Raw genomic sequence first — 57,671 nt, 5'->3', positions numbered from 1 at the left:
AACGTATCTTTCATGTAGATAGCAATCTCAGTGACGAATATATACTTTTCACCCTCGATTTCCTCTACATACGCCTTATGGATTGCAGCGTAAAATGCAAACTTTCCTAGTGAACCATAGAGATCATCCACAACGCCAAAATCATAGCCCACTCGAGCTAACTGAAATTGCCAGTCATCATGTAAAGAAACAATATCCAAGGCGCTGTTATCGATAACCTTTTTGCCACTTCTCATGACAATATCAATTATCTCTAGCTTCGCCTTATCTGACCATAACACTTCACTCGATACTAATGCAGACTTACCTTTTTTTGCTCGCTCGAAACGCTCTAACCAAGCGAGAGAAAATAGCCCAGTATCCGTGTAGTTACTGTCATAAGGAGAATCCCCTTCTTTTTCACTCAAAGTCATTTCTTTTGCAGGCTTACTGAACCATAGCTCCATTAGCTCAGCCGACTTTGGCCAGCCTAGCTTTCCTCTCATCACATCGGGAATATCGCGAACGGTAAACTCTTTATCCGTTGTATGTGCCGGAGGAGCAACACATTGACCTGCTTGTGAGTCTGCAACGCCCTGATTGATATAGTAATCAGCCGTTCCAGGGTCTGTATAATTACCGCGCATGCGGTTCAAATACAGATCTTTATCGTTTTCCATTTTCTCTAGAAAGCTTTCTTTGGCATTGGTTTGTGGATCGTATTCTTTTAGTTTTGCGCCACCTCCCACACCTTTCATGTTTGAGGTCATACCAAGATTGGCAATATTAGATACAAACGTTTTGCCCATTTTCACACCCGTAAAGTTTGCATTTTCATACACATGGTATGTGAGCCATTTACCCCCAAACAACCTACAAACTAGGAAAAAATGGTTAAGTATCAATATTGAATCACGTTAAAACAACTCGCCCAATACCAAACCACCTACAGCCCCGATGGCACCGCCTACAGGCCCGCCGACCATAAAGCCCATAGAAGCACCCGCCATAGTGCTATTCATGGTCTGTTGCCTTTCTGCCTGTTTCAGATTCTCATTGGCCGCTTCTCGATCTTTCTCGCGTACAGCAGCATCACGAAGCCCACTGAGCGCCATGTCTTTCGTGCTTCTGGCTGCACCCGTTAAGCTATACCCCATGCCTCACTCCTCATTGTGGTTTGGCGTAGTTTTTCACGCCAAGTCCTGCGCCAGATAATGTCTTCATCGAACGGTCTCTCTCGTGATCTCGCAGCCCATTCTTTGCAGACACGGTGGCCAAAGACAGTTGCGCTTGTCGGTTGTTATCTTTCTCACCGGTGACGCCATACCGCGCCAGGCTGTTCGCCTCACCTAAGCTTGCTACCTTAATGCGCTCTATTTCAGCGGTTCCACTCACTTCGACTTGCCACGTTGTTGCGCGTACTGCCGGTAATCTAAATGCACGCCCGTCAATTTCGCCCTCAGCAAGTTCAAATACGACCTGACCATCAGCAATGAACTTAGCTGCTGCCTTTTCTGGCGTGGGCGATTGAATGCGTGCGCTGTTCATCAAGCAATCAACGGGCATAAGAAAGGATTTAGATCGCCATACATAAGGAATGTCATCGTGCCCTTGTTGCCACGTTGAGTAATCGTTGCCTTGAACGGTGATAAGGACATCGCGCTCGAGATCGGTAAACGCGGCATCCCACGTCTGCGTGAGTCGCGTGAATGCCTGTGACAATGGATCGTAAATAAACCCACCGCCCTCTCCTTGCGCCACGTACTGACCTTCCACCGCAACAGCATGAATCGAATGCGGGTTGAATGCCTGCCAACTGTCTCTGTCGATAATCGGTTCAGTCACCACGTTCGCATCATCAGAACTGACCACGACCAATCCATCAGGCGATGCATACATGGCCATACCACTGATCACAACCAATGAGCGCGCACTGATGCAAGATTGCTCGACGTCCAATTTATGGCCTGTGATCGCATCTGGGGTGATCCCTCCAAACACATATGGGTACCCTTTTGTCACGACCACCAATGACGTACCAATCGGAGCAATGCCAACAATCTCGTGTTCTGTAGTATCGCGGTACGCTCTCGGCCAGGCATACGGCAAGTAAGCTTCTGAAAACATCACCTCGTTTCCCGCAAAACCGGCGCAGATGCCATTAGCCATCACGCAGATCCCTTGCATGTTTTCAGGCGGTACATCGTAATCCCAGGTCTCGATAACTGGCCCATTGATATCACGCGCACTGTCTACGTAATGCGAGTTTGAAATGGGGATTTCTGCTACCAATAGATAATCACTGTCAGATGTGGAAGTCACCGAGCGATAGAGACGCGTGTGCGCCACGTTATGTGTGTTTACGCCTGGCTGCGTCAATTTCACTGTAACGGTTGAGCCTGGCTTTTCAATAAGCACGCTCAATGATGCCTCACCTGGTGCGCCCTCTTCCCCAAAGCGCGTGACATACGTTTGGATATACAAACGATCTTCATCATCAAAAGACGCAGATTCACCATCAGGCGGATTTTCACCCGTGCTGGCATCGATGTTGGTCACAACGGGTGCCGACGTGGGCCTTGATACACCGAGGTCATAAGACGTTGCAGGTCCAAATCCATTTGGCGAAACCGCCGTGTCTTGTGCCGTCAGTTTCGGCTTTCCATCACCCGTAAAATACACCCTTTGATAGGGGTCTTGCGCCATGGGACTCCCTGTCACTGACACAGTGTCGCTTTCCCATAGCAACCAATTATCGCCGTATTTATGCAGGGCAAGGGGCGTTGATGGTAATGTTCCTAGCGCCTCATTTCCTTTACGAGGCGCAACAATACCGTGCTCAAACCGGCAATCGATCGAAAGCGTTGATGCTTCATCAGGCAACAAGTGGTCTTTGATACGAGGGACTTCTCCGCGCATCATGGTGATATCAATCAGCATAAGGCATTATTGGTTGTTGAGTACGTCAGTGACGGCGGTAGCGCGGGTTTCAATGTCAGTGAGTACGTCATCAAAGTCTTTCGACATGTAAGGCATTTTCACGTCACCCGATTCTATTTTTGACAAGATACGCGAGGCACAGGCACTAAAAGGCAAAGCGGCCGATTGGATTTCTTCGATGGTAGTCGCTTGGTTCAAGGCGAGAGTGAGTGAGTGAGTGAGTGAGTGAGTGAGTGAGTGAGTGAGTGAGTGAGTGAGTTTAGACATTTCAACAAGCAACATCAAAAAAGCAGGCCGCCTTCGTGCGGTCATCGTCTCTGAGATTTCCGTTGGCGAATTTGACTACCTTGAACGTTTCCCAAACTCAAAAGCCGCGGCCAAGCTAAACACAAAGCAATCTGGCGGAAAGCAATTTACGACAATCTCAGACCTCGTTGCTCGCTGGCTAGTTGTCAAAGAAGCAGAGGTAAGTGAAAGGACGCTCAGAAATCTGTCTTCACAATGCAGGACCGTGGAAAATGCAATGGCAGGAGACAGAATGGTCACCTCGGTAACGGCAGAAGATGTTCTTATCTTGCGCAACAACTTAGTCGATGGCAAAGATGGTTATTTCGAGCAAAGAGGAAAAAGCAGAAAGGCATCAACCGTCAATCGGTATCTGGACATTTTTTCTGAGATATGGGATTTCGGTGTCCAGTCAAAATATGCTGCCGATAACCCTTTCATTTCCGCCCCGCGCTTAAACCAAGACAAAGAAGGCCCTGATCCGTTGGAAATGGATGAATTCGAAAGGCTGATCAATCACCCATCAATGGATGAGCAAGACAAAAACCTTTGGACACTGGCATGTTTTACCGGACTAAGACATGGCGAACTGTGCGCCCTTGCTTGGGAAGATATCGATCTCTTAAAGGGAGAGTTAAAAGTATGCAGAAACCTTGCCGATGATATTTTCAAAGTTCCCAAAACAAAATCTGGTGAGCGCATAATCAATCTACTTGAGCCAGCGATTGACGCATTAAAGCGACAAAGAGAAATCACCTACCTTATGCAGCCGAACGCCGTTAGCGTGCAAACCAGAGAGAGAGATGAAAAAAACGCGAGGAATCGGTTAGATGGGTATTCACTGCAAAGTGAACACTGACACACATGACAAACAGCAGCATTGCACACACTTGGGAGCGATGCGTAAGAAGGGCAAAAATCAGGAGGCGAAAGCCATATCAGACTCGACACACCTATGCTTGTTGGATGCTGACACGAAATGCAAACCCAAACTGGATTGCAAACCAAATGGGTCACGCTAACGCGAAAATGGTGTTAGAAGTGTATGGTAAGTTCATGCCTTCATCATCGGCCAGCGAAGCCGAAAAACTCAGTAAACAATTTTCGTCGTGTCCCACTGGTGCCCCATTTGTTAAATCTAATCACCTATAATTTAAAAAATTCATTAAGTTATCAGAAAACAGGGGATTTGCAGTGTAAATCACCCTTGGTCGTAGGCTTTTCTCTTTCCTGTCGCTAAGATACCCGCTTGCATTTAATAGGGTACTTACCATGACTACGCATCTTTCCGTTCACGACATCGAACAAGAAACAACACAATGGTTAGAGCAGGTCGTCATTGGCCTTAACCTTTGCCCTTTTGCTGCCAAACCGCAGCGCAACAAACAGATTAAAATTGAAGTGTGTGAAGGAACAGATGATCAGACGGTCATGGATTGTCTGCTTGCCGAACTGACACTACTCGATACCAGTGACGCGGCAGAACTGGAAACTACTCTAGTTGTCACCCCGAATATTTTCCAAGACTTTGACGACTACAATCAATTTTTGGATGTCGCAGACATGCTGGTTGACCAGTTTGGCTGGCGAGGGATTTATCAGATTGCCAGTTTCCACCCAAACTATTGTTTTGCAGATGTAGAGCCTGAGGACGAAAGTAACCTCACCAATCGTTCGCCGTACCCCGTTTTTCACCTTATCCGCGAAGCGAGTATCGAGAAAGCGTTCAAATACTATGGTGGAAACGCGGAAGACATTCCTCAGATCAACATCAACCGCGTATGTGGACTTTCTGAAACGGAAAAGAAAACCCTATTCCCGTATTTGTTTAGGGCGACACCACATCGCTAACTACACCACCAACGGCGCTACTAACCACACAGTTAAACGATGCAACTGTATCGCCGGACAACGACAAGCTGAGCGAATCGCCATGGTGGAGTTGTCCCACACCTTTTGGCGTCCCCGTCAGGACGATGTCTCCGGGAAGCAGGGTGAAATACTGAGTTAGATGACATATTAAGCTGATTATCGGTGTAATCATTAACGCGGTATTACCACGCTGGCGCGGCGCCCCATTGAGGTCTAGCCCATATTGAATTGCGCTCAAATCATCCGTTTTCTTCACGCTAACAAAAGGGGATTGTACGCAACTACCATCAAACGCTTTTGAAATCTCCCAAGGCAGCCCTTTTTCTTTTAACGCACTCTGCGCTTCACGTCGCGTCAGATCCAGCGCAACACCAATACCTGCAATCGCGTCTTGCACGTCTAATGCTGATGCATGGGTTAGTGGCTTATCAATGAGAACCGATAGCTCCGCTTCATAATGTATGGGCGCTAATTCCGCTCGAAGCACCACGTTTGAGGATGTCCCAACCAATGCAGTTGAAGGTTTGATAAACAACACTGGCTCATCTGGTACTGGGTTATTGAGTTCTTGTGCGTGTTCCACGTAGTTTCTGCCAATACAAACCACTTTCCCTGTCGGCAATGCAATGTCGCCGCCACTTAACCATTGATGCGAATACATGGGTTCTCCTTCCCTGTGTTTCTGTCTATAACATCTCTATCTCGTATTCAATATCACCAGTGTACTCGATTCTTAACATTAACAAAGGTAGGCCCTCTCCTTACCTAAGGGGTAAGCACAACAAGATGGTTGCTGTATGCATCAATACAGCTGACTGACTTTGCATTAAACACGGTCAATTCCAATGAGATCACATCTCACTTTTAACACATTGACTTGCTTATAATAAAATTAGATCTGGCGTTGATTTTTCTGGCTAGTCACGCGTAATGGTAAGACCTAGTTGGCAATTTACTAAATACCATGTTGTTGAATTAACTAGTCAGGTCAAGGCTTACTGTATGACTGACCATTCAACTAGGTTAACTGAAATCGAATGAATCTTTTTGACTACGATATGCCTCTGTCATGCGTCATTTTCGATTGTGACGGTACGCTAGTCGACAGTGAAATACTCAGCCAAAAGGCCATGGTTGACGTGTTTGCGCACTATGGCATCGTACTTGATTTACAGGAATGTTTAGATAATTTTCAAGGTGGCAAGCTCGCAGACATTTTGCTGCAAACTTGTGAGCGACACGGGCTCTCGATTTCGTTAGATGAGCTCGAACCGCTGTATCGTGAAAAGTGTGAAATGCTGTTCAAAACCCATCTGCAGCCGATTGACGGAGTGCCTGAGTTACTAAGCATGCTAGAGAATGCGGGAGTGGACATGTGCGTCGCATCCAATGGGCCCATTGAGAAAATGAAGATGTCGCTTGAGATGACAGGGCTGCTACCACATTTTGCAGGTCGCTTATTTAGCGCGTTTGATGCTAACAGTTGGAAACCTGCGCCGGATTTACTGCACTACTCTGCCATGAATATGGCTGCGCCAACGGATCAATGTTTATTTGTGGATGATACGATTATCGGTGTCCAAGCAGGCGTGAATGCAGGCATGAGGACTATATATTTGAACAGCGGTAAACGGGTTCAAATAGACCACCCTTTGGTAACATGCGTCAGGTCTATTAAAGAACTCCACGCATTGATGGCTCGTCTCCCTCTTTCTAACAGTTGGGCTTAGGCACTCACTTCCTCGCGCAATTTAAGACTAAACATTTTTCCTATCAACGTTATTGTTGGGTAACTAACATCCCATCAAGTAGCATTTTCTCCAAAATTTCCGCACCAGAACCCGATGCAATTCCAAGTACGTCGTCACTAAGCTCTGCCAAAGACTTGTCTTCAAAAACAATCTTTTGATCGACTGTTTCACCATCACTTGCAACACTCAAGGTTGCTTTACCACTCTCATCAGCCAAAGACACAAGATAGTCGCCAATGTTATCGTCATTCGCGCCTTCCAATAAGTCATACAGGCTGATGCTGTCCCCCTCAGTCACGTTAAAGTCGGTAATAATATCTACGGCAGGTTCATCAGCATCCCCACGAAGAAACGCGAACACATCTCCCCCTTCACCCCCAGTAATGGAATCGCTACCTTGACCACCAACGATCAAGTCATTCCCTAAACCAGCGTCAATGATATCGATACCCGCACCACCATAGAGATGATCATTACCTTCGCCACCAGCAAGCGTATCTGCTCTCGAAGAACCGACTAACAAATTGTCGTCAATACCACCGGTTAATTCGGTTGTGTTCACCAAATCACTCAAGTCTGTATTCGTGTTGTCCTGTAAACGAACATCCAACATGGTTTCCATGCGGATGCCACGATCATCTATAAGTACATAACTGAATGATTCGATCACATCAGTGGTAATGACATCGGTCATAAGTTGATAAACATACTCACCTTTCTCATGGTCATCAACGCTCTGACCGTAAATCGTTAGTGAACCATGCGGGGTTTCAATGACCATAACACCTTCGGTTGCACTGTACGTTGCCCCTTCAAAATTCACAGCGGTGAGCGCCCAACCATCAGATGGCAAGTGGGCATCCAGTAAATTCCCCTTAGCAATGTGGGCATCATTAATCTCACCGCTGAGCCCGGCTGTTTGTACATTGCTTATCTGTGCTTCTAATCGTGTATCGCTATCAAAGCGGATGGTGAGATTTGCCTGAGCTGAATTGCTGTTGCTGTCCCCTAAGGTATAAATGAACTCATCATCTGGAATGCTTGGTGCTTCTAGGGAGCCATGAAGCGTTTCAACAACAATATCCGCATGGTCTAAAACGATATATCTGAAAGAGGTTTCAGCAGGCGCATTGATGATGACGTCACTGCCTGTATAAGTCGACGATCCTTGACCGATCAAATCGCCCTGATCGTCATACAAATAATAATCAAACGTATCGTTATTATTCAGCCCACTTAGGGTAAACGTCGCTTGGTCAATCGCATCACCAAATCCATATGTCGTCGCAGAGTAATCACCATCAACAACAGCACCTTCGAAGGTAAAATGCCCTGCATGTAAATCTTCTTTATCGATATCTCTTAAGATTAACGTGCCCGTATCGAGGGTAATATGGGTATCATCACCTACTTGTGACATGACTAAATCACTAAACGAAACGGTATCAGTGGCATTTTTAACGACAATGCTGTCATTGCTGTTTTTGAACCCTTCCACCGTATCGGTGCCAGACTCAAACACCACCACATCAGGACCATTACCCAATATTAATGTATCATCTCCCTCGCCCCCAACCAGACGATCTCCACCTCTACCGCCATCCAGCGTATCGTTGCCACCATCGCCGTAGAGAATGTCTTTCCCATTTCCACCGGACAGAGAATCGTTACCCTCTCCACCGTGCAATTCATCCACGCCATTACCACCATCTATGGTGTCATTGCCGCCATACCCATAGAGAACATCGTCTCCATTACCACCGTCAATTTCATCATCGGTTATATTTTCAGGCGACGCATTATCACCGTGGTCTTCTTGATTCAGCAGTGTATCGATATCTAACCCTGCATTCGCATCACCACTGAGAAAAATATCTTGGGTCAGCCCAGAACCTAAAAATGTCACCCCATTGGATGTATCAAATGCCGTGTTCAACTCACTGGCATAAAATTGGGTTTGAACAGTGGATGTATAGGAATAACTGCCATCCTCATTGACGATCAACGAGCCGTGATCAGTCGTAATAGTCGCGACTCCGCCAGCGAGAAGATAGTCAGTACCTTGATAGCTCACTGAGGTCACCGCCACGGTGTCTGGTGATACGAGGATGTCAGCACCCGAACTGTCACTGTCATCTCCCGTGATAACATTACCCTTTACTGTCCCCAATGTGGCTATCTCATCATCATCATCGACTGCTACAATGTCACTGACACGAGTAACAGAAACGATAGCTGGGGCACTAGACGTATTTAAACCATCAAAAGCCTGAACGGAAAACGTCATTGATGTGATAGCAGAATCGATGCTGTCATCGTTAATCGTCGCTACGCCCGCTGCAGTGAGGAGCACTTGCGAGCCGCTCAACGTAAAGTAGCCGCTGTCGTTGTTGGCAAGCGAATACGTAAGGGCATCTTCATCGTCATCTGATGCGGTAAACGTCGCCACCACATCGTTTTCAGATACTGATTCTTCCGTCAGTTCATTTACCGTCAAACTTATCTCAGGCGCGTTATCGTTCACGCGATTGACAGTTATGTCGGCATCTGAACGGGCCTGATATTTTCCGTCATCCGCCACGACCGAAACAGTCAGGCTAATCACTTCAGCCACATCATCATTGATCGCCGCTACGCCCGCTGCAGTGAGGAGCACTTGCGAGCCACTCAACGTAAAGTAGCCGCTGTCGTTGTTGGCAAGTGAATACGTAAGGGCATCTTCATCGTCATCTGATGCGGTAAACATCGCCACCACATCGTTTTCAGATACTGATTCTTCCGTCAGTTCATTCACCGTCAAACTTATCTCAGGCGCGTTATCGTTCACGCGATTGACAGTCACTACTGCATCTGCAGATGATTGACGGTCGCCGTCATCCGCGATGACTGAGAAACTTATCGAACTCAATTCAGCGAGATCATCATTGATTGCGGCAACGCCATCGGCAGTTAACCTAACGTCATTATTAACAATCTCGATCCAGTCTGGGTTATCTGTCTGTAGACGATAATCAAGATCTTGATTATCAGCATCACTGGCAACGATTGTGGCAAGAATCTGCCCATCAACAACAGACTCTTCCATCACATCTGACAGATTGAGGGAAATGGTTGGATCGTTGTCATTAACCCGAAGCACACTCACTGACTCTGTCGCCACTGTGGTGAAAGTGCCATCAGAGGCTTGAACAGAAAGCGATATAGAAGACAGCGGATTAATCCCATCAAGATTAATCGCTGCGACACCTTCCGAGGTCAGGAATACTTCATTTCCCACCAGCTCAAAGTAGCGATTTTCATTGCCAGTGAGAGATAAGGTGATATCGTCGTTATCTTCATCCGTCACAGTTGCCGTCGCTACTAACGTAGACTCCGACACCTCTTCTTCTGTCAGCGCATTAAGCGTCAATGAAATTTCTGGCACGTTGTCATTGTCCCGACCCACTAGCAGTGTGTCAGTCGCCGTCGTTTGATTATCCCCATCCGATGCCATCACTGAAATCGACATGTTTCGAATGTCGAGTGCATCGTCTTGAATGGCGGTTACACCAGCTTCCGTTAGCTGTACTTGGTTACCAACAATAGTAAAATAATTGTCGGTATCATTTTGCAGTGAAAATGAAAGATCGCCACCATCCACATCCGAGGCACTGAACGTCGCGACGGTTTGACCTTCAGCCACGGTTCCTTCCGTCAAGTCAGTAGCGATAAGAGAAATGCTTGGCGCATTGTCGTTCACGCGGCTTACCACAACAAGATCAGACGCGCTTGTCTGAAAATCACCGTCGCTCACCGTCAAGTTCACAGCAATACTTTCAACTGACAGTGCATCATTATTGATGGCTGCGACACCTTCAGCGGTGAGTGTCACCGTCCCTTCTTGCAATGATAAGTAGCCGTTATCGTTGTTCGTCAGTGTAAAGGTTAGCGTGCTGCCATCGGCATCGCTTGCTGTGTATGTGGCGACCACCATGCCCTCTACAACAGACTCCTCAGTAATATCTGTCGCATTGACAGTCAGCGTGGGCACGTTGTCGTTCACTTTGTTGACGGTTACCGTGCCACTTGTCTGCTCGATCCAATCGCCTTCACTGGCTTCAATTGTCACCTCAAGCGCGTCAAGTCCGAGCTCATCATTGTTGATAGCCTCAACACCCGTTTGTGTCAGTACGACTTGGCCGTCATCAATACGAAAATAGCCCGCTTCGTTATTGATTAAGCTGAGAGTCAGTGAATCACCATTTGTATTGTTCGTGGTAATGGTGGCAACTGATTGACCTTCCGTCACCGACTCTTCGGTCACTGTATTTATTGTGGACAGAATAACTGTTGGGGAGCCATTACCCGTATCAGAATCAGGAAGCTCAGAGGAAGGTATCGTACCCGATGGTTCAGAAGATTCCGGTATCGTCGATGATGTCGGAGGAGCGTTGCTTGCAACATCAATGAGGGTATCTTCCCCTTCGTTACTCTCATTTTGATTAAGGCTATCGAGAAAAAAACGACGTAAGGTTGAGAGTGAGTTCAGTTGCGGCGCAGTAAAGTTATTCAAGGACAGAGATTCAACACTTTGCCCTTCTTCGGCCTTGGCATCTTTTAATAGCTCCCCCAAACTTGGGCGACCACTGCTCACGCTTTGAGTGACAACATTACCAGCCACAAAAAACGTTGCACTCGTTGCTGCCTCGCCTGCTGCAGGATCTGCCCCTTCGGAAGGGTCTTCTCCGTCTTCTACACCGCGACGCGCTGCAAGTACATCGCCATCTTGATTGGGTGGTGGTTCAAACAAAAAACCACTGTTTGGCCCAACATTGATTTCTCGTTCACCATTTTCTTTCAGGACAGCGCCACCGCGCTCAGTCACGAGAACTTCATCAGGCTTGAGTTCGGCATACATTTCAGCGACCCTCACGCTACCGTCAGAGGCAAAAATCAGCGCCTCGCCGTTTAGCTGTGTGATGATCAATTTACTCGCCATGCTTTTTCCCTCAGTACAACCCTTCTCTAGAACGAAAAACGTGGGCAGAACATCCTAGCCGCAGTTCTCCATAGATAACTGTAGCCCATAAATCTCGCATATGAGTCACTAGTCACACATTCAATATTCATACTAGGAATGAGAAAAGCATTAGAAGATGATATCGGTATCCAATTAACTTATTGATCACAAATAAAAAAGGGACGTATTAACGTCCCTTTTGCTGTCAGATACATTCTATGTGTCAGGGCATATTAAGGCAGAGTTTTCAGGCTGTTCTCATAGTCATCAAATCTCTGCATCACCGTCGCTTTCGCTCCGCCGGTCATTTTACTCACGGCAATAATGGCAACAGAAGCAAGAATAAACCCAGGAACAATTTCATAAATATCGAAGATACCACCTGAAACTTGTTTCCAAGCCACGACAGTCACACCACCTACTACAACACCCGCTAACGCGCCATTCCGGTTCATGTCTTTCCAGAACAAACTCAATAGCAACGCTGGGCCAAATGCAGCCCCAAAGCCAGCCCACGCGTACGATACGAGGCCAAGTACAGAACTTTCTGGATTCATCGCTAATGCCAATGCCACCGCGGAAAGGCCCACTACAGCAAAGCGACCAACCATAACCACTTCTTTAGTGGATGCGTCAGGACGGAAGACTTGTTTGTAGAAATCTTCAGCCAGCGCTGACGAAGATACGAGTAGTTGCGAGTCAGCCGTACTCATTACAGCGGCCAAAATCGCCGCCAATAATATACCAGCAACCACTGGGTGGAAGGCTGCATTGACCAAGTACATGAAAATAGTCTCACCATCGGCAAGTTCTCCACCAAGGTGTTGATCAACATACAAGATGCCCACCAAGCCAATCAGGATAGCACCTATCATTGATACCGCACTCCATACCACGGCTATACGACGCGCCGTGGTAATGTCTTTGTTCGTGCGTGTCGCTTGAAAACGCGCAAGAATATGTGGCTGACCGAAATAACCTAATCCCCAAGCAACAAGAGAAATGATCGCAATCGCTGACAGAGGCTCACCGCTAACGTCATTCCACAACGTCAGCAACTCCGGGTTCTTCGCGGCCAACTCACTAGGCAATTGAGTGAACGACCCTTCCATTGTGGCAATGGGAACAATCATCAGTGCAGCAGACATCAGCAAGCCTTGTACCAAGTCAGTCCAAGAAACCGCTAAGAAGCCACCAAAGAGGGTGTACGACACCACACAAACCGTACCAATAACGACGGCGACACTGTAATCAAGACCGAAAACCGTTTCGAACAGTTTGCCACCAGCCACTAGACCGGAGCTGGTGTAAAAAAGGAAAAATAGCAAAATGAAGAAGGCTGAAATGGTTTGTAATAACTTGGAGTTATCTTCAAAGCGGCGTGACAAAAATTCAGGGATGGTCAACGCATTGTCGACTTCAATGCTGTAAGTACGAAGCCTCTTGGCACATATCAGCCAGTTTAAGTAAGTACCCGCTAACAAGCCACCAGCTAACCATAGCGATTCCACGCCTGCAGCATAAGCGTAACCAGGTAACCCGAGCAGCAACCATCCGCTCATGTCTGATGCACCCGCAGACAAAGCTGCAGGCCAAGGGCCTAGCGAACGGCCACCCAAGAAGTAGTCTTCTGAGTTCGCTGTTCGTTTGTAGGCATAAACGCCAATACCAAGCATAAGAATCAGGTACACAATAAACGTGGCACTGATCGCAACGCTGTTTCCGATCATTCTATTTCCCTCAATACACGGGCACCAAAATCAGGCGCCCAATTCCGGTTGGATTTAATGTTCACCACTGCCGAGTTCCAATAACGTCGCATTGCCTCCTACAGCAGTGATGTTGATGGTACGCGTTCGCTCTGTAATAAAGCGAAGCAGATAGGTTGGCGACGCAATGAGAGGCAGTTGTTCTACGTTGCTTTCCGCTACGAACTGAACCAAAACCCCTTCCCGAGACGCCAAAATTCGGTTTATTTCAATCAAACGTTTTTCACTAGCAATGGCTGCAACGCCGAAAATGGGGGCTTGCTGCAATACGTCATCTAGCTTTTCAAATTCTGTTGTAAGCACAAGGCGATTTGGCGCACTCGCTTTCACCAAATCCGCCAATAATGCGTCTGTTTCATGGCGAAGCACGTTCGCTACCGCAACCAACGCACAGTTTCCTGCGACTAGCGCCGCGGTGAGTTGCCCAGCCAGTCCCGAGAGAGTCAACGACTCATCACCAGTGACCAAAAACAACCCGCGCCCTGCCGTATACAGTTCATTGGTTTCACCCGTTGGCCCCGGCATATCGTGCACAGGCTCGAGCAAGGTTTCTGCTTGCTGCAAATGGAAGCGGATCATTTGTGCGGCAAATGCAAAATCTCCACCTCGTTGACTCACGTTTTCAGCCCAAGCACCGAGCAATGCGCGACGACCGCTCACGCCAAGCCCATTCCATTCTTCCCATACCGACATGCTTTGTGCCGCCAAACGCTCGATATCCGTCATGTTCTTCATTCCTTGAAAGTTGTTCATGCGACCACCTCTTCTTTAGTGAAGCGATAGAGATAGTGCGGCCCACCCGCTTTTGGCCCCGTTCCAGATAAGCCTTGTCCGCCAAAAGGTTGCACTCCTACGACAGCGCCAACTTGATCGCGATTGATATAGCAGTTACCCACTTTTGCGCGTGCTTCTATGTGGCGGTAGGTGCTTTCATTTCGGCTATGAACGCCAAGTGTGAGGCCGAAACCGGCATGGTTGATATCATCAATCACGCGATCGAGATGATCCGCGTGATAACGTACCACGTGCAAAATCGGGCCAAAGTGCTCTTGTGAAAGCTCAGAAATACTGTTGATTTCGAACGCCACTGGTGCAATGTATGTCCCTGCACGTGTTTCACTGCTCATTGGCGCTTTAGCAATGAAAGTGCTGGTTTTAAACAACTGGTCGATGTGATTTTGAAGTTTCGATTGTGCCGCTTCGTCGATCACTGGGCCGACATCGGTAGCATGTAAGAAAGGCAAGCCAACGTGCATTTCTGCCATTGCTCCCTTGATAAGGCCAATCACACGCTCGGCAACGTCTTGCTGAACATATAACACGCGCAGCGCCGAACAACGTTGCCCCGCCGAGGCAAATGCTGATCGAACAACATCGCGTGCAACCTGTTCTGGCAATGCAGTGCTATCAACGATCATGGCGTTTTGACCGCCCGTCTCAGCAATAAAAGGCACTGGCAGTGCTTGGCGAGAAGCAAGGGTTTGATTAATGCGTTGTGCCGTCGGCGTCGAACCGGTAAATGCTACACCCGCGATACGCTCATCACCCGTTAACGCACTTCCGACCACCGCCCCCGTACCTGGCAGGAGATGAATAACGCCTGCGGGAATACCCGTTTCGAGCAAGAGTTCAATAGTACGAAAGGCAATCAGCGACGATTGTTCAGCGGGTTTAGCCACCACGGTATTACCCGTCACGAGCGCCGCTGAAATCTGTCCGATGAAAATTGCGAGTGGAAAGTTCCACGGGCTGATACAGGTAAACACACCACGACCTTCACGGTGAAGTGTCGCCTTGGTACCATCGAAGCGAGTAAAGTTCTGGCCTTCTTCCATCATTTTTTCCGCTTCTACTGGGTAGTAGCGAAGGAAATCGACCGCTTCACGCACTTCATCAATACTGTCGTGAATCGTTTTGCCCGCTTCGCGATGACAGAGTGCCACCAGCTCACCTAGATTCTCTTCAAGCTTATCTGCCAACAGAAGTAAGTACTTACCTCTTTCTCTTGCGCTAAAGGCTTGCCAGGTATCGACACTGTTAGATGCAGCCTCCAGCGCAGTATCGACGTCTTCTTCTGTCGCCCAACGGATTGAACCAACTTCAAGACGGTGATCATAAGGCGCAACGACAGTGTGTATGTCACCGAGTAAGCGTTCACCATTGATAATGGGGCCAGCTTTCCAGTGTGTGCTCATGTGCTGCTGCACGCATGCATCATAACGTTGCCATTCACTTTCAATATCAATGGCAACGCCCGATGAGTTTTTGCGGGAATCGCCAAATATCTCGCTTGGCATTGGAATGCGCGGGTTTTGAAGCGAAGGTCGCGAAACAAGCATATCAACAGGGTGCTGCGTCAAATCGCTGATTGGGCATCGAGCATCCACAAGGCGGTGAACAAACGAACTGTTTGCGCCGTTTTCTAGAAGGCGTCGAACCAAATAAGGAAGGAGATCTTTATGGTTGCCTACCGGCGCGTAAATTCTAACGGATTGCCCAAACATATCGTGGGCATGCGCATACAGGGCATCACCCATGCCATGCAAGCGCTGAAATTCATACTGATCATGGCGAGCCATAGCTGAAATAGCAGACACGGTTTGGGCGTTATGGCTAGCAAATTGCGGAAAGATTAAGCCGCAAATATGCTGAGACAAAAGAAAGCGAGCGCAAGCGAGATAAGCGACATCCGTCCCCTCTTTACGCGTATAAACCGGATAGCCTTGCAAACCATTCTGTTGTGACAGTTTGATCTCGCTGTCCCAATACGCGCCTTTCACCAATCGCATCGGAATAATGGTGTTGTTTTCACGCGCTAAAGCAGCGAGCCAAACAACCACAGGCAACGCACGTTTGGAATACGCTTGAACCACGAGTCCAAATTGCCCCCACCCTACAATGTCTTCATGAGTAAACAGCTTTTCGAACAACTTCAATGACAGTTCTAAACGATCGGCTTCTTCCGCATCAATGGTAATAGCGACCTTTAATGCACGTGCGCGCTTGAGCAATCCCAGCACCGTATCAAACAATTCGGAGAGAACACGCTCTTCGTTGGCGACTTCATAGCGAGGATGAAGTGCAGAGAGTTTGATTGACACAGAAGGCGCAGGTGCGCCTCCAACAGTTAGATGTTGTGACACAGTCTCAATGGCTTGCATGTAATCATTGAAGTATTTCTGCGCGTCTTGCGTAGTCAATGCCGCTTCACCCAGCATATCGAAAGAGTATGTGAAGCCTTTTTGGCGCTGTGGCTTACCATTGCCAAGCGCTTCGTTGATATCGCGACCCAACACAAATTGGTGTCCCATCACTTTCATCGCTTGATGCATGGCTTGGCGGATCACGGGTTCAGACATCTTGTTCACCAAACGGTTGATCACCTTGCTTGGTGTACTTTCTTCTCGCTCATCCAAGTTGACGACTTTACCCGTCAACATTAAGCCCCAAGTAGACGCATTCACGAAGAGAGAATCAGACCCTTTTAGGTGCGCTTTCCAATCTGCCACGCCGAGTTTGTCACGGATTAGCGCGTCTGCTGTTTTCGCGTCAGGCACGCGCATTAGCGCTTCAGCCAAACACATCAGCAAAATGCCTTCGCGGGTATCAAGACTATATTCAAGCAACAGTGCATCGATCATCTGAACGGCTTTTTTGTCCGCTCTCACACGTTCGATCAACTCGGCAGCACGCGATTGTGCTTCATCACGCTCTTGCGCAGAGGGAGTAGCCAAAGGAATCAGCGATTCCAATAGCTCACTCTCATCCACACAATAGTGCGACGAAATAGACGCCCACAGTTGTTTTGATGGCTGCTCAAGATAACTTGGCGCCAACACATCGGTCGCTTTCAACATAAGCAGATTCCTCTCTCCTATGACCACAACGCAGTGGCATATGTTACTAATATGTTAGATTAACGACCGATTCTAGGTAGGATGCGATGCGGAGTCTTTCAAAATTCTGCGGCATTATTGCAAAAAACTCCGATCATTAACAAACAGAGAACCGCAGCTTCTGTTGCCTGATAACAATTTGTTTCATATCTATTGATTTAGATCAGTCTTGCTGGCGGAAGCGAGAAGGGGAAATACCAAATTGACGAGAAAATGCAGAGGTGAATCCGCTCTGAGATGAGAAACCACAGCTGTCCGAGATCTGAGTGAGGTTCAGTTCACTACTGCGCAACAATTCTTGTGCAAGCTCAAAGCGTCGCATCAAAACGTACTGATGTGGCGTCATACCAACTTGTGTCTTGAACAGTTGGTGGAACTGACTCTCTGCCAAAAATACGGAACCTGCCATTTGCGCCACGCTGATCTTGCGGCTGATATGTTGACGAATATAGAGATCAATAATGTCCATATTCAGGCGTTGGCCATGACGGCGCGGGGCGAGTTGATCACGAAAATGCCGCTCCATCACACACAGCAAGGTGTCGGCACATGCGCGTCCCAAAAGCTTGTCATTTGGATTTGCAACCATTTCAGCGGTTAACGCTTTCACTAAGGTTTGTGCTTGGCTATCCAGTTGGAAGTACGCTTCTCTCGCGAACAGCGCATCCACTTTCTGTTTCATACTTAGCTCCCCTAACAACAGAGGCTCGGGGAGGTTTATCACCAGAATTTCATTGTGTCCTACACCGGAAAACGCATGAAGCTCAGACTCAGAGACCAGACACCCTTGACCTGGCCCGACAAGACTGCCGCGCCCAGAAAGCTCAAACTCTGTTTGGCCTTGCAACCCAATCACGACCTGACGGTAGTCATGCGCATGCAGCGACGGATGATTGGGAAGTGCCATGACTTGCGAGTGCTTAAATTCAGATGCCATAGAAATAATGATAGATGACTTAACAACTTGTCATTCTTACACGCAACACCTAAAAACGAGAAGCAAAATCACCACGGAAAGATGATCAAGAGATGCGTAAACTACGGGCAATGTCATTTTGATTCGATTTTTGTGCATGATCTCAACGAATGAACCCGGTTGATCAAGGTCAACATGACCCACTCATCGAACAATGACTCACCAATCTATATCTAACCGATTGAAAATAATTGGATTACCTGGCATTTATTGTCGATTAGGCATGTTTTACAATACTTGATCATGCTTTCGAGTTATTCCACAAAGGATCCAGCCATGATCATCGTTCCGATGAAAGCGATCCTTCCTGTTTCATCGTATCGTTAACCCACCCGCGGAATTAACATTATTTCTCACATCGTCAATAATATGACGCTAAATAATAATTTAACGCCAAACTATCCATTATTTCCATTTCATTAAGCAGTTAACGCGTTATATTTTTGGCGTCAACTAAATGTCACCGCTAATTATTGAGTTGTTTATCAAAATATAGATATTGATTAATAACGATAAGCATCAAATAATTAGTAACATGGACGAGCTAAATGACACTGACGTGTTAATCTAGCTATTTGGGACAACGCTTTTCTATTGAAATTCTGAGAATAAGCAAGGGACATATGAAAAGTAATCGCATCACCGCGTTGGTCTTCGCGCTAACACCGATTCTTCTTAGTGGTCAATCGCTTGCCAATGAAACCAATGTAGCAACCAATGACCCGGTCGTTGCTCTGGAACAAAAGCTAGCAGATAAAAGAAGTGAAATCGGCTCTCATGCTGAGAACCTCCAGACGCAAAGAGATAGACTGGACGCTTTACTTTCCGAACGTGAAACTTTGGCAACTAAAGCGATTGATTTGGAAAAAAGACGGACAATGGCGCAAGAACGTCTAGACGAACAATTCCGTCGCCTCATTGAAAATCCTGATACCGATCTCACGCAGTATAAAGATGATTACCAAGCTGCATGGAAAGCGGTAAAGGAAAATCAATCTTCGACACTGAGTAATGATCAAGCCGTCGCTGAACAACAACGCATTGTTGAAGGCGAAAACCGCCAGAAGCAATTGTTAGTCAGTTCGCTTGAAAATTTGCAAGAGTCGAAAAAAGAAGCACGCGTAAAGCGTCTTCGCCAAGAATTGACGTTTGCCGATACCATCGAAGTGGTACACACCATTACGTGTAGCGAGTCGATGACGTTAGCTGCATGTTCTAATCAGGGTAAAACCCTGACGATGCAGAAAGCCGTTAACACCTTTCAATCACACGTTTTAGACAAAGTAACGGAATCATCGACCGCCAAGCTGAATGCTAACCGTGTTTCGTTCAACATTCACGTGATGAACAGTAACGTTGTAGACAGTGGATTTAGCGGTAACAACCGCTACATCACGCGCTTGCAAGCTGAAATGCGAAGCAAACCTGACGACAATGCTGCATGTAAACTGCTTGATTTTGCAGAGCGCTACTGTGTTGATAAGTCGTTTACATCCGCAAAAGCGACGCCAAAACAGCAGGCTAAACGTTGGGTCAACGTAAAGATCCGCTCAAATCGCTTTGAAGATAATGTCACCATTAACGGCGTCACCTATGGCTCAACACCCGTTGAAATCATGCTACCAGCTGGTCAGCATCAACTGACGGTAGAAAAGCCTGGGTTTGAACCTTATAGCCGTCAAATGAACATGAACAAAGATTCCGTTGTATGGGCGAGTCTAAGGGAACAAGAGAACCGCCCAAAACCGGGAAAGCGATTCGCTGACAAGCTATCAAACAACCGTCAAGCTCCTAAAATGGTCGTTATCGGCGCAGGCCAGTATAACGTCGGTTTTGAAGCCAAACAGCCTGTGGTCGTTGATCAGCCCTTCTCTATCGCTGCAACGCCGGTCACGGTGAAGCAGTTTGGTGAGTTTGTTGCTGCAACAGGTTACGTGACGGAAGCAGAAGAAGGTCAAGGTTGTACCTCCCTTGTCAATGGCGAACCTAAACAGCTCCTCAATCATAACTGGCGTAAGCCGGGCTTTGACCAAGCAGATAACTCCCCTGTTGTTTGCATTACCCGTCAAGATGCCATCACTTACTCTTCGTGGTTAAGTAAACAAACTGGTTTCAACTACGCATTGCCTTCTGAGGTTCAGTGGGAAGTCGCTGCGCGTGCTGGTAGTGCATCAGATTTTTGGTGGGGCAACGACATCGGTGTTGGCAACGCTAACACAGGTTGGAGCGGTACCGCTTGGTCAAACAGAAGCACATCGCCAGTGGGCAGTTTCCCCGCTAACCCATTCGGCGTTTACGACACCGCTGGGAATGTATGGGAGTGGGCTGAAAGCCAAGCGCCAGTAGCTCGTGGTGGGGCGTGGAGCTTTTCTCCAAGCAGCGCACGCGTAGCGGAGCGCTTGGAACTCAAGTCCGACCTTAGCGCGAACTATTTAGGATTCCGAGTGGTAAGAAACATCTAGTCACTCACAATGACTAAATCATTGATGAAAGCCCGTCCCTAAATATGACGGGCTTTTCTTTTATCGAAGCAACGCAACGCAGACTCGCTATACCCTATCAGGCATGAATAACAAGACATCGTTATCGCGATCTTTCTCTCTAGATAAAAATAATTTCATCAATAAATCGCAAACTAGTCCATTCCCCCCATGTCCGACTTTCTAGTAACTCTGTATAGTCATTCGCGAACAGGACATATTGCAGTATGTCTCTGTTTAAACACTGAATTTACCTCGGTGTCCCACTTATTTTTCAATGTTATTACGCTGATAACGAGGAAATAAGTGGCTCTTCTACACGTCGTACAAGACTCGGTGATTAGTCACAGTGTTCTTGTCTTTACCGGCTTCTACGAGCCGGTTTTTTTTCGCCTAAAAAGCCCAAAATATGATACAGTCGCAATTAAATGTAAGAAATTACAATACATTTAATTTTAAGGCATATATCTAGTCACGATATGAAAAACCTCTCTCTCCCACCGCTAGCCTCCGTGTTTGAACAAATGCCAGGATGCTGGGGATGCAAAGACACCCATTCTTGCTTTGTTTACGTCAACAGCGAATTTTCTATGCTCGTGGGTGCCAGTTCTCCTGATGCCCTTATTGGCAAAAAGGGCACCGAACTATCAACGTCTCTCTCTGCTTTCGCTGACGCTTTCCAGCAGCAAGACACTCAGGTCATGGAAACCAAGCGATCCATGCGCATTCTCAATGTCCACCCCTATCCCGATGGCCACTGGCGTGCACATGTATTTACTAAAGTCCCTTGGTATGATGATGAGGGGAATGTAAGAGGCGTTCTATTACACGGGCAAGCTATCAATAACAACGCCATACTAGAAGTCGGACAATGGCTGTGCAAAGCCATAGAACATGAAACTGCGATACCTCCTCACAAGAAAGATCACCCAGACAGCCCTTCTCTAACACCACGAGAATCAGAAGTTCTCTTTCTTCACCTTTACGGCAAAAAACCTCAATTGATCGCTCAAATTTTGGGGCTATCGGTTAAAACCATCGAAAATCATTTTGCCAATCTCAGAGTAAAACTCGGCGCATCATCAAAAACAGAATTAGCCGACAAAGCTCTTGAATACGGCGTTGGCTCGCGTATTCCTGACTCCTTGCTTAAGCAACAAATGGCCCTTGTCATTTCCGAGTAGACGCATTCAGCTTTAATCACACTGGGTTTTCTGCACAAAAAAAGCAGCGTAAGCTGCTTTTCAATATCACGAAGGAACCTAGCTAAATTTATGGAGCGAGGCGTTCTATGTCCCAAGAGCCATCGTGTATGTCTTGATAAACAAATCTGTCATGTAATCTGTGTTCGCCGCCTTGCCAAAATTCAAATGAAGACGGCTTAACACGAAAGCCCCCCCAAAACGTTGGCACCGGCACTTCACCTTTCTCAAACTGTTGCTTGAGTTCCATGTATTTGCTTTCCAATGCAGTACGCGCAGTGATACGTTCACTCTGGCGACTCGCCCACGCCGCAAGCTGACTCTCTTTTGGACGCGACATAAAGTACTTCATCACTTCCAATTTACTTAACTTCTCAGCAGTACCGGTGATGTGCACTTGGCGCTCTAGTGGATGCCAAGGAAAGTGCAAGCTGATGCGCGCATTGTCAGCCAGTTGTTTAGCTTTGCGGCTACCGAGATTGGTATAAAAAACGAAGCCGCCATCATCTACGTGCTTTAACAGCACAATGCGTTGAAAAGGCTGACCATTTTCGTCAACCGTCGCCACTGTCATCGCAGTAGGATCGGGAAGCTTCGCGTCAATGGCTTGTTTGAGCCAGTGCTCAAAGAATTGAACAGGGTTTTCAGGCAGGTCTTTGCGTCTCAATCCGCCTTGGTTATATTCTCTTCGAATATCATACAAATCCATTGTGGTGCTCCGATTTCTGTTTTCATCATTTTGATGTGGCTGGTCTCTTTTCTCAAGAGAATTTCATGGCATTAATAACTATTCGGTATGCCAGAGAAATTCATCACTCGTCAGGGAAGCTATGCATCGACAAATATTTATTACGATCGTCACCCTCATTGGCTTACTTTTGGCAGCTCTTGTTGCGGCTGTCACTTACCTGTCCGTTGAAAAGCGCCTTAACAGCGACGTCAAAGAAGATGTCTACCAACTCCAAGAAAAGCTAACCGCTGAGCTCGCCAGATATAGCGAAATCCCCGTCGTACTCTCTGCTGACCCACGCTTAAAGCGGCTGCTAAGAGTCCCCAACAGTCCCCGACTTCTTAAAAACACCCATCAACTTCTGTCAGATTGGAATACACGTTTAAACAGTGACGTTCTGTATTTGATGGATCGCAATGGCTTAACGCTGTCCTCGAGTAACCATCAAGACAAGGCAAGTTTCGTTGGGCACAACTACAACTATCGTCCTTACTTTCAGCAAGCTATTCAGGGTGACAAAGGACAATATTACGCATTGGGCGTGGTATCAGATAAACGCGGCTACTATTTTTCCTATCCCGTTTGGGATGAAGGATCCATTACTGGCGTATTAACCCTGAAAGTCGACTTATCTATTATTGAAAGAATTTGGGATCAGCAACAATTTGACTACTTGATTGCAGACCCACTAGGCGTGGTTTTCTACAGTTCTCGTGATGAGTGGCTTTATCAATCTCTCGCCATACTGTCTGACAATCAAAAGCAAGCCATTCGAGCGTCTCGCCGATATGGTAACTCATCACTCAGCAGCCTCACTCATTACACAGATCTTGCATCCATCAAGCCTCTGTCTACGCTGTCCTTAGGGATCCAGGCACAAGACAGAACACGAGTGCTACTGTCCAGTACCGATCTCGGCAGTGCTGGTTGGCGGATCTATGGCTTTATCCCCACCAGCAATATTTGGCCGGTAGTCATCCAAGCCGTGTTACTTTTTGCTACGTTTTACGTGCTTCTTGTTTTGGTCATTACGGCGTGGCTACAAACCTTAAAAACCCAAAGAAAACTGGCCAAACTCAATGATGGGCTAGAACAAACAGTCGCAGATCGTACCGCTAGCCTTGAAGAAACCAATTCAGCTCTACGTAAAAGCATCCAACAATATGAAGAAACACAACAGGCGCTACGACAAACCGAATCCGAACTGATTCAGGCCGCTAAGCTGGCGATGTTGGGTGAAATGTCCGCAAGTATTAACCATGAAATCAATCAGCCCCTTTCTGCCATGCGGACCTACACGGAGAACAGCATTAAGTTGATGCAACGAGAACGGTATGACGCAGTCAAGAGCAATCTCGCTACACTCAATGAGTTAATTGGCTTGGTGGCCGACATCGTTGCTCGGTTTAAGATCTTTGCTCGCAAGCAAAATAACGACCGTAAATCGCGTGCCGCCATTGACGATGTCATCAATGCATCAATCAAACTGTCAGAGGCCAGCTTCAACAAAATTGGCATCCACATTGACTGTGATATCCCCGAGCAGGGGCTGATAGTGAATGCCGATACCGTTCAACTTGAGCAAGTCATTCTGAATCTGTTAAGCAATGCTTCACAAGCGGTCGCCAACGAGCCATCAGCGCAAATAGGCATGACCATTGACACGCATTTAGACCGAGTTTCAATTCATGTATGGGATAACGGCCCTGGCATGGACAACAGCACAAAAAAACACATTTTCTCTCCTTTCTACACAACAAAAAAAGAGGGTCTCGGCCTTGGTTTGACGATTTGTCGTCGAATCATTGAGGGCTTTGGCGGCAGCTTACAAGTGCGAGATCATGCCTCAGGAGGCGCAGAGTTTATTGTTAACCTGCAGCGGCTTTACGATGGAGATGCCCAAGCATGACGCACGAGATATGGATTATTGATGATGAACGCGCGATCCGAGATGCGCTAAGCCAAACGTTGGAAATCGAAGGCTACCAATCGCGGGCTTTTTCATCCGCCCTAGAAGCACTTGCGCAGCTTTCTTCAACCTTTGAGGGTGTGATTGTATCCGACATCAATATGCCCATCATGGATGGGATGACGTTTCTCACCCAAGCACAAGCCATTGACCCCGAATTATCCATCGTCATGCTAACCGGACATGGCGACATTTCAACGGCGGTATCTGCAATACGAAAAGGTGCTTATGATTTTCTCGAAAAGCCCTTTTCAACAAACCACCTTCTGGATGTTTTACGACGGGGTATCGAAAAACGCCGCTTGGTGATTGAGAACAGAGAACTAAAAAGAGAGCTGGAAACGCAAAGCGCACCTGGCCCACGAATTCTTGGAAATTGCGAATCGATAAAACAGCTAAGACGCTCCATTTCTCATCTGAAAGATCAATCAACCGATGTATTGTTGCAAGGAGAGAGAGGCACAGGCAAAGAACTAGCAGCGCGTTTTATTCACGATCACGGCAATCGACAAGATGAGCCATTTGTATCCTTTAAATGCCGTCAAACGCCAGAAGCCCTGATGGATCTTGAATTATTTGGCGCAGAGCAAAGTGCACTCTCTACGCTACCTACCCATAAAAACAACAAGGTAGCTGCAGCAGGACGAGGCACACTCTTTCTCGATGGTATCGAATCACTGCCGTTGCAGGTGCAGAATAAGCTCAATCAAATGCTTTTAGTGTCTCCTCGCCCTCGAATTATTGCGTCGACACGGATTGATCTCTCAGAAAGTGCCAAGCAAAACGGGTTTTCTCAATCACTACTAACATCACTTTCAGACACTACGCTGGTGTTCCCACCATTACGTCAGCGACAAGATGATATCGTCACGTTATGTCAAAATTTCTTGAGAACAACCGCCTCTCGATTCGGTATTGCGCCACCCAATGTAGATTCAACGCAAAAAGCCAAAATTATCAACCACCCATGGCATGGCAATGTCCGTGAGCTAAGATCCTATGCAGAGCGATGGGTGCTCATGGGCGAGCAACCCTTAAATCAAGATAATCAAAGCAGTTATGAAAATGAACTTGATTCGCTGAGTGAACGTATGCAACAGGTTGAAAGGGCAATTCTTTTTGATTCTCTTAATAGACATAACGGCATGCTAAAAGAAGTTCAAACTGAGCTGGGTTTGGCACGAAAAACCTTGTACGAAAAGCTAAAAAAACACCATTTAGACAAGGAAAACTTTAAGGGCTGATTTCTCCTCTCAAATCCTCCGCAGCCCGCATTTTTACTGAGCTAAACAATAATTCAACATTCTCATTTATGAGCGTAAAGAGATGAGTCACTGTCAGTAGACTGATCCAAATTCGTGAGAACCTGATAGTTAAACTACTCTTACATAGTAAGTTTCGTTGATTTTATAGTTGGTAAAACAATGACAAAACGGGATCAGTCTGGAACCAGACTGCCAGCCAGTGAACACCTCGATTATATTGACGATAAAACGGCCGCACTTTTGTTGAGTTCACCCAAGAGTGCCAGAGTTTTATTGTGGGTTATCGTGCTATTTCTTTGTATCAGCGTTATCTGGGCTTCGTTTGCCGAATTAGACAAAGTCACAGTGGGACAAGGGAAAGTGATCCCATCGTCGCAGCTTCAAGTTGTCCAAAACCTAGAAGGGGGCTTGGTTAAGGAGCTGCTTATCCGAGAAGGCGATGTTGTCACCAAAGATCAGCAACTGCTGTTAATCGATGACACCATGTTTCGTTCTGACTTTCGAGAGCGCGTTCAAGAGTTAACGAGTTTACAAGGTAACTCCGTGACCTTAAGTGCGCTGATTAACTCGGTCGTGGTCAACCCAAATACCGATATTGATAACTGGCAACAGTCCGTCACCTTGCCACGCAATGAGTTGGTGTTTCAGCCAAAGTTTGAAGAGGAACATCGCACCGTTGTATCTAGACAGCGTGCAGAGTACCGAGAAAAACTCAACAATTTGCAAAATCAGCTCTCTGTCACCTCTCAACAAATCCGCCAAAAAGAACAGGAACTGATTGAGGTGAAGTCTCGGGTGCAAAACCTCAGACAAAGCTACAACTATGCTCTCGAAGAGTACAACATCACAAAGCCATTGGCGGATGAAGGCGTTGTTCCTCAAATTGATCTGTTGAAATTACAACGTCAGGTCAACGATACCAAAAGAGAAATGTCCTCAGCCGAGCTTTCGTTACCTTCCCTTTCGTCATCTCTTCAAGAGATGGTGTTCAAACATATTGATGTTGCCTTGAAGTTTCGGGGGGAACAACAAGAGCGTTTGAACGACGTTGAAGACAAATTGTTAGCCATGACTGAGACGCGAGTCACGCTGGCCGACCGTGTGCAACGTACTGTGGTCCTCAGCCCCGTTGATGGCACCATCAAGAAACTTCACGTCAATACGGTAGGCGGGGTTATTCAGCCTGGCATGGATTTGGTGGAAATCGTCCCCAGTGAAGACAATTTGCTTATTGAAGCCAAAATCGCCCCTCAGGACATCGCATTCTTACGCCCAGGATTAGAAGCCATCGTCAAATTCAGTGCCTATGACTTTACCGTATATGGCGGATTAACGGGAATTCTTGAAACCATTAGCGCCGATACCATTCAGGATGAAGAAGGTAATAGCTTCTATCTGGTCAAAATTCGCACCGAATCGAACAACATCGGCGATGGCGAAGAACTGCCTATTATTCCCGGAATGACTGCGTCTACAGACATTATTACCGGCAAGCGTAGTGTGCTTGATTATTTATTGAAACCAATTTTACAGGCTCAGAAATCAGCACTCAGAGAATAAGCTGATCGAGAAACATTTGGGCTGGTTATTCAGCCAATTGAGGGGGAATGTGCTTTGAACTGGAAAATGCTACTTATTGCGTCAGCCGTCAGTACGCTATGCACACAAGCATGGTCGATGTCGGTCGAACAAGCTGTTGCTACCACGATGGCGACCGATCCTGAATTGAAAAGTGCATTCAATGACTTTATGAGTAATCGTGAAGACATTGATTCCGCACAAGGTGAATACCTGCCTGACATCAATTTAAACGCGGGTTATGGCTTTGAGAATATCGATAACAGCTCCACACAAGCAAGCGGAAAGAAGGACTACAACCGAAAAGACGCCAACCTAAGGCTGACACAGCTTATTTGGGATAAAACTACACTTAATAATATTGAGCGTTCCGAATTCGAAGCCGAAGCGCAGCGTTATCAATTACTGTCAGATGCTCAAGACAAATCCCTCAGAGTGACTGAAGCCTACGTCGCAGTGTTGCTTGCCAAACAACTGCTATCACTCTCTAAAGCAAATGTTGAAGTACACAACAAAATGCTTGCTGACATTCAGCGTCGCGCAGAGTCAGGCATAGGTTCTACCGCTGACCTTTCACAAGTTCAAGCGCGTGTTGCGCGGTCTTTTACCAATATGCTAGCGGCGAAAAGCAATCTTGATGATGCTCACACGGAATTTTTCCGCCTCGTCGGCGTAAGACTCGATTCGCCGGTTGATCCAGAAGTAGATTCGCTCTATATGCCCCAAAACCAGGCTGAAGCGATAGAAATCGCTTACTCAACCAACCCTGTCATTAAGCTCGCCACTTACGATATTGATGCTGCGCGGGCGCAATACAGGCAAAACAAAGGTAGTTTTTACCCAACACTCTCTTTTGAAGCCAGCCAAAACTGGACAGAAGACGCCAATGGCGTCGAGGAAGAGGTCAACGAGTTCAGTGCCATGCTGCGCCTTCGTTTCAATATCTATAACGGAGGCAGCGATCGTGCCAACGTTCGACGCAGCGCCTATCAACTCAACAAATCCAAAGATGTCTTCGAAAATGCATCTCGTCTATTAGGAGAAAGTACTCGTCTCGCGTGGAGCGCATATGAATTGACGGAACAACAGAAAAAATATCTAGCACAACATGTTGATGCGGCTTCAGAAACCGTTATTGCTTACGAAAAGCAGTTTCGAATCGGCCGAAGGACTCTGCTTGATTTATTGAACACCGAAAACGAATTGTTTGAGGCCCGTCGTTCATACCTAGATGCTCATTACGCTCACATCACCGCCAAGTACCGCGTACTCAACAGCATGGGGAATTTACTTGACGCCCTGCGAGTAGATGTACCGGAGGAATGGCTTGATTCCGTTATTGAATAAGAAGGTTTGATTCATGAAATACGTTTGGCTTTTCAGCAGCATTCTGTTGTCCATTAGCGGCTGTTCACTTTCCGCCGATGCACCTCCCCTTGCTGAACAACGTTTTGATTTACTCGACGCCGATAACGATGGCGTTATTAACGCACGCGACTATTGTGACGATACGCCAAGTGTCGCAATTATCGACAATGATGGCTGCCCAACATACCTTTTACATGAAAGTGACAATTCACTAAGAATTCAGTTTGCTAACGATGCTGCAATTGTCGAACCTGCTTACTTAGAAGCACTGGACAAAATGGCGGAATTCCTTAATCTTTATCCTGAAACCTCTCTTGAACTTCAAGGACATACAAGTTCTATTGGATCTAACGATTACAATGCTGACTTGTCTATCCGACGTGCCGAAGCAGTACAAGCACAACTTATTGAAAGAGGCATAGATGCCGACCGTCTCACCATACTCGGTCTTGGTGAAGGCGATTTGATGCTAGCCGACAGCACAGAAACCACACAATTGGTTAACAGACGTGTCGTTGGCCGGGTTAAAGGATTGAAAGGAGATATAAAAGAAGCATGGACCATCTTTACCCGACGGGAACGATAAGTGTTGAGATCGCTTAATGCTTAAGCGTGCAGCGCTTTTTTCATTGTTCCTGTTGCCGTCGATAATGACGTTTGCACTTAATAGCACTGATGCTCAGTGGGTTAACAAAGTGGCAAGCTTTTATGGCGAAAGAGCAGGAAAGCGCGTTACGGCTTGGCGTAACGTAGTTGCTGATGCTGCGAATCTCTCTGAACAGGAGAAGCTAGCAGCGGTTAACAATTTCTTTAACCAACTCTATTTCGTCAATGATATCGACCTGTGGGGAAAGAAGGATTACTGGGCAACGCCACTGGAGTTTTTAGGTAGCGCTGCCGGTGACTGTGAAGACTTTAGTATTGCAAAGTACTTCACGTTACGAGAGCTCGGGGTAGATGACAAAAAGCTAAGGCTTGTTTACGTAAAAGCCATCAAGCTAAATCAGTTTCACATGGTTGTTGCTTATTATCCCACCGCCTCTTCAGAGCCAGTCCTGCTCGATAATATTGATCCTGAAATTAAAAAGGCGTCGAAACGACGAGATCTGCTTCCGGTCTACAGCTTTAACGGTAGTCGGTTGTGGCTCATGAAAGAACGCGGTAAAGGTGAGCTTGCAGGCAAATCATCACGCTTAGGATTGTGGAACGATCTCAGAGCGCGTATGGGGTCTGTCAAGCTAAACAGACCGATCAAAAACTATGATGGGTAAATGTCTATGACTTTATACCGGCAATTGTTTACATGGATGTTGGCAATATTCTTCCTGCTGATCCTAGCGGTGACGGGCATTGAACTCAACACCACTCGTAACTTCCTGCTGACTCAGCAATCTGCTGAGGTGAATAACACAATCAATTCGATGGGGCTCGCACTCGCACCGTATCTAGAAGATGATGACAAGGTTGCCACTGAATCTGTCATCAATGCCTTGTTTGATGGCGGCTTCTATCAAGAAGTTCGGTTGAAAATGCTATCCGATGGGAGTGAGATTATCCGCGAGTACCCCGTCACCGTCGAAGGGGTTCCGAATTGGTACATTTCGTTAGATCTCTTTCCTGTCATCACAGAAGAACGGACGTTTACCAGTGGTTGGCTCCAACTAGCCGAAGTCAAAGTGGTTTCTCACCCTGGTTATGCCTATCGTGAAATGTGGCACTCTACCATCCAGCTCGGTATTTGGATTGGTGCGCTATTTGTAGCAGCCATGCTGATCATCGCTGTTCAGCTAAGTCGTTCACTCAAGCCACTCGCAAGTATCACCGAACGAGCTAGAGACATTGCACGCAACAAGTTTGGTGAACCGATTGAACTACCACCAACCACTGAGTTGAGAACCGTAGTAAAAGCAATCAACCAGATGAGTAGCCAGCTTGAGGCTTACTTCGAACAACAGGCGAAAGAGGCGGACAGACTTAGAGAGCACGCTTATAGAGATACCGTTTCCGGTCTAGGTAACCGCAGCTTCTTCGTGGGTCAGCTAAAATCTTGGCTCTCCGAATCAGCCGTTGGTGGTTTGGTGATGGCCAAAGTGGATTTGATCACCGACACCTATCAGAGCCAAGGCTTTGCGCAAGGTGATACGCTCGTTACTCAATTCTCCAAAAAATTGAACACAACTATCACAGATGCAGACGTCACGGCATCACGCATTTCAAAAGACGAATTCGTGATTCTTGCTCCTAACTGCAGCAGCGAAGAGCTGACATTGATTGGTGAAAGTCTCCTCGCCATCGTTAACGATATGCAGCACGACCCTATGGGGATCACACCTCCGAAAGTAGCCATCGGTCTAGCGGTCAACAATTCCATCAACCGCGACCCAAGTGTATTGCTCTCTCAAGTGGACAACGCACTTACGCAGGCGCGTAACTCACCAAGCCACCCAATCTCGATGATTGACCAAACCGCAAACGATTCGTCTATGGGCAAACAACAATGGAAAGCCCTTATTTTGGATGCTATCGCACACGATTGGTTTGTGTTTAAGCTTCAACCTGCATCTACGAGCGACAAGCAAGTGATTCACCGCGAAGTTTTCTCTGCCATTGAAAAAGGCGAAGACTATTACGGTGCTGCGCACTTCCTTGGTGCTGTTGAGCAATTGCAATTGGGTGAATCATTTGACCGTTACGTAGTCAATCACATGATTGAGCGGTTGACGGACGAGCCGGAACTTGGTCCAGTGGCGATTAACTTAACGCAAAACAGTGTTACCAATGCATCGTTCATTCGTTGGCTGACCACTGCAATGCAAAAACATAGAAACTTAGCGGGGCGTCTGTTCTTTGAAATACCAGAAAGTGTCTTCGTTCGCTTCCCCGATCACGTTAGTTTGCTCACGGAACAAGCACACCGTTTCAATTTTGGATTTGGCGTTGATAACTACGGGCGTAACTTCCAGTCGTTGGATTACCTCAATAAGTTCAAGCCGTCATACGTTAAAATTGACTTTGCTTACACCAGCAACCTTGATGATGAAGCACAAAGCCACGTGCTAGCATCCATTTGTCGAACGGCTCACAACTTAAATATAACCACCATTGCAACTCGAGTAGAAACGGAAGCCCAACTCAACAAGCTTTCTGAACTGTTTGTTAGCGGTTTCCAAGGGTTCATCTTTGAAAAGAAAGTAGAGAATCATGGTTAAAGATCCACTCTTGCAATCTTTGGTATATGTTAGCCGTTACTTCGGTCAGTCAAACTCGCCTGATGCATTAGTATCAGGCTTGCCGATTTCTGATGGCTACCTCGCGCCATTTCTGTTTCCTCGCGCAGCAGAACGCGCTGGTATTGACGCCAAAGAAACAAGAATGAGTCTTAGTGAACTCTCTGGGCTATTGTGCCCTTGTATCTTGCTTCTTAAAAATAATGAAGCCTGTGTACTGCTTAGTATCAGCCAAGAAAAAGGGGAAGCAGAAATTGTGACCCCTCACACTGAAACCACGTCTAACGTTGTTCTGATTACAGACCTAGAAGAAGAATACCTAGGGCGTGTTTTCCTGCTCAAAAAGCGCTTTCGATATGACGAACGTTCCCCCGAGATACTAAAAGAACGATCCGGGCACTGGTTTTGGAGCACCCTGTGGGAGTCCAGATCCATTTATCGAGATGTATTGATTGCGTCGATATTCATCAACACCTTTGCGATTGCGACACCGATATTCTCGCGTATTGTCTATGACAAAATTGTCCCTAATCTTGCCTTTGATTCTTTGTGGGTATTAGCGAGTGGCGTCTTCGTCATTTTCATCTTCGACCTCGTGCTCAAGATGTTGCGAAGTTACTTTATCGATATTTCAGGCAAAAAGTCTGACCTACTGATTTCTGCTCGTATCTTTCAGAAAGTCATGGGCATTCGTATGGAAGCTCGCCCGCCGTCCGTCGGGGCATTTGCAAGGCACATGCAAGAATTCGAATCGATAAGGGATTTTTTCACCTCTGCTTCCGTATCAGCATTGATTGACTTACCTTTTGCGTTCTTTTTCCTCTTCGTCATATGGATTGTCGCGGGCCCGCTGGTGTTGGTGCCCATCGTGGCGGTATTGATTCTCATGATACACGCCATGATTATTCAGAAACCGCTACGACGCACCATCGAAGAAGGGTCGCGCCTTTCATCTCAGAAAAATGCCAACCTAATTGAAAGCTTGGCAGGGCTAGAAACGATTAAGTTGTTTGGTGCTGAAAGCCAATTCCAATATCGTTGGGAAGAAGCCGTTGCACACATGGCAAACTGGGGGATCAAAACGCGTCGCTTAACCGACTCAGTGCAGAATGCCGCTGGGTTTATCCAGCAGTTTGTTAGCGTTGCCATGATCGTATTCGGTGTTTATCTCATCTCCAATGGCGACCTTACTATGGGCGGCTTGATTGCAGCCACCATGTTGAGCTCTCGTGCCGTCGGCCCACTGGTACAACTTTCTCTGTTGTCCACCCGATACAACCAAGCTAAATCAGCGATGGAAATCATCAACCAGCTGATGGAAATGCCGTCTGAGCAAGAAGAAGGGAAGCGCTACATTCACCGCCCTATCATTCGAGGGAAAATCGAATTTGATCGCGTTAACTTCAACTACCCCAATTCTGAAGTATCGGCGTTGCGCGACATTTCTTTCACCATCCTCCCCGGAGAAAAAGTTGCCATCATAGGACGTATAGGTTCTGGCAAGACCACCCTTAGTCGCTTATTGATGGGCCTGTATCACCCTACAGAAGGCTCAGTGAGGATTGATGAGACCGACATCAGTCAAATCCACAATATCGACATACGGCGCAATATAGGCTGTGTCCCGCAAGACCCCGTTCTGTTCTTTGGTTCTATTCGCGACAACATCACACTCGGGCGTCCATTAGCTGATGACCGAGACATATTAGATGCCGCCAACCGCTCAGGCGTCACCACATTTACACAGCGCGACCCCGCTGGTTTAGAACGACAAGTGGGTGAAGGAGGTAATCAGCTTTCTGGTGGTCAACGCCAAGCTATCGCCATTGCACGCGCTTTACTTAGCCGGCCACCCGTATTGATGATGGACGAACCAACCAGTGCCATGGATAACCGTTCTGAGCAATACATCAAGCAACAACTGGCAACACTGCGCCGTGATGAAACATTAATCTTGAACACGCATAAGACAGGCATGCTAGACATCGTCGACCGCATCATTGTTATCGAACAAGGAAGCATTGTTGCTGATGGTTCAAAAATGGCGGTTCTTCAAGCGCTGAAAGAAGGGAAGGTGCAAAAAGCGGGTTAGCAAGTACCGAATACCACCCATTAAAAAAGCACCCTTAGGTGCTTTTTCTATTTGATTTCCACGTGTTTATTTACAGTGTAAATGACGGTATAAGCATCAAAGTGGTTCCGCGATGACCTCTTTACCATTGGTAACAAAGCGACCCGCCCCATACTCATTGGAAATATTCAATGCAGTGTCTCCAATATGAACATGAGCACCTGGGTAGCAATTTTTCAAAACATCGATGGAGTACCGGCGATAAAGAGCGCTCAATTCGGAGGCACTGCTTTCCATCTTTGACTTGATCTCTGCTATACGTTCGAAGTGGTGTGTCTTAGTCCATGAAAGACGCTCTATGAGCTCGTCAGGCCGTTTGTTTGCTGGTTGCTGCAACAGCTTCAATTCAGCGTCTTTTACTTTCATGAGCTGTTCATGTTCGTGGTCAAGTTCTTTCGATAAGCTCTGAGTTTCTTCCATCAATTCACTCAAACCTGTAAAAGCATAAACATGAGTATGCACACCCGAAGCCGCCCCCAGCGTAACTACCTGCACACCACGCTCAGCAATGTGAGTTCCTCCCGTGAGCGTTCCGGTTCGTTTAGCCTGATCACTGACAATGAGATGGTCATGAGTATACGTTTTACAGTGCATAGCGTGCTGACTAATCGTAATGTCTTTTCTAGCTTCAATGCTCGCGTACTGAGCAAACTTTGCAACCACAGATCCCTTAGCTTTAATCACGGTAGTAATTTCTTGATCTGACTGAACCTGACGACCCAAGATGCCATTATGTATAATGATATCACCGCCAGCTTCAAGAGAAGCTGACTCCACCACACCGCCAACTGTGATTGAGCCAGTCGCCTGTACTTTCATGCCAGCGTTTACATCACCATTAATGACCACACTTCCCTCGAAGTTTATGTGGCCAGTAGCCACTGTGACCGACTTCATGCACAGAGCGTTATCAACTTCAACGCCATCAGGATGTAAGATGGGCATCCCTGCGGTTTCGGAAACAATCACATTCTCGTCATTCGCGCTGAATTTACTGCCAGGATAGAGCTTAAGGGGTAAGTCTTTACCCGTCGACGTAGGCAAAACTTCACCCGTGACTCGGAATCCTTCAATCCCTTTTGTTGGCGGAATACGTTTTGCGAGTGGTTGCCCTTCCAGTACTGTGATCATTTTGCCTAGATCACGCATGTCGACAGTTCCATCTTCACGCTCTTGAGGCCGCAAAACACGCGCTTTGCTATCTTGTACTAAGTAAGCAATCTTGGAGTCTTCACCTGGTGTCGGCCATTTTCCTGAGGCTATTGGAACTTCTAGGTACTCACCTGGCTTTAAGCGTGCAGATGCTGTAAGCAATTTCTGCAATGTTTGTTTTTTAACACCTCGCACAATCTGCGATTTTTTCAAAGCACCCAGTAAATCATTTCCTTTTATCGGGTTACCGCCGCAAGCACCGTTAACTCGAAGAAGCGCAGTCATCTTTTGATCGTCGAAGCGAGCACTAACCGTCGCATCGCGGCGTTCTGCCACAACGACATCATCAGGCTCCCCTTTCCACGCATCATTCGATGCATTGATTTTCTCGAGAACAGTCTCTATCGTCTCGTCGAAACGAAAAAAACTAGCCACATTGTTTTCTTGAAGCCAGTTAACAATATGCTTTTTCTCTATCTGGGGTGCATCTTCTTCTGCCTTTGATACTACGGTCATGTAAACCCTGCGACCATCATTAGACAGCCGCAAAAGCTGTTGCAGCATGGAATCCCCTAAATCAGAAAAATAAAAACACGAACGAACATCACGCTAGCATTGTACCCAGATGCAAGACTCAGACAGTATCACCGCAACAGGCAAGTTAGATTCAGATCGCATTAAATAAACCACAAGTGGCTCAACTATGAAACGAAAGCCATATAAATGAATTATAGAGAGTTTTATCCATTCTGCTTTAATTGAGCGGGATTAATCTGTTTAACCGACATACAAAAAAAGCACACTCTATCAGCGTGCTTTTAAAATCAGTAAGTTATTTAAGAAAATGACTGTCTCATACCTAAGGTGACAAGGCTTGATGCATTTCATCAGATAGCCACTCATCTAAACTAAAACCGTAACGAAACTTGCCTTCTTCTTCGTTATTTTGATAAACAAGGCTGCCCTTTAGCTGAGGGACATCAACCACGTTCAAATAACAACACGCAGCAAGTTCTATATTCTCATCAGTCACGAGCCCTAAACCGCTCCTGCTGACATCACGTATAAGGACACGGTGTCCAAATTCCGACTCTTCGTGATCATTCTCTATATGGTGTGGAGTAACGTGCAGCCGGGCATAGATGCCACCATTACCCAGTTCGACGCGCTCTTGAAATCGCTTACATGCACTTTCGCCACCAGATTGTTCAATCAATACATCGCATAACTTTTCATAGGTCTTAATCATACTGGCTCCCCCCCACCGCACCAACGAGTCGTCTTGCAGCAAGTTTGTATTATATTAGCATTCCGTTACACCAAGTGTATTGAAAGTTAGACGCACAAGCCATGAAACCTTGTTTGATTTTGAGGGTTTACAGTGTAAATCACTTACCGAGATATCTCGGCTTGTACCCGCTGCTTGCGGATCAATTGGCGTTTCGTGATAAACGCTTCAAACAGTGCGGTATCAGTCGTAATGATTTGCTCTCTCGGCAAACCCACTTTACGGATCAATTCAGAAACACTGACAAGATCGCCAACATTATGCGCAAAATGGGCGTCTGAACCCGTCGTTACCCAAGCTCCGAGTTCTTTTGCCAATGCCGCAATCGCTAAGCAATTCGGTTCGCTGCCCTGTCTAGAGCCATTAAGTGATGAGTTATTGAGTTCAATGGCAACACCACACCTAGCAGCTTCTCGAACAACAGCTTCTGCGTCAATAGGGTAAGAAGGGTTACCCGCATGGGCTATAGCATCAACGCATTCAGACCTCATGGCATTGATTAAAGCCTGAGTGTGCGTTTGTTCATCTGAAGAACGGAACACTGCCTCATGAAGGCTCGCATTCACCCACTCCAAGCCCCCATAGACGTAGATAGGCATGTCGAGCTCACCGTCGCCATTCATAATGTTGGCCTCAACGCCTTTAAGAAGGCGCACGCCGCTCAAAGAGGAAGGTAACACACGTTGATTTACGAAATGCCAATGATGCGGTGCACCCGGCATGGATGTGGCGTGATCAGTGACGCACATATACTGCAGTCCAGCTTTGGCAGCGGCAGCAACATTCTCTATCACCGTACTATATGCGTGACCGCTCGCGAGAGTATGCGTATGAGTGTCAGCAATAAATTTCATTCGAGTTCCTTTTCGTTTGCGAGTTGTTCTGACACCCATAAACGAATGGCAGATTCTGTTTCTTTGCGTCCTTGATAATTACAATCCCTAGCAACATCCTGCCAAGAGCGACGCTTGACCACACGTTCAATCAACGCCGTACATGCCCTATCCTGATTAAAAAAGGCATTATTGAGGGAAAGCCAATGGACAAACCAACGCCATAGACTTCCCGTCACTAGATCATATCCCAGTATACCTTCTGCGAATAAAGACACTTGTTTTTTGGCCAACAAACAAGGCGTCTCGATGCAAGGTATTCGATACAACAGCTGCGCAATGAGATAGGGGTTCATCGCCTTATATTGCTCATGAAGCTGAAGTGTGAAGTTCAAACCAAAGAGTGTGTTTGCGTTGCTTAGCCAACACTCTGTTGTAGATAGCGCTTTTGCCATCTGCAATGAATATGTTCCACTCGCCGCATCTCTCGATACTCCCAGTCGAACGGGAAGATAGGCCAACGAAGACCAAAATTGAAAGAGTTCAGAATTGACGCCGTAACTGGTACCGATCGTGGCAATGTTGTTTTCCCTTGCTAAACATTCCATCGCGACTAAAAGCGAGCGCCCTATTCCGCAGTGACGAACTTTGTCCAAAACAGCAATACGTGTAATACGAAGTAAAGGCGTCAGCAACGGGTCAATGATTCCCGTATGCGTAGCTAAACTCTGTGCAAGAAGATGGCCTTTCACTCGCCGCTTACCTGCCACGACCGCTTTCGCCAAATCCTTATCAAACCCGCCTTCTTGTTGGGCGAGAGCAACGCCAACCAACGTCTCGCCTTTAAACGCCGTTATTAGAGACTGATTGCGCCCGTCAAGTAACTGTACCAAATCGTTAGGTGAAGTCTGGTAATGAGCACTGACCAAAAGCGCGAAGACTTGCCGTAGCAAAGATTCATCATTTAACAATTCGTGTTGAGCAATGAAACGAAGATTTGTCTCCTCATTTGCAATGGCACTATTAGGCTCTGCATCGAACAAGAAAGTATCGAATAGCCATTGCTCCAACAAGTCATTTTCGGACCAGCGAATCGGCTGTTTCAATCGAACCTCTTTCCAGCCTTTCGTTCTCTCATCCAGCAATTGGCGAAAGCGGATGCTGAAAGAGCGTCCCGTACCTTCGTAACCATGCTCAGTGGTAGAAAATACCACACGGCTATAGCGCTCGAGGCAGGCATCTAACATCGGAAGTGGAATCGCAGCCGCCTCATCGACCAATAGCAAGTCGCATTCAGGCCGGTTAAGCAACAAGGCATCGGGGGCAACAAATACCAACTCGCTGCCATTGTCGCTCTTTAAACCGTACTTGCCCTCGCGGCTAATGCCACCCACTGAAGCAGCGTGCTGAAGTAAGATATCAACATTGGCGACTGTCGGCGATGTGACGATTAATCGCTTCTTTGCAGTTTGCATAATTTTGGCAGCAGCCAAGCCCATGGCTGATGATTTTCCGCGTCCACGATCAGCAACCAATAGTGCCGGACGACGGCGATGCCCCAATAGAACACGCTCAATCGCATCAATTGCGGTATCTTGACCCAAGGTAGTTTCGCGTTGAACAACATTTTCGGTATCAGAAATGGAGGCTTTGGGTAGCCAGAAAAGCCCTGATTGACAAAACATCGCTGCATTGGCGTGAGATGAAAAATCTATAAAGCGCTGACGAAAACCTGAAAGTGGCTCTTCTTCGTTGTTAACGAGAAAGAACAGTAGCTCGCCACCGCGAATACACCCACTGATCGCACAAAGCTTTTCAACGTCAATATGCTCACGCACATCAAGCGCAAGTGAACCAATTTCTTGTCCCAACAACTGTTTGGCATCGTTCCACTTCAAACGGGGAAAAGTTGCCTCATCGAATACACTGGAATCATCCGTGACGACAGAAATACCTGGTACGGCAGATACCAATCTAAACGAAAAATCACGATCACCGCGAATAAAAACAGGCACACGAACATTTCCTCGCTTTGCCATTTGGTGGAGTTGTCGTAGAGCAGAAATAGGGTCAGAAAGCACGGGGTCGCCAATAGTTATCAAACACAAAGTCATGATACCGGAACAACGGTGGATTCAAAAAAAAACGTGCCTATAGGCACGTTTTATTTAATTAAAATTGATTTAAGATGTCGTCAATCAAGGCGAGATTTGATAAACGAGAGAATCGCTTCAGCATCCTCTTCACTCATTTTCTTAAGGCTTATCGACAATGCATCACCCTTACGGCGATACGTTGCGCGTCCTTTAACGAGCTCAGTAGACGGAGCCTCTACTTTTGCAACCGCTGGTTTCAACGATTCGCACCACTGTTCCAAAATCAAAGTCACTTCGCGAGTAATGCGGCTTACGCCTGATGCATCCACCGTTTTCCAAACTGGGTTCTCATCAAGCTTAACCAAAAACATGGTCTGCTCATCATGAGTCAGAGAGAAAAACATACGGTGCAACTTAACAATGGTAGGTCTGCCTAGCTCACCGACACTTGGATAAGCTTGTAACAGCGACAAAGGCAAAGCGGCGGCCTTAAGTGCCCCACTCACTAATGCTTCACTACATTGACATACTTTAGCCAATTCTTTTTGGTCAAGCACATCACCACGCTCAAGCATGGTCTGCATCTCTTTACCGCGTTCAAATAGTGAAAGTGGCTTATGCGCATTCGCGACGTCGGACAAAAACTTTGCGTGCTTACTGTTGATGCCCTTGGCAACATAGATCAGAAAATCTTGATTCGCCAAGATACATGACATGCGACGGCGACTACCGTCGAGCACTTCTATCTTGTCATCTTCAAGCCAACGTCCAACAGCAGGATACTGTTGGCCGCGGTCCTTCAACGTCACCAAAATATCTGACAGCGCCAATTCGTTTAGAAACGATTGTTCACGCGCATTTTCAGAAAACACCGAAGTGCGAGTCACCACATCTGATGAAGGAACACGAACCAGCTCAAATTCCACCGTCGCTTCACCGGCAACAGATAACTCGATCACAGCGGCTTTCTCAGACGCTGCCTTTTGCGCTTCCTGTACAGTGGACGCACGTCGCTTATCCGCTTTCCCAAACAAACGCGCATTTAATTCAGAGGTTTTAATGGCCATTTATTCACTCCTGATTGCGTTGCGACCAGTGACTGTGAAGCACGCGCTCAAGTTCCAGTCCTGCTCGGTGAACCGCTTCTTGTGCGGTAGAGAGTGTTTTCTTGCCGCCCTCAAAATCCTGAGAAGTCAGGTCAAACACTGTACTGTAGGTATCTGCACACGTCTCAAACGCACGACTACGTGGAATAGTTGCCATCATCACTTGATCACTGAGCAGGTAGTTCATCTCTGTCAGCACAGAAACCTGCTTCTTATTGTCATCTTCGAACATAGTCGGAACAAGACGGACAAACTCCAGCCCTGGCCAATCTTCAGGAAACATTTGATAAACGGTTGGCAAATGTTGAAAAAAGTTAACAGTAGAAGCCCAATCCAAGCGTTTCGCCGCACAAGGAATCAACAAGGCATTTGACGCATACATCGCATTCCACACGAGTGGGTCGATATGTGGACCAGTATCAACCATGATCACGTCAAATTCATCAGCAATTTTATCAATCACCTTCTCTTTGAGAAGTTGTACTACATCTAATGAACCATCAGTTGCCAAGCTCTGCCAGGCTTCGGCGTTAAACATCGCATCTTCAGGGAAGGCTGCGATGGTTTTCAAATTGGGGTATTGAGTGGGTAAGAGCACATTTTTCATCATGAACTCTTTGTCAGCTTCCTGAGGCGTGTTTTCCAACATCACATCGACAGCAGAATATATCCCCTCTTGTTCAGTTACGCTAATTTGAGGGTTTAAGAAAAGGCGTAGAGACCCTTGTGGATCAAGGTCTATCAAACAGATGCGGTAACGTTTTTCCAAGTTGAGCGCCAAACACGCCGCAAGATGTACCGCTGTCATCGACTTGCCGGTACCACCCTTTTGGTTCTGAATGTTGATCACCCACGGCTTGTGGTTTGCACCTTTGCCTTGATGGAACGCCGGCATTTTTGCCGCTTCCATAATATTGTGAGCTTCATCTAAGGTGATTGAATAGTGATTGGCGTTGTTCTTTGTAAACTGATGTCCAGCTTCTTCCATTCGCGTAATGGCTTCATCAAGCTTACGACGAGTTAAACCAGAACGCGTTTCCATTAACGCTTTCGACATTGGTGGAAACAATTGATCATGACGCTCTTCCATCACGATTTCAATTCTATCGGCTTGTACCTGTTTGGTTTGCTCTGCAATAGTTTGCAGGTTTTCTATCGTCTTTTCCCTATTCATTTTTCTTTTCGCCATAAAAGAGAATTAAAATGATTGTACAACATATAACGGTACTTACAATAAAAAGCTGAACAAGTTGCTTAAGAATCAAGATCGAGGTCACTTTAATACAATGTAATAGAAAACTGCGCAAAATTCTGTGTCTAAACTTGCGTAGAAATCTCCAACATTTAAAGTGTTACGGCGTCACCTTTTTACAATGTAAACCAGAAAAACATCGATCAAAGTGCTAAAAAATGCCGGAACGTTGAAAACACCCGACTAGATTACGGTTAAATGTGTTTCGACATGATATTTATCATTACGACGATAAAAAAGGCAAAAAGAGAAGAGAGTATGCATGATTCCTACAGACAACGGCTCTCTCTTGATCATGTTTACGGAACAATGATCAAGAAATGAAAGACAATAGCCGAATGAATAGGAAAGCGCGGGCAAGATACCTTGATCATCATTCCCTACAAGTTCAGACAATAAGGAACAATGATCAAGGAGAAATTCAGTGCAACAAATCGACATCTCTTTCTGCTGTTCGATCCTCAACTACCGAAAAAATGATCAAGACAGTTTTGATTGTAAATCCATGTTGATCACCACTCGGAACGATGAGTGGCACCGTCTAAATTACGGCTCATGCCTTTTCAATACTGATTCGAGAGCAGAATCAAACACTAAAGAGCCTGAATATAGGAAGGCAGCGTTGAATGCTAGTATTCAGTTGAAATACCGAATGAGATGCTTGATCATTCTTTCGTACCTCGGACACATATGCATACCTGACTAAATTACGCGTGATGTAATTTCAATTGAACGTATTCACATATGCGCTTGCGTAAATACCGTTCAACAATCCACTTAGAATTGGCAGAAACATGTAAAACAAAGTCCAAATCGCGTTTTCATGATCATCTTTCCGCTCCAATTTGAAAAGAAAATTTCAACAGCGGTAGAAAAATATAACGTTATACCCAATCAGAGAGCGAACATCTGTGGATAAGCTGTGATCGAACCATGATCATTCTTTTGGGCCATTGATGATCACGTTTTCATAAGTTTGATGATCATAGTTTCGCATGTCTAATGATCATGCTTTCAAACATTTAATGATCATCATTCCGTAATAAACATGATCATGCTTTCGATGGGGTCATAAATATTAAATTTAATTTTCAATGCTTTACGTGAACAAAGACGCCCTGATCATAAGATCATATAATCATTTAGATCCTATCTAATCATAAAGATCAGTTAAAAAGACTCTTCAAAAAAGATCTTTCTTTCTTCATTTTTTTCTATTAATCTTCTCGGAAAGATGGCCTAATTACGGTCAAGTGTATTCTGATAACCTTTCGGCTTAACAAGGAGCTGTGGCGAGATGGCCTCAAACCCCGTTGAAAAAATACTGATCACAGCCCCACGATCACACAAAGATGGACACCTATTTCAAGTTCATGGTCAATTGATCGATTGGCTTCCCCAGTATGAACATTTCAAAGGGGTAACTAAAAGCATTCTTGAGCTGCTCAATTTAATTTCATTGCGTGGATTCGCATCAAAAGACGGCTATGTCTCCACAACAGAATTGATTGAAGCGACAGATGGACATCTCACTCGTGCAGCAATTCAACAGCGTCTTCGGGCTGCGGTGCAAATTGGATTGTTTAAACAACAAGGTGTTCGATTCGAAGAAGGCTTGGCCGGAAAAACCATGTTGCATCATTTTGTGAATCCAAGTCAGCTTATTTCTGTACTTGGCGCATCAGGCTTAATGTCTGAAAAAGCCAAAGTGATGGAAAAACAAAAGCGATCCAAAGCATTAGCTCAAAATCATGTTAATAAGCAACTGCTTAGCGAGCACGGGTTGGGCATTCCGCCTTCAATGCAGGATGAGAAAGATCACATTGTGATCGCCCCAACCAGTTGGGCTGGGATCATTGACCAAGCACTTGCGCCGCCACGCACGAAAAAGAGCTATCAAAAATCCATGGTCGCAATCAGTGGTACTAAAGCGATCATTGAAACACGATCTTCAAAGTCGATCATGACTGTGGATGATCTGATGACGTTGTTTGCGTTGTTCACATTGACGGTTCAATACCACGATCATCATCTGCCAAATTACGAACTGCAAACTCAAAAGATCGGTAACAAAACGCCCGTTTATATTACCGATATCTTGTCTCTGCGCGGAAAAAAGGACAGTGGACCTGCCCGTGATTCTATTAGAGAAAGTATTGATCGTATTGAATTTACTGACTTTCAGTTACATGAATTAACAGGTCGTTGGCTCAGCGAAAACATGCCTGAAGGTTTCAAAAGTGACCGGTTCCGATTTATAGCTCGTACTATCACGGCCTCAGAAGAGGCTCCTCGAGAAGGAGAGGACGGCGAAATCCGTATTAAGCCAAATCTGTATATCTTGGTTTGGGAACCGTCATTTTTTGAAGAATTGATGACACGCGATTACTTTTTCTTGTTCCCGCCAGAGATCCTTCGTCAGCATACCTTAGTATTTCAGCTCTATAGCCTCTTCAGAAGCCGTATGTCGCGTCGATTGGAAGATTCGATGACACTGAGTGACTTGAACCAGAAAATCGCTAGAAACATCGAATGGAGACGTTTTTCGAGTGATCTTATTCGTGAGCTTCGTAAAATGGCGAAGAAGGAAACGCAAACCGAGGATGTCTTCGCACTGAACCTTTACGGTTACCATCTCACTGTGTCGCGAATGGATGATGATAAAAAGCATTCGGATTTCAGGATCGACATTAAGTGTAATGTCGACGAGGTGATCCGATATTCCCGTGCCAAAACGTACAACGAAGGAAAACGATCCTTGGCACCTACAATGCCCAACCCCCTTCGTAACGAGATTCTGCCCAAGCAAGACCTTGATCAGCTTTCCGGGATCATTGATGGTGAGTTTGAACCTATCCAGCGCAAAGAAAAGCGCGGAGGCCGTTTAGGGCGTCGCGTTAAGCAACGTAAACATCTCGTTGAGATCAATGCTGATGAATTGACGATCACCTTGTCAAAGTACACATCATCAGAAGCTTTGCAGCGCAGTATTACCGCTTTGTCTGCAATGACAGGTCACCCAGTTGCCACAATTGCAGAGGAGTGTCAGTCGTTCATGGACAAGCTTGATTGGCTGCGGGTAGACGGCGATATCATGCCTTATGAAACGCTAAGTAAAACCATCGAGTTTTATAATCAGCAACAAGATGTCAAACATTTGTCCATTGAGCGTTTGATCTCTGGTCTTGCCGTTCGACGTAAAGTTTGTCGCCAAGTTTATGACGGTCATTTAGACAGTTCAGTGCTTGCAGTGTTGGACGAAGTCGCTTCAGGCGGTTAATAAATATGACGCTGTATTGACAGAACTCTGACATGGGAAATTTCTGAAGCTACTAGGATTAAAGGCGAATAGATACCTTTGTCCTATTGGCATTCGGGGCCACCCGATGCATTATTTGCTAACCCGTTGACGAGCCCTTATGGCTCGTTTTTTTTGCCTAAAATTTCGGCATTAGTTATATCAATATGACAAATTGAGAAATTACTCATACCGCAAAATATTGCAAATTTGTTAATGCGATGCTAGCGTTTAACCAGTGCCGCAGATATCGGCCTGCCGTCCACAATGGCAAAGCAAGCGCAATATCCCCTCAATTAAAACTTCTAAGAATTTGGTTGTCACCCGGAAGGGATGCTTGTCGTGAGTGGGCCGCTTCGTGCGTATTTTCACCGGTCAATGATCCATAGGGAACACTGTGACTTCCAAGATCCTGAGCACTTCAGATCTCAAAGCCTTTAAGCGGCAAGCGAAAAAGCAGCGACGTATCTTGCAATGTACCCACATGCAGGCGCTGGAACTGATCGCACGCCAAAATGGTTTTGATAGCTGGCATCAGGTGACAAAAATTGCAGAGAATTGCGCCAATAATCAGGCTCAAGACGAAGCATCGAGCACGCAACGCGTGCTGTTGGATACCTCACTGTACACGTCAGTTCCTTTCGGTTGGTTGATCGGTCGAAAACCTTACTCGGATTTTTCTCTTCCTATTGAAGATAACCCCAGCTTCGAAACGTCGGAACTTGAGGTGCCATCTTCTTTGTGGAAAACAGAAAAAGACGTGTAATGCCGGGATGACGCGACAGGGAGTTTTTCATGAAACGTTCTATTATCGGAGCTATGTTCGCCTCTTCTCTACTCAGTGTTAGCGCATTCGCAGAGACGATTTCCATATCATGTGGTGCGGTAGGCCAAGAGTTGGAACTATGTCAGCAAGGGGTTGCGGCTTGGGAAAAAGACACCGGCCATACTGTAAAAATTGTCACGACGCCAAACTCAACCACCGAGCGACTTGCCTTGTATCAACAGCTACTTGCGGCGGGTGCTAACGACATTGATGTATTCCAGATTGACGTGATTTGGCCGGGTATCCTCGGAAACCATTTCATCGATTTGAAGCCGTATTCGAATGGTGATGAAGCCAGTCACTTTCCTTCCATTGTTTCCAATAACACAGTGAAAGATCGATTAGTCGCCATGCCGTGGTTTACCGACGCTGGCGTGCTCTACTATCGTACCGATCTACTCGAAAAGTATGACGAAGAGCCACCTGAAACGTGGGAGGCGTTAACGGAAACTGCCGAAAAAGTCATGAATGGTGAACGCGAAGCGGGCAATGACAAGATGTGGGGCTTTGTTTGGCAAGGGCGTGCTTACGAAGGATTGACCTGTGATGCGCTAGAGTGGGTTGCTTCCTACAATGGCGGTACCATTGTCGATCAAGACGGCAAGATCACCATCAATAATGACAATGCGAAACAAGCACTGACTACCGCGGCAGGGTGGGTTGATACGATTTCTCCGCCTGGCGTGCTCAACTATGGTGAAGAAGAAGCGCGCGGCGTTTTCCAAACGGGTAACGCGGTGTTCATGCGCAACTGGCCATACGCATGGTCACTAGGCAACAGCGAAGATTCTCCAATCAAAGGCAACATTGGTGTTGTTGCTTTGCCAAAAGGCGGCGATGATGGCAGCCATTCAGGCACCTTGGGTGGCTGGCAGCTTGCGGTTTCCAAGTACTCGAAAAATCCAGAGCTAGCGGCAAGTCTCGTGATGTATCTAACCTCACTTGAAGAGCAAAAACGTCGTGCGATTGTTGGCTCCTACAACCCTACCATTGAATCCCTCTATGAAGATGAAGAAGTGCTGACTGCGGTTCCCTTCTTCGGCAGCCTCTATGACACCTTTGCAAATGGTACGCCGCGTCCGTCTACTGCGACTGGCGTGAAATATAACCAAGTTTCTAATGCATTTTGGAATGCGACCCATAGCGTTCTGTCTGGCAGTAAAGATGCAGACGCTGCATTGACGAAATTGCAAAAAGATCTCAAGCGTATCAGTCGCGGTGGTCGTTGGTAAGGTGGCTTTCATGCAGTCAGGCGTACTAGACGTCTGACTGCTGCATTCAAAAGGAAATACTATGGAACAGACAAGCGCTCTCACGCGGAAACGCGTACGCGCCGCTTGGTGGTTTCTCGCGCCTATGCTCATAACCCTTGCCATGGTGGCGGGGTGGCCATTGCTGCGAACCTTCTGGTTCAGCATGACCAATGCCACGCTCGACGGCAGTGGTATCACAGAGTTCATTGGGTTTGATAACTACTTCATCTACGAAGACGGCGAATACTACGGCATTTTATTTGACCCAACATGGTGGCAGTCAGTGTGGAACACCCTGTACTTTGCTGTTGTGTCAGTCAGTCTAGAAACTGTTTTCGGCATCATTGTGGCGTTAGTGCTCAACACCAAGTTTAAAGGGCAGGGGCTAGTTCGTGCGGCAGTATTGGTGCCGTGGGCAATTCCTACTATCGTTTCGGCAAAAATGTGGGGCTGGATGCTTCACGATCAATTCGGCATTGTGAATGACTTTCTGATGACATTTGGTCTAATCGCAGCCCCCCTTGCATGGACGGCAGACAGCGACATGTCGCTCAACGTGGTGATTGCGGTCGATGTGTGGAAAACCACACCGTTCATGGCGCTCTTGGTCCTCGCTGCATTGCAAATGCTGCCTTCCGATTGCTACGAAGCCGCAAGAATCGACGGGATCCATCCAGTTCGCGTGTTTTTCAAAGTGACGCTTCCCTTGATCATGCCTGCGGTGATGGTGGCGGTAGTCTTCCGTGCCCTTGATGCATTGCGGGTCTTTGATTTGATTTACGTCCTCACACCCTCGAATGAAGCCACCATGTCGATGTCGATATATGCACGGCAAAATTTGGTGGACTTCCAGGACGTCGGCTACGGATCCGCAGCCTCAACATTGTTGTTCTTGATTGTGGCACTGTGCACCATTTTCTACCTCTATATCGGGCGTAGAAACATGAATGAGGGGACTTAACATGTCAAAAAAATGGTATTTGCAAGCCGGTTTTTACCTGCTCGTTGCGGTGATCGTTGTTTTCTCCGTGTTCCCGTTTTACTACGCCATTGTCACCTCATTCAAGTCTGGATCAGCCTTGTTTGAAGTGGAATATTTCCCTTCAGTGTTTGATTGGAGCAACTACGCATCCGTATTCTCTGGCGGGACGTTTGGTCGGAATTTGCTCAACTCTGTGGGTGTTTCTACCGTGGTCGTCGCCATTTCACTTTTGCTTGGCGTTACAGCCTCTTATGCGCTTGGGCGTATAAGGTTTAGAGGGCGAAACGTGGTTCTTCTTACGATTTTAGGCGTGTCCATGTTCCCACAAGTGGCAGTGTTGTCTGGGTTGTTCGAGTTGATCCGCGGATTGGGGCTTTATAACTCCATGCCCGGTTTGGCCTTGGCTTACATGATCTTCACTTTGCCGTTCACGGTTTGGGTGCTGACCACCTTCATGCAGCAATTGCCATTAGAGCTGGAAGAGGCAGCGATAGTGGATGGTGCAACGCCGTGGCAAATCATTACGAAGGTGTTGATGCCGCTGCTTTGGCCAGCGTTGGTGACCACAGGCTTGTTGGCGTTTATTGCTGCATGGAATGAGTTCCTGTTTGCACTGACGTTCACCTTGACCAACGAGGAGCGAACTGTGCCAGTGGCGATCGCCTTGATATCGGGCGCGGGTCAATATGAATTGCCATGGGGCACGATCATGGCGGCTTCAGTGATTGTCACTGTGCCACTCATTGTGATGGTACTGGTATTTCAGCGCCGCATTGTTTCAGGCCTTACTGCGGGCGCTGTGAAGGGATAATGACAATATGACACAACAAACTATGCCTTGGTGGCGTGGCGCAGTGATTTACCAAATCTATCCGCGTAGCTTTTATGATGCCAACCAAGATGGAATAGGGGATTTACCGGGTATCACCCAGCAACTCCCATACATTGCAGCATTGGGTGTGGATGCGATTTGGCTGTCGCCATTTTTTACGTCTCCAATGAAAGATTTCGGCTATGACGTCTCTGATTATTGCGATGTCGACCCTCTGTTTGGGTCGTTAGACGACTTCAAAACATTGGTTCATGCCGCACATGACCTCGGACTCAAAGTTATGATTGATCAAGTGCTTAGCCATACGTCGGATGAGCATGCTTGGTTCGAGGAGAGTCGCGTGAGCCGCGACAATGCTAAATCGGATTGGTATGTCTGGGCCGATCCTAAACCTGACGGTACGCCGCCGAACAATTGGCTCTCGATCTTTGGTGGGTGCGCATGGCAATGGGAGAGTCGCCGCCAACAGTACTATCTTCACAACTTCTTGGTCAGCCAGCCTGACTTGAACTTTCACAATCCAGATGTGGTTGAACATTTGCTTGAGGTTGTGAAATTTTGGCTGGATCTTGGTGTGGATGGATTTCGTCTAGATACCGTCAATTTCTATACCCATGACCGTCAATTGCGCGATAACCCGCCATTGTCTGCGGGGGACAGCAAATCACTTGGCGTACCGGGTACCAACCCGTATTCCATGCAAAAGCACCGTTACGATATTTCGCAGCCGGAGAATATTCGGTTTCTCAAGCGCTTACGAACACTGTTGGACCAATATGATCACATCACGACAGTGGGGGAGATTGGCGATGACAACCCATTGGCATTGATGGCGGAATACACCAGCGGTAACGACAAACTCCATATGGCGTATACCTTCGATTTGCTGAACGTGCATCGTTCTCCGTCGTACTTGGCATCAGTGATCAAAAACATCGAAGCGGCGATTGGGGATGGCTGGCCGTGTTGGGCATTGTCAAACCACGACGTGGTGCGTTGCATCTCTCGATGGGGTGACAAAGAGTCTGATCCATTCGCCTATGGCAAAGTGCTGCTTGCGCTGCTGACCTCGCTAAGAGGCAGTGTGTGCTTGTATCAAGGTGAAGAGTTGGGACTTCCTGAAGCCGATATTCCCTTCGATAAGATTCAAGATCCTTACGGCATTCCGTTTTGGCCCGAATACAAAGGTCGAGATGGTTGCCGCACACCCATCCCTTGGGCAGCAAAGCAAGATCATGCGGGATTCAGTGAAAATGAGCCTTGGCTACCTGTTGATGTGAGACACAATGCGCTCGCTGTGGATCAACAGGAAGCGGACGTAAATAGCATGCTCGCGCATTACCGAGGCTATTTGCGCTGGCGTAAACAGCACCTTGCACTGGTGAATGGCGATCTCACTGACCTGTCGTCAAGTGTGCAAGGATTGTCCTTTGTTCGTTCTACGTCTAATCAGACAGTGATAGCGGCGTTCAATCTCACTGACTCAGAGATGACCATGACTTTGCCCGCAGGCGATTGGCAAGCGTTGGAAGGACATGGCTTTACCTTTGATATTCGTGATGACTCGGTCATCTTGCCACCGTATCAGGCGGCATTCGCAACAAAATTAAACGGGTAAGGATGCATTATGGCTGAGGTCATTTTAAAGCAAGTAAATAAGAAATTTGGCAAAGTTCATGTTACCAAAGATGTAGATCTAGATATTCAATCCGGTGATTTCGTGGTGTTTGTCGGTCCATCGGGTTGTGGTAAATCGACATTGTTGCGATTGATCGCGGGGCTGGAAGATATCACCAGTGGCGAACTTATGATCGAAGGGCGTGTTTGTAACGATCTTCCACCACCAGAGCGTGGGATCGGTATGGTATTTCAGTCTTACGCGCTCTATCCGCATATGACGGTCTACGAAAATATGGCCTTTGGCCTTCAATTGGCTAAAACCGAACCGAAAACCGTGGATGAAAAAGTGCGCGAAGTGGCGGCGGCATTACAGCTAGAACCTCTGTTGGATCGGAAGCCGAAAGAGTTGTCGGGCGGACAACGTCAGCGTGTTGCGATTGGTCGCGCGATTGTGCGTGAGCCAAAAGTGTTCTTGTTTGATGAACCACTGTCAAATTTGGATGCGTCTTTGCGTGTACAGATGCGTATGGAGATCGCTCGCTTGCATGAGCGTTTGGGCGCAACCATGATCTACGTGACACACGATCAGGTTGAAGCCATGACGCTCGCTACCAAGATCGTGGTGCTTGATGCGGGTCGAGTGGAGCAAGTTGGTTCCCCCCTTGAGCTATATAATCACCCTGCAAACACGTTTGTGGCTGGCTTTATTGGTTCGCCAAAAATGAACTTTTTAACGGCTGATATCGTGGAAACAGGGGATGTGATGACACGTGTGCAAATTCACCGTGGTCAGGAAATCACCGTGGCGGCGAATACTCGTCATGCCAAGGTCGGCGATCCTGCGGTGATAGGTATTCGTCCTGAGCATATTCAGTTTGGCGAGAAGGATGCGATACAAGAGGGGGGTGTTGAGCTTAGTGTGGTTGAGCAATTGGGTAACGAATGCTTGATGTATTTCAATACACCACAAAGTAAGGACCCCGTAGTTATTCGCATAGAAGGGCAAACGACGATTCGTGCGGGAGACAAGCGTTGTATTGAGTTCCCTGCGGAATACTGCCATCTGTTCGACAAAGACGGTAAGGCACACCCGCGTTCTGTCGTGGGAGAGACCAAGCCTTCACTGGTTGTTGCTAACGACTGACGCGTTGAGATGCGTTGATTGCAAATTAGCTCGTCAGATCTCAGTAACATAAACTAGAAATGAAAGAGGCAGGGATGATCCCTGCCTCTTTTTTTGCTTAATCTTTGTGAATTACCACGATCGTGGTCCAACACCGGAATAAGGGATCCCTGTAAGCTCTGCCATGTCTTTGTGGAAGGTCGCCAGATCATCAATCACAAACTTGTTGAGGTGATCATGTCCACATGCTCGTGCCATCACTTGCATCAAGTGTGTCGATGCATTGAAGAAGTTTTGTAAGCGCTCTGCGCCAACGTCCACGTTCATGCGTTTGCGAAGCTCTGGGTCTTGCGTTGCAATGCCTGATGGGCACATGTTTGAATTACACATACGCGCGCCGACACAACCAATGGCTTGCATTGCGCTGTTGGATAGGGCAATACCGTCCGCACCCAATGCCAAAGCTTTCACAAAGTCGCTCGGTACACGTAAACCGCCAGTAATGATCAGTGTTACGCCGTTGACACCTTGCGAATCAAGGAAGTGACGTGCACGCGCCAATGCGGGAATCGTTGGCACGCTGATGTGGTCACGGAACATGACAGGGGCTGCACCTGTACCGCCACCACGTCCGTCAAGAATGATGTAGTCAGCGCCCGCTTCCAGTGCAAACGCCATATCACGTTCAACATGGTTGGCACTGAGTTTGAAACCAATAGGAATGCCGCCACTTTCTTTTCTCACGTCATCCGCAAAGCGCGCAAAATCCGCCGTGGTTTTCATGTCCGTGAACGTGGACGGGGAGATGGCATCGGTGCCCTCAGCAATGCCGCGTACTTGAGATATTTTCCCTTTGTTTTTGATACCTGGCAGGTGACCACCAGTACCCGTTTTTGCCCCTTGACCGCCCTTAAAGTGGAAGGCTTGGACTTTTTTCATTAAGTCTTTGTTGTAACCAAACTCTGCACTGGCCAGTTCGTAAAAATAGCGGCTGTTGGCAGCTTGCTCTTCGGGCAGCATACCGCCTTCACCTGAGCAAATTCCCGTACCCGCTAATTCAGCGCCTTTGGCTAACGCCACTTTGGCTTCTTCAGACAGTGCACCAAAGCTCATGTCGGATACAAACAGCGGCGTTTTCAATGTCAGCGGTTTTTTCGCATTAGGGCCAATCACCAATTCGGTGCCTACGCCTGCGTCGTCCAGCAATGGTTTGGCCGCCATTTGCGCCACCATGATTTGGATTTGATCCCACTCTGGTAATTGATAGCGAGGCACACCCATAGAGGTCATAGGACCGTGATGCCCAAACTTAGTCAGGCCATCTTTTGCAAGCTGGTGGATCAGCTCCACGTTCGGCTCTTCTTTCGTCGCTTTTGCGGCGGGTTGTGTTGCCGCGTCAGTAACGATCACTTCTGGCGCGGGTTTACCCACATCCTCTTCGGTATAGCGCGTATGTGTGCCATCGCAAAAGGGTAAGTTGGCAGAATGCTTACAGGCACAGAAATAGGCTTCGCCATCTTTCTCTGCTTTGTAAGCGAGCGGGGTGATATCAGTACCTGCATGGGAGCCGTCGCAGTAGGGTTGTGATGCTGAGCGCCCACAACGACAGTAGTAATACTCTTTGCCTTTTTCTAGGTCGATTTTTGTAGGTTTATTATCAAACACGACAGGATCTGTCATCAGTATCTCCTTTTAAACGACATAACTTCCACTGTCCAAGCTTGTTAGGTTTTATAGAGGGCTTGGAGATCACAGTATGGTCGTAATTTGCCCTGTTTGTTTGTTCAACAATGAGCATTTTCTAAATTAGAGGCATCTTAGTATGGTGTTAATCAATATAGGATTTATGCTTATAAACAACTAGTTGCTGTGAATCTCGCCTACCCAAACCTGCCAAGGCCCCAAGTGTAATGGTTGGTTTTGCTCGGGCGGCGAGACCTTCATATGGGGAAGAGGTAGCGTTATTGCCGGACTCGGTAAGTTCAAGCGGATAGTGGCGTCTTGGTTGGACCCATTGATGGCAATGACCAAGGTTTGTGATTCGTGGTGACGTTCAAACACCATGAGCGCTTCATTGAATGCCAACATGCGGCAACTGCCTTCGCACAAAGCAGGCTGCTTTTGTCGCCATTCCAGCAGTTCTCGGGTGAAATTTAACGTGGACTGAGGCTCTTTTTTCTGTGAATCAATTGAAAACGTCCGGTGCTTATCGTCAATCGGCAACCAAGGCGATTGTGTACTGAATCCAAAGAAAGGGGCTTTTTCATTCCAAGGCAATGGTGTACGACATCCATCTCGCCCCACGTAATTAGCAATCACTTGCTGACCAAATAAGTCTTTACGATCTGAAGGGGAGACATTCGCTTCAGGCAGTCCCAATTCTTCGCCTTGATAAATGCTAATCACCCCTTGAAGGGAGCAAAGGAGACTAAGCAACATTTTCGCTGCTGCAGGGGCATTATTGGCGTGTTGCCAGCGAGATACCGTGCGGGCTATGTCGTGGTTACCCAGCCCCCAGCAGCCTAACCCAGGATGAACGGCATTGAAGAATTCAGTGAACTGTTCACCGACTTGTTGCACGTTTTGGCAAAGGCATAGCGATTCAAAGATATTGGCTGCATCAAGGGCATCCCCTTCACTGGTATATCGGTCGATGACTGCATACGGTGATGGATCGCTTAGTGAGCCGAGCAGCCATTTTTTATCATCGTACCCGTCGGCAATCACCCGCAATTGTTTGAGCAAATGGATGTTTTCTGGTCGGCTGATGTTATAACGCTGGCTCTGGTAACGATAAGGGTCGCTTCTTGCTTCATCTTGCCAGCCCAAATGGCGCGGAGGATTATTGCGCAACTTATCGTCATGCAGGAAAAGGTTGACTGAATCAAGCCTTAGACCAGTGATTCCTGTGTCTAGCCAAAATCGGACATCTTTCATTAATTGACGAATGACGTTGGGATTTCGGTAATTTAAATCGGGTTGGTTGCTTAGGGTATTGTGCAGATAATACTCACCACGCGTAGGGTGCCATCGCCATGCTGATTCCCCAAAAATGGTCAGCCAGTTATTCGGTGGTGTGCCATCTGCACGTGCTGGCGACCAAACATACCATTCTGCTTTTTCGTTGGTTTTATTGCGGGCGCTCTCTAAAAACCAAGGATGCTTACTGGACGTGTGATTCGCAACAAAATCAATAAAAACCGCAATGCCTCTCTCCTTGGCCTCTTCCACCAGCACGGTGAAAGTCGACATGTCTCCATATTCGGGATTGATGGCGCAGAGGTTGGTAATGTCATACCCAAAATCACTCAACGGCGATTCAAAAATCGGAGACAATAAAATGCCGTCGACATTTAACCATGCAAAGTAATCGAGCTTCTCTCGAATGCCATTGAGATCGCCAACGCCATCTCCATTGCTGTCAAAGAAGCTTCTAACATATATATGGTAGAGAATGGGTGATGCATTCAGTTTCATGGTTTTTCTTTATTTCCTATAGGTTTACCTTATATAGCGTAGCGCAAGGATGCATCATCCTGATGATTTATTATCTGGACTTTCGGTTTACAGTGTAAATGTTGGCTGTTTTCAACTTATTAATAATAAAAGGAAATATTCCCACCCCCTCCAATATTCCTCATCCAAAATACCACGCCAGTTTTTCCTTATCTTTCTGATTCAATGAACTTAAGAGCAATGTGAACATCGCTACGGAATGGTAAATCTAATCTGACAGCATGGTGAGCAGGTGCAAAAGTGATACCTGACATTCTGGATATGGGCATCATCAAGAAAACAACCAAGCTCGCTGCGCTACTTTTGTTTTCCACCTCTGTTTCCGCTGACATCTACTCCCCGTTTTGCCCGCTGGGTTCCCAGAAGTGCAGGACGGCTTCTACAAGTTGGTTTATGACTTTGAAGGAAACGGCGTAGCCTTTGTGATGGAACAGGATATTGTGAAGGGGGCGAAGTACTGCGAGACTATCGTCCCGGTAGAGACCCTTAACGAGCGTGTCGGTTACCAACTGCCAGCCGTGACGGAGAGTGCGACGATGAAAGGCTGGGTGGGGTGTTAGTTGCCTTTCATCGCATCACACGCAAAGCGGGCGCCTTGGTTCGCTTTATCTCGCCAAACCCGCTCTAATCGTCAGTAAGAGCCCTTCACGCCTTTTCTCTCTGTCAACGCATAGTGTTGGGCTCTCGAAGTAACAAGTTAGATTATCGCTTGCAATCTTAGCGTGATTTTACAAACACAAATATTTTCAATAATTTGACTTGATTTAAAAGAGTCACGGCAGTTTAATGAATACACATTGTGATGCTTTAGCTTTAGTAGCGGATCGAAGTCGACCAGGTAGCCTGCCTTGCTGCCTGAGGGGAATTTGGCAAAAGAAATGCAGACGCCCCTTTCTGGAGGAGTGGCTGTGCCAGTTATCCGACTTCGAGGAAGTGCATTTGAGATATCTAAAACCTCTTTTCATAATCACGATTGTAGCTATCAATCTGTTATTGGTAATCACCAATAACCCTTACGCTGACGCGTTCATGGACCTATCAAAGACAGCCTTAGTTTCGTGGGCTGCAGTTGCGATTGAAATCAACTTTACGATATGACCGAAACGGGCTCACTAGGATGAGCCCACCTCCTCTCTAAAGCTCAACCACCTAATTTCCTTGAATAAAACATCCCCAATTAAACTTTAATGCGATCGAAATCAAGTCTCGGCTTGTGTGGGTTGTGGTATTTTGCTTGCGGAGAGACAGGCCGCCAGTTTCTAGACAATCCTCAATAGGGAAATAGCCTGTGTCATTAGCTACTTGTTAAAACAAAAGGCTTACAGTGGATAATTTAGATAGACTATCCTTTGATTTTTTTAAGCTTTTTTCACGAATGGAATATGCTTTGAAGGCTGCTTCTTTCCATAGGGGAGAGGGTACCGCACCCCCAGACTGGACAAAATTTTCTCAGGATATTGATGCTAAGTTTCAAGCTATCAAAAATGAAAAGCTCGATGAGTGTAGACAGTATATCCTTGCTCATCCGCCAAAGAAGCAGGTGATTAGAGAAGAGAAAATTGTGTGGTCTGATACACCACCTAGATCGGAAAATAATACGGATTTGTTGCTATTGTATGTCCGTCGAGTAAGAAATAATTTGTTTCACGGTGGGAAGTTCAACGGGAATTGGTTTGAACCTGAACGTTGTGAAGAGTTACTAAATAGTTCTAAGGTTATTCTTGAGCATGCGCTTGCATCGAATGAAAAAGTAAAAGAAGCTTTTGAGAATGACGCATGATAGAACACTTATCAGTAGGTCTCAAGCTAGCAATTGATGCAACTTCTAGTTCATAAGAAAGGGCTCACATCAGTGAGCCCTGAAAGCCTTCTAACTCATCCAATCTCGCCTCATGGCCAAGTATCGCATCGGCCTGTTCGGGAGGCGTCTTGAGTTTCTTCAATGATCCATACAGCATCCAGCATCAAATCCAATGAATCTGCGCTCTTTGCGTGGCGGAAGACGATTAATCATTTTCACTTCGTAATTGATTTTTGATAATAAACAAGTCTTTCTGATATCTGTAGTAAAACCAAA

At 46.7% G+C, this 57,671-nt stretch carries 43 protein-coding genes (1 of these 43 running past the window's edge); 23 read left to right on the top strand and 20 right to left on the bottom strand.

What is annotated here, in order from left to right; genetic code table 11:
* The 4 genes from LRP50_RS21855 to LRP50_RS21840 form a co-directional block, all read right to left on the bottom strand.
* A protein-coding gene (locus LRP50_RS21855) for a DUF6402 family protein (protein WP_274166557.1) crosses the window boundary here: on the bottom strand, window positions 1–788 show its 5' portion. 253 nt of this gene lie to the left of the window's left edge; 788 of the gene's 1,041 nt are visible here — the first part of the coding sequence; it begins with the start codon at window positions 786–788; its stop codon lies beyond the left edge, outside the window.
* 108 nt (window positions 789–896) lie between these two features.
* Window positions 897–1,136: a bacteriocin gene (locus LRP50_RS21850; RefSeq protein ID WP_274166556.1), complete on the bottom strand. Its 240-nt coding sequence runs from the start codon at window positions 1,134–1,136 to the stop codon at window positions 897–899.
* Window positions 1,137–1,146: 10 nt separating this feature from the next.
* Complete coding sequence (locus LRP50_RS21845; protein ID WP_274166555.1) at window positions 1,147–2,919, bottom strand: hypothetical protein; 1,773 nt, start codon at window positions 2,917–2,919, stop codon at window positions 1,147–1,149.
* A 6-nt stretch (window positions 2,920–2,925) separates the two neighbouring features.
* Window positions 2,926–3,186, bottom strand: a complete 261-nt coding sequence (locus LRP50_RS21840; protein ID WP_274166554.1) for a hypothetical protein — start codon at window positions 3,184–3,186, stop codon at window positions 2,926–2,928.
* On the opposite strand from LRP50_RS21840, the gene LRP50_RS21835 reads away from it, so the two are divergent.
* The 3 genes from LRP50_RS21835 to LRP50_RS21830 all read left to right on the top strand — a co-directional run bounded on the left by LRP50_RS21835 (window position 3,173) and on the right by LRP50_RS21830 (window position 5,055).
* The gene (locus tag LRP50_RS21835) at window positions 3,173–4,063 is read left to right on the top strand and encodes an Arm DNA-binding domain-containing protein (protein ID WP_274166553.1); all 891 of its coding nucleotides are present in this window, start codon (window positions 3,173–3,175) and stop codon (window positions 4,061–4,063) included. The two genes, LRP50_RS21840 and LRP50_RS21835, sit on opposite strands and share 14 nt — an antisense overlap.
* 5 nt (window positions 4,064–4,068) lie before the next feature.
* On the top strand, window positions 4,069–4,356 hold the full coding sequence (locus LRP50_RS25780; RefSeq protein WP_420791246.1) for a tyrosine-type recombinase/integrase: 288 nt from the start codon (window positions 4,069–4,071) through the stop codon (window positions 4,354–4,356).
* Between the two features lie 120 nt (window positions 4,357–4,476).
* On the top strand, window positions 4,477–5,055 hold the full coding sequence (locus LRP50_RS21830) for a DUF1415 domain-containing protein (RefSeq protein WP_274166552.1): 579 nt from the start codon (window positions 4,477–4,479) through the stop codon (window positions 5,053–5,055).
* On the opposite strand, the gene LRP50_RS21825 is transcribed toward LRP50_RS21830, so the two are convergent.
* A complete protein-coding gene (locus LRP50_RS21825; RefSeq protein ID WP_274166551.1) occupies window positions 5,033–5,737 on the bottom strand; it encodes a fumarylacetoacetate hydrolase family protein in 705 nt (234 codons plus the stop codon). The genes LRP50_RS21830 and LRP50_RS21825 overlap by 23 nt on opposite strands.
* Window positions 5,738–6,113: 376 nt before the next feature.
* Between LRP50_RS21825 and yieH the strand changes: the two genes are divergently transcribed.
* Entirely contained in the window at window positions 6,114–6,806 is a 693-nt protein-coding gene (gene yieH / locus LRP50_RS21820; protein WP_274166550.1) for a 6-phosphogluconate phosphatase, read from the top strand.
* Between the two features lie 49 nt (window positions 6,807–6,855).
* On the opposite strand, the gene LRP50_RS21815 is transcribed toward yieH, so the two are convergent.
* From LRP50_RS21815 to LRP50_RS21795, 5 genes are all read right to left on the bottom strand, one after another.
* A complete protein-coding gene (locus LRP50_RS21815) occupies window positions 6,856–11,805 on the bottom strand; it encodes a type I secretion C-terminal target domain-containing protein (protein ID WP_274166549.1) in 4,950 nt (1,649 codons plus the stop codon).
* Between the two features lie 254 nt (window positions 11,806–12,059).
* Window positions 12,060–13,556: a sodium/proline symporter PutP gene (putP, locus tag LRP50_RS21810; RefSeq protein ID WP_274166548.1), complete on the bottom strand. Its 1,497-nt coding sequence runs from the start codon at window positions 13,554–13,556 to the stop codon at window positions 12,060–12,062.
* Between the two features lie 54 nt (window positions 13,557–13,610).
* The gene (locus LRP50_RS21805; RefSeq protein WP_274166547.1) at window positions 13,611–14,348 is read right to left on the bottom strand and encodes a delta 1-pyrroline-5-carboxylate dehydrogenase; all 738 of its coding nucleotides are present in this window, start codon (window positions 14,346–14,348) and stop codon (window positions 13,611–13,613) included.
* Window positions 14,345–17,452 carry a bifunctional proline dehydrogenase/L-glutamate gamma-semialdehyde dehydrogenase PutA gene (gene putA, locus LRP50_RS21800; RefSeq protein ID WP_274166546.1) on the bottom strand — a complete coding sequence of 1,036 codons (3,108 nt, stop codon included), beginning with the start codon at window positions 17,450–17,452 and terminating at the stop codon, window positions 14,345–14,347. The genes LRP50_RS21805 and putA overlap by 4 nt, the downstream gene beginning before the upstream one ends.
* Before the next feature lie 202 nt (window positions 17,453–17,654).
* The gene (locus LRP50_RS21795) at window positions 17,655–18,428 is read right to left on the bottom strand and encodes a helix-turn-helix domain-containing protein (protein ID WP_274166545.1); all 774 of its coding nucleotides are present in this window, start codon (window positions 18,426–18,428) and stop codon (window positions 17,655–17,657) included.
* 662 nt (window positions 18,429–19,090) lie between these two features.
* Here LRP50_RS21795 and LRP50_RS21790 point away from each other — a divergent pair.
* Both LRP50_RS21790 and LRP50_RS21785 read left to right on the top strand, forming a co-directional pair.
* Entirely contained in the window at window positions 19,091–20,929 is a 1,839-nt protein-coding gene (locus LRP50_RS21790; RefSeq protein ID WP_274166544.1) for an SUMF1/EgtB/PvdO family nonheme iron enzyme, read from the top strand.
* 497 nt (window positions 20,930–21,426) lie between these two features.
* The gene (locus LRP50_RS21785; protein ID WP_274166543.1) at window positions 21,427–22,131 is read left to right on the top strand and encodes a helix-turn-helix transcriptional regulator; all 705 of its coding nucleotides are present in this window, start codon (window positions 21,427–21,429) and stop codon (window positions 22,129–22,131) included.
* 88 nt (window positions 22,132–22,219) lie between these two features.
* Here the strand turns inward: LRP50_RS21785 and pdxH are convergent, their stop codons facing one another.
* Window positions 22,220–22,858, bottom strand: a complete 639-nt coding sequence (gene pdxH / locus LRP50_RS21780; protein ID WP_274166542.1) for a pyridoxamine 5'-phosphate oxidase — start codon at window positions 22,856–22,858, stop codon at window positions 22,220–22,222.
* Window positions 22,859–22,979: 121 nt separating this feature from the next.
* Between pdxH and LRP50_RS21775 the strand changes: the two genes are divergently transcribed.
* The 8 genes from LRP50_RS21775 to LRP50_RS21740 all read left to right on the top strand — a co-directional run bounded on the left by LRP50_RS21775 (window position 22,980) and on the right by LRP50_RS21740 (window position 34,378).
* Window positions 22,980–24,788 (top strand): sensor histidine kinase, encoded by a 1,809-nt coding sequence (locus LRP50_RS21775; protein WP_274166541.1) that lies wholly within the window; start codon window positions 22,980–22,982, stop codon window positions 24,786–24,788.
* Window positions 24,785–26,092 (top strand): sigma-54-dependent transcriptional regulator, encoded by a 1,308-nt coding sequence (locus LRP50_RS21770; RefSeq protein WP_274166540.1) that lies wholly within the window; start codon window positions 24,785–24,787, stop codon window positions 26,090–26,092. The genes LRP50_RS21775 and LRP50_RS21770 overlap by 4 nt, the downstream gene beginning before the upstream one ends.
* Before the next feature lie 180 nt (window positions 26,093–26,272).
* Window positions 26,273–27,673 carry an HlyD family type I secretion periplasmic adaptor subunit gene (locus LRP50_RS21765; protein WP_274166539.1) on the top strand — a complete coding sequence of 467 codons (1,401 nt, stop codon included), beginning with the start codon at window positions 26,273–26,275 and terminating at the stop codon, window positions 27,671–27,673.
* Between the two features lie 54 nt (window positions 27,674–27,727).
* Window positions 27,728–29,038, top strand: a complete 1,311-nt coding sequence (locus LRP50_RS21760; RefSeq protein WP_274166538.1) for a TolC family outer membrane protein — start codon at window positions 27,728–27,730, stop codon at window positions 29,036–29,038.
* A gap of 13 nt (window positions 29,039–29,051) precedes the next feature.
* On the top strand, window positions 29,052–29,645 hold the full coding sequence (locus LRP50_RS21755; RefSeq protein ID WP_274166537.1) for an OmpA family protein: 594 nt from the start codon (window positions 29,052–29,054) through the stop codon (window positions 29,643–29,645).
* Window positions 29,646–29,661: 16 nt separating this feature from the next.
* Entirely contained in the window at window positions 29,662–30,330 is a 669-nt protein-coding gene (locus LRP50_RS21750; RefSeq protein WP_274166536.1) for a transglutaminase-like cysteine peptidase, read from the top strand.
* Between the two features lie 6 nt (window positions 30,331–30,336).
* Window positions 30,337–32,268, top strand: coding sequence for a bifunctional diguanylate cyclase/phosphodiesterase (locus LRP50_RS21745; protein ID WP_337992927.1), 1,932 nt, complete (start codon window positions 30,337–30,339; stop codon window positions 32,266–32,268).
* Entirely contained in the window at window positions 32,261–34,378 is a 2,118-nt protein-coding gene (locus tag LRP50_RS21740) for a type I secretion system permease/ATPase (protein ID WP_274166534.1), read from the top strand. The genes LRP50_RS21745 and LRP50_RS21740 overlap by 8 nt, the downstream gene beginning before the upstream one ends.
* Before the next feature lie 96 nt (window positions 34,379–34,474).
* Here LRP50_RS21740 and LRP50_RS21735 read toward each other — a convergent pair whose 3' ends face one another.
* The 6 genes from LRP50_RS21735 to LRP50_RS21710 all read right to left on the bottom strand — a co-directional run bounded on the left by LRP50_RS21735 (window position 34,475) and on the right by LRP50_RS21710 (window position 42,066).
* Window positions 34,475–36,133: a DUF342 domain-containing protein gene (locus LRP50_RS21735; protein WP_274166533.1), complete on the bottom strand. Its 1,659-nt coding sequence runs from the start codon at window positions 36,131–36,133 to the stop codon at window positions 34,475–34,477.
* A gap of 295 nt (window positions 36,134–36,428) precedes the next feature.
* Entirely contained in the window at window positions 36,429–36,818 is a 390-nt protein-coding gene (locus tag LRP50_RS21730) for a PilZ domain-containing protein (RefSeq protein ID WP_274166532.1), read from the bottom strand.
* A 143-nt stretch (window positions 36,819–36,961) separates the two neighbouring features.
* A complete protein-coding gene (locus LRP50_RS21725; protein WP_274166531.1) occupies window positions 36,962–37,711 on the bottom strand; it encodes a phosphatase in 750 nt (249 codons plus the stop codon).
* Entirely contained in the window at window positions 37,708–39,792 is a 2,085-nt protein-coding gene (locus LRP50_RS21720; RefSeq protein WP_274166530.1) for a tRNA(Met) cytidine acetyltransferase TmcA domain-containing protein, read from the bottom strand. The genes LRP50_RS21725 and LRP50_RS21720 overlap by 4 nt, the downstream gene beginning before the upstream one ends.
* 92 nt (window positions 39,793–39,884) lie before the next feature.
* Window positions 39,885–40,853: a ParB/RepB/Spo0J family partition protein gene (locus LRP50_RS21715; RefSeq protein ID WP_274166529.1), complete on the bottom strand. Its 969-nt coding sequence runs from the start codon at window positions 40,851–40,853 to the stop codon at window positions 39,885–39,887.
* A 4-nt stretch (window positions 40,854–40,857) separates the two neighbouring features.
* Window positions 40,858–42,066, bottom strand: coding sequence for an AAA family ATPase (locus LRP50_RS21710; RefSeq protein ID WP_274166528.1), 1,209 nt, complete (start codon window positions 42,064–42,066; stop codon window positions 40,858–40,860).
* A 1,375-nt stretch (window positions 42,067–43,441) separates the two neighbouring features.
* Between LRP50_RS21710 and LRP50_RS21705 the strand changes: the two genes are divergently transcribed.
* The 7 genes from LRP50_RS21705 to LRP50_RS21675 all read left to right on the top strand — a co-directional run bounded on the left by LRP50_RS21705 (window position 43,442) and on the right by LRP50_RS21675 (window position 52,099).
* Entirely contained in the window at window positions 43,442–45,424 is a 1,983-nt protein-coding gene (locus tag LRP50_RS21705) for a replication initiator protein RctB domain-containing protein (RefSeq protein ID WP_274166527.1), read from the top strand.
* A gap of 415 nt (window positions 45,425–45,839) precedes the next feature.
* Window positions 45,840–46,208: a glyoxalase superfamily protein gene (locus LRP50_RS21700; protein ID WP_274166526.1), complete on the top strand. Its 369-nt coding sequence runs from the start codon at window positions 45,840–45,842 to the stop codon at window positions 46,206–46,208.
* A 29-nt stretch (window positions 46,209–46,237) separates the two neighbouring features.
* Window positions 46,238–47,500, top strand: a complete 1,263-nt coding sequence (locus LRP50_RS21695) for an ABC transporter substrate-binding protein (protein WP_274166525.1) — start codon at window positions 46,238–46,240, stop codon at window positions 47,498–47,500.
* Between the two features lie 61 nt (window positions 47,501–47,561).
* A complete protein-coding gene (locus tag LRP50_RS21690) occupies window positions 47,562–48,482 on the top strand; it encodes a carbohydrate ABC transporter permease (protein WP_274166524.1) in 921 nt (306 codons plus the stop codon).
* A gap of 1 nt (window position 48,483) precedes the next feature.
* Window positions 48,484–49,314 carry a carbohydrate ABC transporter permease gene (locus tag LRP50_RS21685; protein ID WP_274166523.1) on the top strand — a complete coding sequence of 277 codons (831 nt, stop codon included), beginning with the start codon at window positions 48,484–48,486 and terminating at the stop codon, window positions 49,312–49,314.
* Window positions 49,315–49,321: 7 nt separating this feature from the next.
* Window positions 49,322–50,953, top strand: coding sequence for an alpha-amylase family glycosyl hydrolase (locus LRP50_RS21680; RefSeq protein WP_274166522.1), 1,632 nt, complete (start codon window positions 49,322–49,324; stop codon window positions 50,951–50,953).
* 9 nt (window positions 50,954–50,962) lie between these two features.
* Entirely contained in the window at window positions 50,963–52,099 is a 1,137-nt protein-coding gene (locus LRP50_RS21675; protein WP_274166521.1) for an ABC transporter ATP-binding protein, read from the top strand.
* 111 nt (window positions 52,100–52,210) lie between these two features.
* On the opposite strand, the gene LRP50_RS21670 is transcribed toward LRP50_RS21675, so the two are convergent.
* The 3 genes from LRP50_RS21670 to LRP50_RS21660 all read right to left on the bottom strand — a co-directional run bounded on the left by LRP50_RS21670 (window position 52,211) and on the right by LRP50_RS21660 (window position 55,926).
* Window positions 52,211–53,758 (bottom strand): glutamate synthase-related protein, encoded by a 1,548-nt coding sequence (locus LRP50_RS21670; RefSeq protein ID WP_274166520.1) that lies wholly within the window; start codon window positions 53,756–53,758, stop codon window positions 52,211–52,213.
* Between the two features lie 180 nt (window positions 53,759–53,938).
* Window positions 53,939–55,555: an alpha-amylase family glycosyl hydrolase gene (locus LRP50_RS21665; protein ID WP_274166519.1), complete on the bottom strand. Its 1,617-nt coding sequence runs from the start codon at window positions 55,553–55,555 to the stop codon at window positions 53,939–53,941.
* A gap of 188 nt (window positions 55,556–55,743) precedes the next feature.
* Window positions 55,744–55,926: a hypothetical protein gene (locus LRP50_RS21660; RefSeq protein WP_274166518.1), complete on the bottom strand. Its 183-nt coding sequence runs from the start codon at window positions 55,924–55,926 to the stop codon at window positions 55,744–55,746.
* A 93-nt stretch (window positions 55,927–56,019) separates the two neighbouring features.
* Between LRP50_RS21660 and LRP50_RS21655 the strand changes: the two genes are divergently transcribed.
* Both LRP50_RS21655 and LRP50_RS21650 read left to right on the top strand, forming a co-directional pair.
* A complete protein-coding gene (locus LRP50_RS21655) occupies window positions 56,020–56,154 on the top strand; it encodes a hypothetical protein (protein ID WP_274166517.1) in 135 nt (44 codons plus the stop codon).
* A gap of 764 nt (window positions 56,155–56,918) precedes the next feature.
* On the top strand, window positions 56,919–57,374 hold the full coding sequence (locus tag LRP50_RS21650; protein WP_274166516.1) for a hypothetical protein: 456 nt from the start codon (window positions 56,919–56,921) through the stop codon (window positions 57,372–57,374).
* Window positions 57,375–57,671: the final 297 nt, after the last annotated feature.

It is taken from the genome of Enterovibrio gelatinilyticus (genome assembly GCF_028683095.1).
GTDB lineage: Bacteria > Pseudomonadota > Gammaproteobacteria > Enterobacterales > Vibrionaceae > Enterovibrio > Enterovibrio gelatinilyticus.
The sequence above is the reverse complement of the archived record's forward strand: the minus strand, read 5'-3'. Positions and strand labels throughout refer to the sequence as shown.

Coding starts and splice junctions, on each gene's coding strand:
- LRP50_RS21850 (WP_274166556.1), bottom strand. CDS start 1,136: ATGGGGTATAGCTTAACGGGTGCAGCCAGAAGCACGAAAGACATGGCG.
- LRP50_RS21845 (WP_274166555.1), bottom strand. CDS start 2,919: ATGCTGATTGATATCACCATGATGCGCGGAGAAGTCCCTCGTATCAAA.
- LRP50_RS21840 (WP_274166554.1), bottom strand. CDS start 3,186: ATGTCTAAACTCACTCACTCACTCACTCACTCACTCACTCACTCACTC.
- LRP50_RS25780 (WP_420791246.1), top strand. CDS start 4,069: ATGACAAACAGCAGCATTGCACACACTTGGGAGCGATGCGTAAGAAGG.
- LRP50_RS21830 (WP_274166552.1), top strand. CDS start 4,477: ATGACTACGCATCTTTCCGTTCACGACATCGAACAAGAAACAACACAA.
- LRP50_RS21825 (WP_274166551.1), bottom strand. CDS start 5,737: ATGTATTCGCATCAATGGTTAAGTGGCGGCGACATTGCATTGCCGACA.
- yieH (WP_274166550.1), top strand. CDS start 6,114: ATGAATCTTTTTGACTACGATATGCCTCTGTCATGCGTCATTTTCGAT.
- LRP50_RS21815 (WP_274166549.1), bottom strand. CDS start 11,805: ATGGCGAGTAAATTGATCATCACACAGCTAAACGGCGAGGCGCTGATT.
- putP (WP_274166548.1), bottom strand. CDS start 13,556: ATGATCGGAAACAGCGTTGCGATCAGTGCCACGTTTATTGTGTACCTG.
- LRP50_RS21805 (WP_274166547.1), bottom strand. CDS start 14,348: ATGAACAACTTTCAAGGAATGAAGAACATGACGGATATCGAGCGTTTG.
- putA (WP_274166546.1), bottom strand. CDS start 17,452: ATGTTGAAAGCGACCGATGTGTTGGCGCCAAGTTATCTTGAGCAGCCA.
- LRP50_RS21795 (WP_274166545.1), bottom strand. CDS start 18,428: ATGGCATCTGAATTTAAGCACTCGCAAGTCATGGCACTTCCCAATCAT.
- LRP50_RS21790 (WP_274166544.1), top strand. CDS start 19,091: ATGAAAAGTAATCGCATCACCGCGTTGGTCTTCGCGCTAACACCGATT.
- LRP50_RS21785 (WP_274166543.1), top strand. CDS start 21,427: ATGAAAAACCTCTCTCTCCCACCGCTAGCCTCCGTGTTTGAACAAATG.
- pdxH (WP_274166542.1), bottom strand. CDS start 22,858: ATGGATTTGTATGATATTCGAAGAGAATATAACCAAGGCGGATTGAGA.
- LRP50_RS21775 (WP_274166541.1), top strand. CDS start 22,980: ATGCATCGACAAATATTTATTACGATCGTCACCCTCATTGGCTTACTT.
- LRP50_RS21770 (WP_274166540.1), top strand. CDS start 24,785: ATGACGCACGAGATATGGATTATTGATGATGAACGCGCGATCCGAGAT.
- LRP50_RS21765 (WP_274166539.1), top strand. CDS start 26,273: ATGACAAAACGGGATCAGTCTGGAACCAGACTGCCAGCCAGTGAACAC.
- LRP50_RS21755 (WP_274166537.1), top strand. CDS start 29,052: ATGAAATACGTTTGGCTTTTCAGCAGCATTCTGTTGTCCATTAGCGGC.
- LRP50_RS21750 (WP_274166536.1), top strand. CDS start 29,662: ATGCTTAAGCGTGCAGCGCTTTTTTCATTGTTCCTGTTGCCGTCGATA.
- LRP50_RS21745 (WP_337992927.1), top strand. CDS start 30,337: ATGACTTTATACCGGCAATTGTTTACATGGATGTTGGCAATATTCTTC.
- LRP50_RS21740 (WP_274166534.1), top strand. CDS start 32,261: ATGGTTAAAGATCCACTCTTGCAATCTTTGGTATATGTTAGCCGTTAC.
- LRP50_RS21735 (WP_274166533.1), bottom strand. CDS start 36,133: ATGCTGCAACAGCTTTTGCGGCTGTCTAATGATGGTCGCAGGGTTTAC.
- LRP50_RS21730 (WP_274166532.1), bottom strand. CDS start 36,818: ATGATTAAGACCTATGAAAAGTTATGCGATGTATTGATTGAACAATCT.
- LRP50_RS21725 (WP_274166531.1), bottom strand. CDS start 37,711: ATGAAATTTATTGCTGACACTCATACGCATACTCTCGCGAGCGGTCAC.
- LRP50_RS21715 (WP_274166529.1), bottom strand. CDS start 40,853: ATGGCCATTAAAACCTCTGAATTAAATGCGCGTTTGTTTGGGAAAGCG.
- LRP50_RS21710 (WP_274166528.1), bottom strand. CDS start 42,066: ATGAATAGGGAAAAGACGATAGAAAACCTGCAAACTATTGCAGAGCAA.
- LRP50_RS21705 (WP_274166527.1), top strand. CDS start 43,442: ATGGCCTCAAACCCCGTTGAAAAAATACTGATCACAGCCCCACGATCA.
- LRP50_RS21695 (WP_274166525.1), top strand. CDS start 46,238: ATGAAACGTTCTATTATCGGAGCTATGTTCGCCTCTTCTCTACTCAGT.
- LRP50_RS21690 (WP_274166524.1), top strand. CDS start 47,562: ATGGAACAGACAAGCGCTCTCACGCGGAAACGCGTACGCGCCGCTTGG.
- LRP50_RS21685 (WP_274166523.1), top strand. CDS start 48,484: ATGTCAAAAAAATGGTATTTGCAAGCCGGTTTTTACCTGCTCGTTGCG.
- LRP50_RS21680 (WP_274166522.1), top strand. CDS start 49,322: ATGACACAACAAACTATGCCTTGGTGGCGTGGCGCAGTGATTTACCAA.
- LRP50_RS21675 (WP_274166521.1), top strand. CDS start 50,963: ATGGCTGAGGTCATTTTAAAGCAAGTAAATAAGAAATTTGGCAAAGTT.
- LRP50_RS21670 (WP_274166520.1), bottom strand. CDS start 53,758: ATGACAGATCCTGTCGTGTTTGATAATAAACCTACAAAAATCGACCTA.
- LRP50_RS21665 (WP_274166519.1), bottom strand. CDS start 55,555: ATGAAACTGAATGCATCACCCATTCTCTACCATATATATGTTAGAAGC.
- LRP50_RS21660 (WP_274166518.1), bottom strand. CDS start 55,926: ATGTCAGCGGAAACAGAGGTGGAAAACAAAAGTAGCGCAGCGAGCTTG.
- LRP50_RS21655 (WP_274166517.1), top strand. CDS start 56,020: ATGGAACAGGATATTGTGAAGGGGGCGAAGTACTGCGAGACTATCGTC.